Here is a 57,671-nt window from a genome sequence, read left to right on the forward strand (position 1 = left end):
ACTTCCTGTAGATCTCTTCTTTGCTCATCTCCACCATCTCTCCTGATTGCATGCCTGCAATGGTGATATCTTCCATGCGGTAACGGACAAGCCTCAACGTAGGAAAGCCAACGGCGGCAGTCATCCGTCGCACCTGCCTGTTTTTGCCTTCCTGCAGCACCATCCTGATCCATGGTGCGGGAATACTTTTACGGAAACGGATGGGCGGGTTCCGTGGCGGCAACAACGGTTCTTCCTCAAATATTTCTGCCCGGCACCGTTTGGTGCGGTACATCTTACCATCTACATTGATCTGCACCCCTGCCGCCAGCTGCTCCACCGCCTCCGCAGTTACGGCGCCATCCACCTGCACCCAGTACTCCCGTTCATGGGCATGCTGCGGCAATAGCAGTTGCTGGTTCAATGTCTTATCATTTGTAAGGATCAGCAGCCCTTCGCTGTCGTAATCCAGGCGCCCTACGGGATATACATCCGAAGGAACCTTAAAATAATCCGCCAGGCAGGCCTTGTTACCTTCCGGTGTAAACCGGGTTAACACTTCATATGGTTTATATATAATATAATAATAAAGAGACACGAATGCTTTTGCTTTGGTTAAGGAGCCGTAAATTAGTACTTTTGCAAATTGATTATGGCTACATCGTTCCACAATCCTTCATGTCATCATTGCAAGGATCGCTTCTCATCAATATTCTGCAAGGCGGAACAATGCAATCTCGATCAGATTGCAGAAGCCAAAGTATGCTCCGTATACAGGAAAGGACAGGTTATCTTCCATGAAGGAGCCTATCCCTTCGGTGTGTACTGCGTAAACGACGGTAAAATAAAGCTCTCGCACAGTGGTGATGACGGCCGGGAACAGATTATACGCCTGGTCAAAGACGGCGATATCATGGGCTACAAAGCCCTGCTGAGCAACGAAAGGTACACTGCTACCGCCACAGCCCTCGAAGATTCTTCTATCTGCTTTATACCTAAAGACCTGTTTCTCAATATTCTGCAGAAAGATGCATCCCTGTCATTTGAAATGATGCGCATCTTATCGAGCGAACTGCGCAAAGCCGAATTGAAAATAACCCACCTGGCACAAAAGCCGGTACGGGAACGCCTCGCAGAAACCCTGCTTTTTATCAAAGAAACTTACGGACTGGAAGCAGATGGCCACACCCTCAGCGTACGCCTCTCCCGTGAAGAAATTGCCAACCTCGTAGGCACAGCCACAGAATCCGCTATCAGGCTGCTTTCTGAATTCAAAAAAGATGGCATGATAGAACTGGAAGGCAAAAAGATCCGCCTGCTTGACCTGGCCGAGATTATCAGAACTGCAAACCTGCAGGAGTAGCCCCAATCCTGACAAATATCATATTCCCGCTTGACGCATATCATTGCGCCCTTCTGCCGCGACCGGTACTTTTGCAATAACACAACTATTGACTGATGGCCGTTTCTTCGCATGTTCAAACCAATACCACCTGCTATCACTGCGGGGAAAACTGTACTGACAACGATATCACCCTGCAGGATAAAGTATTCTGCTGTATGGGATGCAAAACGGTATACGAAATACTGAACCAATACGACCTTTGTGAATACTACCATCTTAACAGCAAACCTGGTATCAGTCAGCGGGTAGCCGTGCGAAGCGATAAGTTTGCTTTCCTCGATGACGAAAAAATAGCGCAACAACTCTATCTATTCAGGGATGATACCCACACGCATGTTTCCTTTTACATCCCGCAAATCCATTGCAGTTCCTGTTTATGGCTGCTGGAAAACCTGCACCGGCTGGAGAAAGAGGTACAGCGGGTCACCGTTAATTTTAGTAAGAAAGAGGTATTGATCATCTACTCACATACCGGCACCTCTTTAAGAAGGGTGGCAGAAATATTAACCGCTATCGGGTATGAACCGTACATCAGCCTGCAGGATCTGCAACGCAAAAAACCGGCGGTTAACCGGCAGCTGGTATACCAGCTGGGCGTGGTGGGTTTTTGCTTCGGCAATATCATGTTGCTGAGTTTTCCCGATTATTTTGCCAGCGCCGGTGGTCTTGATGAAATATTTAACCGCCTGTTCCGGTATATGAACCTGGTGCTGGCATTGCCGGTATTGCTTTATAGCGCACAGGCATTTTATAAACCGGCCCGGAACGGGTTAAAGCATGGATTCCTCAATATAGACGTGCCTATTGTGCTCGCCATCTTCGTTACTTTTATACGCAGCTTTGTGGAAGTAATTAACGGTCAGCCGGGGTATTTTGATTCCATGACAGGCATCGTATTTTTTATGCTGATAGGAAGAATATTACAGGATAAAACTTACCAGGGGCTTTCGTTTGACCGGGATTATACTGCCTATTTTCCTATAGCCGTAAGCGTTATAAGGGAAGATAAAGAAATTCCTACCACGCTTCCTGAGCTGAAAACCGGCGATACCATCCGTATTCACAACAATGAACTGGTACCGGCAGATGGCATTATTGTAAGAGGGAAAGCCCTGATAGATTACAGCTTTGTAACCGGAGAATCGGTGCCGGTCAGCAAATCGATCGGGGAAATTATTTATGCCGGCGGCAGACAGCTTAATGGTAACCTCGAAATACTTACCATTAAAGAGGTAGCGCAGAGTTACCTGACCAGCTTATGGAACCGTGATGAACTGAAAAATAAAGCGGAAAAACAAGTGTCTTTTGTTCACCTGCTCAGCCGCTATTTTACGTGGGCGGTGTTGTTGATTGCAGCTGCTACTGCCGCTTACTGGTGGGTGAATGAACCTGCGCGTGTATGGCCTGCTGTTACCGCCATCCTGATCATTGCCTGCCCCTGTGCCCTGCTGCTGGCATCTTCATTTACCAACGGACATATTTTAAGAATCCTCAGCCGGCACCGGTTTTACCTGCGTAATGCACAAGCCATTGAAAACATGGCCAACGCCACACATATTGTATTCGACAAAACCGGCACACTCACCGGCAAAACAGGCAGCTCCGTTATCTACTACGGCAATGCGCTTACACCTATACAGGAAGTGATGATAGCTACCCTTGCAGCGCAGTCCACCCATCCTTTAAGCCGGGCCATTGTTCAGTATTGCGGGGATCCCGCATCGCGGCATATCCACGACTTCCAGCACTTTACAGGCAAAGGTGTATGCGGATGGGTAGATGGATTTTTTATCCGGCTGGGCAATGCAGGCTTCACGGGCGCACACCACAAAAGTGAGCAGGAAGGAAGCGTGGTGTACGTATCTATCAACGAAAAACTGTACGGATTATTTACTATCCGCAGCAGCTACCGGAACGGTTTACGGCAACTGATGCAGCAGCTGCAAACTTCTTACCCATTATCTGTACTATCAGGAGATAATAATCATACGCTCCCGCAATTAGGTCGGTTGATGGGCAACGATGCCACCCTTCTTTTTGAGCAACAACCGGCAGATAAACTCGCTTACATTATCTCCCTCCAAAAAAAAGGAAAAAAGGTAATGATGATTGGTGATGGATTAAATGATGCCGGTGCGCTGAAACAAAGTGATATTGGTATTTCATTAACAGAAGACAGCAACAACTTTACGCCTGCCAGCGATGGTATACTGCATGCGGATCAACTGCCTTTGCTGTTTTCTTTCATCCGCTTATGCAAAGCCAACAAGCGTATTATCCTCTTTAGTTTTGTATTGTCGCTCCTCTATAACATCACCGGTTTATACTTTGCGGTGCAGGGAATTTTATCGCCGCTGGTAGCCGCTGTCCTGATGCCAGCCAGCTCTATCAGCATTATCCTGATCACTTTCGGTTGCAGCGAATGGCAGGGCAAAAAGCTTTACAGCAATGCACTACAGCAAATGAATGATAAAAGTCATATTCCTGATTGAGTAAAGTCATAGTAGTAAAGGTGCACTACTGTTACCTTTGCTATCACATGAAACATACACAATAAATCTAAGCCCAACCTCAGATAAGCCCGGATGAAATGGGCGTGTAAACAGCCGCTGAAAAGGCTGTTTACACGCAACGGGTGAGGCATGCCGGAAAAGAAGTATGGTATTACATCACAATACACCATCCATGAAAGGAATGAACGTAATGCAGATAGCGGGAAATGAAAAAGTGAAGAGTTGTGCTATCCTGAAAACAAAACGCTTTGATGCCACCCTGCTCATTATGCAGCAGGGGCACCAGATTCCGCCGCATACATCGCCGGCCCATGCCATGATCCTTATACTGGAAGGGAGGATCGCATTTATGCTCAACGAAGAAATAACCATCCTGGAATCCGGCGATGTTTTTTCCTTTGGCGCCAACGAAATACATGCCCTGCAGGCGTTGGAAACAGCCAGGTTTATTCTCATTAAATAAATAGCCATGAGCGTTATCATCATTTTACTCGGTGCTAGTTTACTGGTAGCCATAGGGTTCCTGGCAGCATTTATCTGGTCAGTAAAAAACGGGCAGTTTGAAGATGATTTTTCACCGGCGCACCGCATCCTCTTCGAGGACAAGCCAGATAACGTTAACGAATAAACGCATTTATCAACACCTTTAAATACCACTATGTCACTCGAAAAATTTTATTACGACAACCGCACGGTGAAATGGTTTGCCTACGCTTGTATGTTCTGGGGGCTGATAGGCATGCTGGCCGGTTTATGGGCAGCGCTGGAGCTGGCGATCCCCGGCCTTAACATGGGATTTGCCCCCATTACTTTTGGCAGGTTAAGACCCGTACATACCAATGCCGTCATCTTTGCATTTGTGGGCAATGGTATTTTCATGGGAGTATATTATTCCCTGCAACGGCTTTGTAAAGCCCGCATGTTCAGTGATCTGCTGAGTAAAATACATTTCTGGGGCTGGCAGGCCATCATCGCCGGCGGCGCCCTCACCCTGTTCCTGGGCTACACTACCGGCAAAGAATATGCAGAGCTGGAATGGCCCTTTGATATTGCCATCACCCTTATCTGGGTAGTGTTTGGCGCCAACATGCTGGGTACTATCCTGCGCAGGCGCGAATCACATTTATACGTAGCTATCTGGTTCTATATCGGCACCTGGGTAGCTATTGCCATGCTACATATTATTAACTCTTTCGAATTCCCTTTATCCCTGTTCAAGAGTTACAGCTGGTATGCGGGTGTACAGGATGCGCTGGTACAGTGGTGGTACGGACATAATGCGGTGGCGTTTTTTCTCACCACGCCTTACCTGGGGCTGATGTACTATTTTGTACCTAAGGCCGCCAACAGGCCGGTGTACTCGTATCGCTGGTCCATCATCCACTTCTGGTCGCTGATATTTATTTATATCTGGGCCGGCCCGCATCACCTGCTGTACACCGCTTTGCCCGAATGGGCCCAATCGTTGGGAACGGCTTTCAGCATTATGCTGATCGCTCCATCCTGGGGTGGTATGCTCAACGGCCTGCTGACCCTGCGCGGCGCCTGGGACCGGGTGAGGGAGGATGCTATCCTTAAATTTTTTGTGGTAGCGCTTACCTGTTACGGTATGGCCACTTTTGAAGGACCGATGCTGTCACTGAAAAATGTGAATGCCATCAGTCATTACACCGACTGGACCATTGCACACGTTCACGTTGGCGCATTGGGCTGGAATGGGTTCCTCACATTTGGTATCCTTTACTGGATGATCCCGCGCATTTTTGGTACGCAGCTTTTCTCCCGCAAATTGGCCAATACGCATTTCTGGATCGGTACACTGGGCATTATCTTTTATGTAATCCCGCTTTACTGGGCGGCATTTACACAGAGTATGATGTGGAAACAGTTTACCGAAGAAGGACAACTGAAGTACCAGTTCATGGAAACAGTTACCACCATTGTTCCGATGTATGCGCTGCGTGCGGTAGGTGGCATGTTGTATATCAGCGGCCTGATACTGATGATTGTAAACCTTACCAGAACAATCCGCAAAGGTGCATTTATTGCCAACGAAGCAGCGGAAGCACCTGCATTACCCAAAGAGATTGTTACACATGGTAAAGCGCACTGGCACAACTGGATAGAACGCCGCCCTATACAACTGGTGGTATTCAGTTTGGTAGTGGTAGCCGTTGGCGGCCTGCTGGAAATGATGCCCACCTTCCTGATCCGCAGCAATATTCCTACTATCAGCAGCGTAAAACCATATACGCCGCTGGAATTACACGGTCGCGATATTTACCTGAGAGAAGGTTGCTACAACTGCCACTCACAGATGATCCGTCCATTCCGGGATGAAGTGGCCCGCTATGGCGAATACTCCAAAGCCGGCGAATTTATATACGACCATCCTTTCCAATGGGGTTCCAAACGTACGGGTCCCGATCTGGCGCGTATTGGCGGCAAGTATCCGGACTCCTGGCACTTTAATCACATGCTCGATCCTACATCCATGTCGCCGGGTTCTATTATGCCTGCTTATCCCTGGCTCTTTGAAGAAAGAGTGGATAAAAGTAAAACGCCGGCCATGATTAACGTGATGCGGAAACTGGGGGTACCTTATGCAGCCGGCTACGAGCAACAGGCTATTGCCGACCTGGAGAAACAGGCACAGGGCATTGCCGCATCCCTGCAAAAGGATAAGCTGCCCATTAAAGCAGATCGTGAAATTATTGCATTAATAGCCTACCTGCAAAGGATGGGGAAAGATATTAAGTCGGCCCCAAAACCTGCACCGGTAGCCAATAACACTGAATTCTAAACCGCAACGTCATGAAGTTCATTAATTACCTGGGATCTATAGCCGGTATCAGTATTTACCCGATGGCATCGCTGCTGTTGTTTACCACTTTTTTTGTGGCGGCCTCGCTATGGGCTTTTAAAGCCGATAAGAAAATGGTGGATCATATCAGCCGTATTCCTTTAGATAATGACGACACAAATGCCCAATAAAAGAAAAACAATGAATAAACAGTTTATACAGCTACTCACCGGCGGTTTATTATGCAGTATCCCTGCCTTTGCAGATGGCGGAGCGGGGACCCCTTCAGAATTATCTGACCCGGTAGCCCTGGTATTACTGGTGGTAGCAGGAGGACTATTACTGGCTATCGGCATCCTGGCCAATGCGGTGCTGGGCGCTATGGATATTTTCAGGGAAAAGATGAAGAAAGATGCCGGTAAAGCTTTAATAACTGGTGGTGTTGTTATGCTGTCACTCCTGAGCAGCAACGCTTTTGCACAAACGGCCACTACTGCTGCCAGTCCTTATTTTACGAGGCTGTCGCAAACTTCTTTCTACCTGCTGATATCAGTTATTATACTGGAACTGGCGGTGATCATCAGTCTTTTATTCCTGTTGCGCTACCTGGTGGGTATCAAAAGAAAACGTACACCCGCGAAAGCAGTGGCGCCTGGTAAACCCCGGGTATCATGGCTGGAAAAAATCAATAAAACACGGACCGTGGATGCGGTGGCAGAAGCAGAGGAAGACATGGGCCATGATTTTGATGGCATCCATGAACTCAATAACCCTACACCTCCCTGGTGGAAATGGGGATTTGTATTCACCGTTTGCTTTGGCATCGTATACTTCTGGCGTACAGAAGTTACTCACTCGGCGCCCAGCCAGCTGGAAGAGCTGGCGGCAGAAGAAGAAAAAGCGGCTGTTGCCAAACAGGAATACCTGAAAAAAGCCGCCAATAACATCGATGAAAACAATGTAGTCATGCTCACCGATCCGGCTGATATCGCTGCCGGGCAAAAGATGTTCGTTTCCAACTGCGCGCCTTGTCATGGCCCGCAGGGACAGGGTGTAGTAGGGCCCAATCTCACCGACGACTACTGGCTGCATGGCGGCAAACTCAATGACGTGTTTAAAACAATAAAATACGGCGTGGCCGATAAAGGAATGAAATCCTGGCAGGAAGATTTTTCGCCCAAACAACTGGCGCAGGTAGCCTGCTATATCAAAACGTTACGCGGCACTAATCCGCCGAATGCCAAAGAACCACAGGGACAGAAAGAATAAAGCAGCAGTTATGGCTAACAGCACCTTCAGAGATACAATAGCTACCGTTGACGGGCAAGGCAAACGCAACTGGATATACGCAAAGCAGCCGAAAGGCCGCTGGTATAATATCCGCAGTTGGGTGAGTCTCCTGTATTTTAGTGTTTTCTTCAGCCTGCCGTTTATTTCCATAAATGGCCGGCCTTTATTTATGCTGAATGTGGTGGAGGGAAAGTTTATCCTTTGGGGCGCCATCTTCTGGCCGCAGGACTTCTTCATTTTCGGGCTGGCTATGCTGGCATTCATTCTTTTTATTGTAGTGTTTACGATGGCCTTTGGAAGGCTCTTCTGCGGGTGGATGTGCCCACAAACCATTTTTATGGAGCTGTTATTCCGCCGCCTGGAATACTGGATAGAGGGAGATGCCGCTGCGCAAAAAATGCTGCAGCAGTCGCCATGGAATACCAATAAAATCATGCGGAAAACAGGGAAGCACATTGCCTTCTATGCCCTGTCATTTCTCATTGCCAATATATTCCTCTCCTATGTCATCGGGGCTAAAGCGCTGGGTAAGATCATCACCGAGCCGTTATCTGCACACACCGGCGGCTTTATCGCCATCATCATGTTCTCAGGCGTGTTCTATGGCGTATTTGCCTTTATGAGGGAGCAGATCTGCACGATTGTATGTCCGTATGGCCGTTTGCAGGGGGTATTGCTGGACAGGAACTCCATTTTGGTGGCGTACGATTACGAAAGGGGAGAGCCCCGTGGAAAGTTCCGTAAAGACGATTCCAGGGCACACGGCGATTGCATCGACTGTATGCAGTGCGTGAAGGTTTGCCCTACGGGAATAGATATACGGAACGGCACCCAGCTGGAGTGTGTGAACTGCACCGCCTGTATTGATGCATGCGATTTCATGATGGAACAAACCGGCCGGCCGAAAGGACTGATCCGGTATGCTTCCGAAAACGGCATCGCCAGCAAACAAAAGCTGCGGTTTACGCCGCGGCTCAAAGTATACTCCGGGGTATTGGTGGTATTGCTCACTGCCATCAGCTTTATGCTGGGCAGCCGGAAACCGGTGAGCGGCACTATTATGCGCACAGCAGGTATGTTGTACCAGGAAAGAGGCGCTGATAGCTTGTCGAACCTGTACCGTATTAAACTCCTCAATAAAACCGGCCGGGATATTCCGCTCGGGTTGAAACTGGAAAACGAAAACGGAGTGGTGTCCATGATAGGCAATGCCGTGATTCATATAAAGGCCGAAGGGCAGGGGGAGGGTACTTTCTTTATTGTATTGCCCAAAGCTTCCGTGCATCAGCGTAAGTCAACTTTATACATCGGGCTGTATGAACACAACAAAAGGATTACCCGTTTACGCACCACGTTTTTAGGACCGGTACAATAATAAGACAGCTCATTCACATCTTAAAAAATTATTACCATGAACTGGGGACATAAGATCATTATAGTGTTTGTAGTATTTGCCGCCGGCATTCTGACGCTTGTTACCAAAAGCATGCGTACCAGGATTGATATGGTAACGCCTGATTACTACAGCGAAGAATTGAAATACCAGCAGGTAATTGATGGAAAAGAAAATGCCGCAAGGTTATCTGCTCCTGTTACTATATCCCAGGAAGACGCAGGTGTAATGATTTCTCTTCCATCTGAGCTGCGGAACAAAGCGCTCAACGGTAAAGTAACCTTTTACCGGCCTTCTGATTCCGGCAAGGATGTATTGATGCCGCTTCAACCGGATCAATCGGGACGGCAGTTAGTGAGCCGGCAATTATTCATCAGGGGGCCCTATAAAGTGAAGATAGCATGGACGATGAACGACCAGCCATACTACCAGGAACAACTGGTAAATATTAATTGAAATAACGGAGCAGGATAGTTATTTAAAAAATTACAAAAGATATACGCATTATGATCGCTTCATTTATACTTGGTTTTGTGGGCAGCTTTCACTGCATAGGTATGTGTGGTCCTATTGCATTAACGCTGCCGGTACAACATCTTAACGGTATCCGCAAATTAGGGGGCATACTGTTATACAACGCGGGCCGCATCAGTGCTTATGCCATCCTCGGATTGCTTTTTGGATGGCTGGGCAAACAGTTATACCTGGGTGGATTACAGCAATGGTTGTCGATCATCACCGGCAGCTTATTGCTTGTGCTGGTAATATTGAAATACGCCGGCATAAGATTAACAAAAGGCAGGCATCTCCCGGATATTTTCACTTCAAAAATAAAATTCCGGCTGGGCAGCCTGTTAAGGCAACAACGCTTCCATACTTTATATGCCATTGGCTTTCTGAACGGACTCCTTCCATGCGGACTCGTGTACCTCGGTATTGCCGGCGCCGTTGCCTCCGGTGATGTGCTGAAAGGGATGTTGTTCATGGCTGCCTTTGGTGCAGGTACTTTACCTGCAATGGTGGGTATTACCTGGTTCAGTCACCTGGTCAATATGAAGGTGCGCAACCGGATGCGCAGTTTGATACCGGTGGTGATCAGCATCATGGGCGTGTTGCTGATCCTCCGGGGACTAAACCTGGGCATTCCTTACATCAGCCCGGTGCTGACGCCCAATAGTGAACATGTAGTTGAAAATTGTTGTCATAAACCATTACATCATGAGCCTCATCAGTAAATATAACGTAGCCGCACCGCGGTACACCAGTTACCCTACTGTTCCCTATTGGGAAGAGCAAACTTTTCATCCGGAGAAGTGGAAAACGCTGTTGAAAAAATCATTCCTCGAATCGAACGGTAAAGATGGGATCAGCTTATACATTCACCTGCCTTTCTGTGAGAGTATGTGTACGTATTGCGGTTGTAATAAACACATCACCGTTAACCACGGGGTAGAGGGGCCTTATATTGAAACCCTGCTGAAAGAGTGGCAGCTGTATGTGGATACTTTCGGCGGGCGTCCGCGCATCCGGGAAATACATCTTGGCGGAGGCACACCTACCTTTTTCAGTGCAGCGCATCTGGCGATGTTGCTGAATGGCATTTACCGCACTGCGGAGCTATTGCCTGACGCCAGTTTAAGCTTCGAAGGTCATCCGGGCAATACCACACCGGAGCATCTCCAGTCGTTGTATACCCTCGGCTTCCGCAGGATCAGTTTAGGCATACAGGACTTTGATATGCGGGTACAGGAAATCATTAACCGTTTGCAACCTTTTGGAATGGTGGCATCCGTAGTAGAGAACGCCAGGAAGATTGGATTTACCTCCATCAACTTCGACCTGATCTATGGTTTACCGTTGCAAACGCTTACAAGCATGCAGCATACGATTGATAAGGTTGTCCGGTTACGCCCCGACAGGATCTCTTTTTACAGTTATGCACATGTGCCCTGGATAAAGGGAACCGGTCAGCGTCGTTATACAGAAGCGGATCTGCCAAAAGATGAAGAGAAGCGGCAGTTGTATGAACTGGGTAAGTTACTGTTCGACAGCAATGGTTATACGGAGATTGGTATGGATCATTTCGCGCTGCCGGAAGAGGCATTGCACAAAGCTTTCCTGCAAGGGCGGCTGCACCGGAACTTCATGGGTTATACTGATTCTCCCACATCGTTGCTGGTTGGTTTGGGAGCTTCTTCCATTGGCGACAGCTGGTATGCATATGCACAAAATGAGAAGAAGGTGGATGCTTATCAGGACCTGGTGAACAAAGGGGAGTTTCCGGTTGTACGCGGTCATATCCTGAACGAAGAAGACGGGTTGCTGCGAAAGCATATTCATGAGCTGATGTGTCGATTTGAAACTACCTGGAACAAGGCAGACACGCAGTGTGATGCGATCATTGATGGCCTGCAGCGATTGCAGGAGATGGAGCGCGACGGGCTGGTGCAGGTACTGCCTCAGAAGGTGGTGGTAACGCCTGAGGGGAGGCCTTTTATCCGCAACATTTGTATGGCTTTTGATGCCCGGTTGTGGCGACAAGTACCACATTCACAATTGTTTAGCCACGCCATATAATTTGTCTTTCCCGCTGATTACGCTGATTATACTGATTACTTTGATTTTACTCTTTTGGATTTTATAAAGGATTGAAAAGATTTAGAGAGATATAAGCGAATATCCTCGCTGATATCTCCCCGAATCTTTTATAAATCCAAAAAGTAAAATCAAAGTAATCAGTATAATCAGCGTAATCAGCGGGAAAGACAAAATCCGCGTTTTTTTTTCGCTTTTGGACCGGAAAAACCCAAAATTTGAAAAAACGGGGTTGTCGGCCGGGTTATCCATTTACCGGGAAAAGGGGATGAGAAAGAAGAAGATGTAGTGATGAATTTTAGTGCGATAAAAATGTGATCTGCTGTAACGCTTTATTCATGCGGGTTTCAGAGGCAATAAAAAAAGTCTGACCGTTGGAACAATCAGACTTTCTTGTTATGTGAATGGGTTAGTAAGTACAGGGAAACAAAATTCCCTACACAATATTAAAAAGAATTTCATCACAAAAGAAAAAATTTACAAAAAATTTTATTCACACTACGAAAATAATTGTGGATAACAGCAGATCGAAACTTTCCGATCATCGTTATCATGCCTTCATATTTTGATGGTTGCAATTGCCGATTTACTACCTTTGTTGCTCTTAAACATTATTCAATAATTCAGAGTATATGAAGTTCGAAGCACCTGTTGCAGTAACGGAAATAGCAGCATATATAGGCGCAGAGCTGGTTGGCAACAGCCACCTGATGGCCACTGGCATCAATGAAATACATAAGGTTACACCGGGAGATATTTCCTTTGTTGACTTTGAGAAATACTATAACGCCAGTCTGCAGTCGGCAGCAACCATCATTATCATAAACAAAAAGGTAGATTGTCCGGAAGGCAAGGCGATTTTGGTACTGGACGACCCATTCAGTGCGTATGTAAAACTGGTTAAAAGATTCAGGCCTTTTGAGGCGGCAACCAAAGCCATCAGCGACAGCGCCGTGATAGGAGAAGGCACTGTTATCCAACCCAACGTATTCATTGGCAATCATGTGCGCATTGGCCGCAACTGTCTCATTCATCCCAACGTAACGATTTATGACTACTGTGAGATCGGTGACAACGTAATTATTCATGCAGGAACGGTACTCGGGGCAGATGCTTTTTACTTTAAGAAAAGGGCGGAGCGTGAAGTGATCTATGATAAGCTGGAAAGTTGCGGAAGAGTGATCATTGAAAGCGATGTGGAACTTGGCGCCGGCTGTACCATCGACAAAGGCGTAAGCGGCGATACCATCATTGGCCGTGGCACCAAACTGGATAACATGATCCATGTAGGTCACGGTACCGTTATCGGCAGAAATTGCCTCATTGCTGCGCAGGTAGGCATTGCCGGTAAAGCTAAAATTGAAGACAATGTGATCCTGTGGGGACAGGTAGGCGTGAATAAAGATCTTACCATCGGGAAAGGCGCTGTTATTCTCGCACAAAGCGGGGTGCCGGCTTCCGTGGAAGGAGGTAAAACATATTTTGGTTCCCCGGTAGAAGATGCCAGGGTAAAAAAGAAAGAACTTGCCTGGATCAAACGCATCCCCGAGATGTGGGAGAAACTCAAAGAAACCAGGTAATCATCAACGCCGGGAAACAATATCACCTGTTCCCGGCGTTTCAGCATATTCAAAACCACCCGCTTCATGAAGTATTTGTTTGCCGCCTTACTCCCCCTGCTACTTTGGAGTTGCAGCACCACCAAACCCACTGCCGTTAAATCATCCCTATACACCAGCGACCAGGAATGGGCGGTAAAGGTGAAAGACGGCTGGCTTAGCGCTAAAACCATTTCTTTTGGCCTTTATTCCACTACTTCCCGTAAAAACGGCGTAGCGGAAGCCACCTTCGTTAAAGACCCTAAAAACGCCTTTAATTTTTATCTGAACGGCAATGAGGAACACCTGTTGATACAAACCATGAACACTACAGCCATTGTGTTCTCCAACCGCGACTTGCCGGCTTATTTAAGTAGTTTGCCGGGAGCTACGGACCTTCGCTACACATTGATCAACGGCACCAGGAATGAGCCGTTAAAACGCTGGGAAATGATCGTTAAAAGCCCTCATTACCTGGAGCTGAATGAAAACAAACCGGCAGGCGTGTTACGGTCTACGGATACAGATATACGCATTACCGCCCATAACCGTTTTGGTAAGGTAAATTCCTACGAAAGTGTGTGCTACGAGTTTCAATACCGCGGGCAACCCATCGCAGCAGTAATACCAGGCGAAAAACCCCGGGTGTGGATGAGCAGGGACGCGCCTCCCGAACTCTCCAAAACACTGGCGGCGGCTATCGCTGCATTCCTTTTTTGAGTGGCGCGCGCGTATGTTGTCTTTCCCGCTGATTACACTGATTTTACTGATTTAGAGATTTGATCATGTTGGATTTAAAATGATTTGGGGAGATAAAAGCGGATATATTCGCTTTTATCTCCCCAAATCATTTTAAAATCCTTTATAAAATCCCAAAAGTATAATCAGGCAAATCAGTATAATCAGCGTAATCAGCGGGAAAGACAACATACGCGCGGGAAAGACAACATACGCGTTAATCCCGCGAAAAACCAGCTCCGCGCTCCCGGAGGTAGGCGGCGGAAATATGCTGGATTGTTTCTTCCAGTGGCCGGAAACGGAATCCCGGTAAGGCATTTAAGATCTTGTTGTTTTCGTAGTATACTTTGAGCTGGGCAGTACGGGCCGTCTCTTTAGTGATAAGCGGGTGTTTGCCCGTAAGCATTCCCTTCACCTTTTCGAGTCGCCACACTGCTTCGGCCATCCAGGGCTTGGCCGCAATATGCGGCGGCTTTTTACCGAGCGCCTGCGCCATATGGGTGAATAACTGCAGATAACTCCAGTTGTCTGCCGACAGGATAAACCGCTCTTCGTTGATGTCGCTGTCCATTAACTGGATCATGGCAATTACCACATCCTCCACATCAACAAATCCATTTACGCCCTGTGTGTAATAGGGAAATTCTTTCCAGGCATTTTTGATCAGGGTGCCGGAACCCTCCTCCCAGAAGCCTGCACCCAGGATAATGGAAGGGTTTACAATTACCGCATCCAATCCTTCTGCAATACCTCTCCATACTTCCATTTCTCCCTGGAACTTACTGATGCTGTAACGGGAATTATTCTTACTGTCTTCCCATTCACATTCCTCGTTTACGGCCGCACCTGGCTTTGCTCTTCCGATAGCGGCTACAGAGCTTACATACAGGAGCTTTTTAACACCTGCATCCAATGCCATATTCACTATGTTGGCAGTGCCTTCGGCGTTAATTTTCAGCAAGCGGTCTTTATCCGCTGCCTGAAAAGAAACAACTGCAGCACAGTGATATACCTGTGTTACATCCGTCATGGCATCTTCCAGCGAGCACACGTCCAGGATGTCGCCTGGTACCCATTCTATTTTATCTGAAATATCCTGCAACCGGGGTGAAGGTTGTTTACGGTACAATGCTCTCACAGGTTTCCCTGCGGCAACCAATGCCCGGATTAAATGACTACCCAAAAAACCTGTACCGCCGGTGACTAAAATCATGAAGACTAAAATTCTTTTTTCCAAAAAGAGGTTCAAAAATAACTAAAACCTGTTATTGTTCGTACCTGTAAAAACCCAATCCTGTTTTACGTCCCCAGCTTACCATCCTTCACTCTTTGTTCCTGCAGCGCATTAGGTTTAAAGCGGGGCGCCTGCTCAAAAGCATCATACAGGGATTGCGTTACCGCCAGGTTGATATCGTTACCTATCAGGTCCATTAATGCAAAAGGACCCATTTTAAACCCGGCTGCTTCCAGCAGCTGGTCAATGGTGCTGAAATCTGCCTGACCCTGTTCCGCAATATGCATGGCTTCCAGGTAATAATGCCTGGCCACCCTGTTCACAATAAAACCGGGAGCATCTTTTACCCTTACCGGCACTTTACCCATCTTTTCCGCCAGTTCATAAATAGTGTCTGCTACTGCTGGTGCTGTTTCCTTTCCGCTTACCACTTCCACCAGTTTCATCAGGTGGGCGGGGTTAAAAAAGTGCATACCCACCACTCTTGATGGATGAACGCTTACAGCCGAGGCTATTTCAGAAACAGACAGGGAAGAGGTATTGGAAGCAAAAATGGTTTCTGCAGTATTGATGGCGGCCAGCTGGTTGAAGAGTGCTGTTTTGGCGGTGATTCTTTCTACAATAGCCTCTATGATCACATCGGCTACACAGTCTTCGATAGCTGCGGTGAAACGGATCCGTTGCAGGATGCTTTCTTTATCTGCAGGAGCCAGCTTTCCTTTTTCCACGGCTACCGTCAGGCTTTTCTCAATCTGTGCTTTTGCCCTGTCCAGGCCGTCCTGCCGGATATCAAACAACAAAGTAGTAAATCCGCTGTAGGCTGCTATCTGTGCTATTCCGGCGCCCATAGTACCTGCGCCGCATACGGCAATAGTTTGAATCACTTTTTTGAGGTTTTTCATCCGGCTATTACATAAATGCAGCGGGAAGTTCCGCTGCATTTATGTAATAGCCAAATAGCCTGGTAATAATATTTATACTGCTCCTTCAAATTGTTCCAGGAAACGGGTATCGTTTTCAGAGAACAGGCGCAGATCTTTAATCTGGTATTTCAGCATGGTAATACGTTCTATTCCCATACCGAAGGCAAAGCCGGAATATTTTTCCGGGTCGATGCCGCAGTTGGCCAGTACTTTCGGATGTACCATTCCGCAACCGAGTATTTCTACCCAGCCGGTTTGTTTACATACATTACAACCGGTGCCTCCACAAATGAAGCATACAATGTCCATTTCCGCGCTGGGTTCTGTGAACGGGAAATAGGAGGGACGGAAACGGATGCCCGTATTCTCGCCAAACATTTCCTGAACAAAGTGATACAGCGTTTGTTTGAGGTCTGCGAAAGAAACGTTTTCGTCTATGTACAATCCTTCTACCTGGTGGAAGAAGCAGTGTGCACGGGCGGAAATGGTTTCATTACGGTATACTCTTCCCGGGCTGATGATACGGATAGGCAGCTTGCCTTCTTCCATTACCCTTACCTGGGCGGAGGAAGTTTGGGTGCGCAGCAGCCAGTCGGGATTTTTGCTGATAAAGAAAGTATCCTGCATGTCGCGGGCCGGATGATTTTCCGGGAGGTTCAATGCCGTGAAGTTGTGCCAGTCGTCTTCAATTTCTGGTCCTTCGGCAATGGTAAAGCCCAGCCGCTCAAAAATGCGGATGATCTTATTCCTTACTAGGCTGATAGGGTGCCTGGTGCCCAGCCGGTGAGGCGCGGCCGGTAAAGTATAATCTATATCGCCGGTATCGGCGCCACCAGCATCTTTCAGATCGCTGAACTGCTCGTAGCGGGATTCCGCGAGTTGTTTAAATTCGTTTAAAATCTGCCCGAATTCTTTCTTACGGTCATTCGGTACCTGTTTCATCTCCCCGAAAAGAGCTTTCACGATACCTTTTGTACCCAGGAATTTTATGCGGTACTGTTCCAGATCCGCTGCGCCGGCAGGCGTAAAAGCCGCTATTTCTTCTTTGTAGGCTGCTATTTGCTGTACTAACTGTTCCATAAACAACAAAGATAAGCGTTTAGGTGTAAACTGAAGAGGTTTAGCCATTGCTCCTTTTTTCACGGAAATGACGTATATTTTCATGAGCAAATCGAGGTGGTTATGCCTGTCACCACACACACTGTTATGCTGATACTGGCTGCAGCCGGCATTGTCATTTTTTTTCTCCTTTGTCTGCATTACCGTTCCCGTTACCTTCTTCTCAAAGGCAATAGCGAAGCTTTGATCCAAAACAGCCACCAGCAGGATGCCGCAATGCTCCTTCTCCGCACACAAATTACAGAACTAAAACTGGTGAACCTGAAATCACAGGTGAACCCGCATTTCCAGTTTAATTGCCTAAACGGCATATACACCGCCCTCATGACCGGCGAAACGGCGCTGGCACAGGAATATATTTCCCGTTTTGCCGGCCTGCTCCGGAAAGTGTTAATGCTGGCTGATAAAGATTTTATTCCCCTGCAGGAAGAAGCTGATCTGCTGGAGCAGTACCTCAAACTGGAACAATTGCGCACCAATAACGGGTTTGAGTATACGCTCTATACCGATCCGCAGATCTCTGCGGCGGCCCTGTATGTACCCTGTATGCTGGTACAACCTTTTGTGGAAAACGCGATCTGGCATGGCCTGATGCACAAGCGTACAAACAGGCAGCTACACGTTCAGTGGATGCAGCTGGGTCCGGACCTGTATGCGTGCGAGGTAACAGACAACGGTATCGGAAGGGTACAGGCACTGCAATATCATCACGACGGGCTAAAAAGTAACAACCACCATTCCAGGGGCATGGAAATATGTATGGAAAGGGCCACCCTTTACCGCGCCATGTACCATAAACAATTTAACATTGAAATCTCCGATCTGCCGGGAGCGGAGAACACCGTAGAAGGCACCCGTGTGTACATTACTTTTGAATCCGATCCGGCCATGAACCACTAAAAAATCAATTTGTAACCCACTCCCCGGATATTAACGATCTGTACACGGGAATCATCTTTCAAATACCGGCGGAGCTTCGTGATAAATACGTCCATACTGCGGGCGTTGAAAAAATTATCATCTCCCCAAAGATCGAGCAATACAGCTTTCCGCTCCATTACCTCATTTTTGTTATCGTATAACCGCCGTAAAATAGCCGCCTCGCGGTGCGACAGGAACTCGATGGAATTATTGCGGGCAAGGGTTTGCTTGGTGTAGTTGAAAACATATTGCCCGATGGTTACAGCGCCTTCTTCCATTTCCCTGGTGCCGGGGTTATCGCCAAAACGTTTCAGCAGCGCCGTAATACGAACAATCAGCTCGTCCATGCTGAAAGGCTTTTTCAGGTAGTCGTTTCCCCCCAGTTCAAAACCTTTCACCACATCAGCAGTCTGCGATTTGGCGGTCAGGAAAATGATAGGCGTGAATTTATCCTGCTTACGGATTTCTGCCGTAACCGTAAATCCATCCATGTTAGGCATCATGATGTCCAGCACCACCACATCGGGGTGTTCCTGCTGGTATATACGCAGTCCTTCTTTGCCGTCGGCTGCGTACAGCATTTCAAACCCCCGCATCTCAAGGCTGTCTTTCACAATTTGTCCAAGCTGCACTTCATCTTCTATCAATAATACTTTGGGCATAAATCTCTTTTATATGGTTAAGCAGAAGGGATGATAATGGTAAATTCGCTGCCTTTGTCCGGTTCACTTTGCACATGTATGGACCCACCATGCATTTCCACTATTTTCCGCACATAACTTAATCCCAGGCCAAACCCTTTTACGTTGTGCAGGTTGCCGGTAGGCACCCTGAAAAACTTATCAAAGATACTGCCCTGGTATACCTTCGGGATACCAATGCCGCTATCTTTTACCCTGATCTTTAAGATACCGTTTTCCATGCTGGTTTGCAGGTATAATTGTACGTGTTCGCCGGAATATTTAATCGCGTTATCCACGAGATTATTAATCGCGCTGGCCAGGTGTGTTTTATCAACAAATACGGCTTTGCCGGCCAGGTTATTATCATAGCGTAACTGTAGCTGCTTTCCTGCTTTAAGCTGGTGGTTGGAAAGGATGTTGTCAATTACTTCATTCAGGTCTGTTTCCTCCCGGAACAATTCAATATCTTCTTTTTCTTCGGCAGCAATATGCAGTACTTTTTCCACGAGATCTGATAAGCGCTGCAATTCATTTTTTGATATATCCAGGTACGTTTGTGTTTTACGCTGGTCGTTCAGTGCATTGAAGTTCTGTAACGCCTCTACTGCCGCAGATACGGTGGCAATAGGCGTTTTCAGCTCATGCGTCATGTTGTTGATAAAATCGTTTTTTACTTCCGACAGCTTTTTCTGCTTGAGAATTGTTCTGAGCATATAAATAAAACTGAGGGTGGTAAGCACCAGTAATACCAGTGAGCTGAGCAGGGTCCAGATCATCTTCTGTAAAATAAACTGCAGGGGGGAATCGAAGCTGGCCTGTACGAATAAGTTGCTGGCGGGGTTAAAAGGAATTTTCGCCGTTTGCCTGGGCTCCCTCCGGCGGATGCTGTCTCTAAACGTTTCCCTTTCAAAACCGCTGTAGTTCAGATGAAAAGTATCCAGTTCATAGGGCGTGGCTATCTGGCGGTTGGCCAGCTCCACTTTGAAAACAGAGTCCAGTTTTTTAAGATTGGTACTATCGTCGTGTAAGTTGCTGGTAATGAGGAACTCGGAGATCTGCCGGGCCAGTGTATCCACATATATCCTGCTGGAAGAATCGGCCTTAAAAGCAGCTGCCGGAGGTCGCTCGGGGTAGCGGTCGAAATGCTGCCCCTTGAAACGCCTGCCTTTAGGCATGCCTATTTCTTCCAGCTGATCTGCCAGTCCGCGCATAGGCGACTTCAACGAATCTTTATCTTTACCGTAGTAACGGATATAGCGGCGCACATCCGAAAACTGCTTATTAAACACAGCCATCCGCAGCGATTCATTGATCTCTTTATTGAACTGTTCCTCTCTTAATTTGTATGAATTGTATAGCCAGTACCCCTGGAACAGAAATATTCCGAGGATACAAACAGACATGAGGATGAGAATATTTCTGATTCTTTGTCGCATGAAAGATTTTAAGATCCTTACAAAACTATCCATTCCACGGGGAAAAGAAGGCAATCCCTTAACAGTAATTAACAGTAAATAAGGAAGATTAACGCTTACAGACAGCCCTTAACAGTAAATAACAGTAAATAAAGCTTTTTAACCCAAAAAATGAAGACGAAGATTCACATTTGTACTAAAATCAATCAGGTATGAACCGAACTATCCGTTTATTCATCGCAGCAGCCACACTGCTATCTGCCACCAGCCAGGTATATGCTCAGCAATCAGGAGTGATAGAATATGAAGTAACCGCCAAAACAGATCCCGAACGCATGCGCGGATTCCAGCGCGGTGGCGACGACGCACCCGAAATTCCGGATGTCATCACCTTCAAACAGGTATTTACTTTCAGCAACAACCTCGGTAAGCTCACCACCGAGCGGCCTGAAGGCGGCGGCTTCGGCGGCAGAAGACAGCGCCCCGACGGAGATACCAGCACCCGGCGCAGACAAGGCCCCGGCGGTATGGGCATGGGCATGGGACGGGGTGGCAACGCACAGTATGTAGACCTTGCCAATAAGAAGTATGAACAGGTGTTCAGCACCTTTGGCGACGATAAAAAAACTTACTACACAGAAGAAGATTTCATCTTTACCGCTAATAACAAGTCGTCCGACAAAACAAAAAAAATTGCAGGATATACCTGTAAAAAGGCCACCATACAGCTAAAAGATGATACGTACACCGTTTGGTACACCACCGAATTGCCCTTTACTTTCTCCCCGGTGAACGGATTATTACCCGACAGCAATGCCGTTGTGCTTTCTGCAGAAGGCGGCAAACGCGCCTTCATCGCAAAAAACGTTAGCCTGAAAGCTATAACAGATACGGATCTCAGCATCCCTGCCGGTGCAGAAAAAGTGAGCCCCGAACAAATGAGAGAAATCAGGAGACAGGAAATGGAGAAATTACGTAAGCGGCAACAACAATAAATAAATTTCATCCTAACTTCCCCCTTTCCTGTTAAATTCATATATGAAGAAACTTATACAACTCTTGCTGGTACTGGGTTTGGGCATTATACATGTCCAGGCCCAGGCTCAACAAGGAAAGATTAAAGGCCAACTGACTGACTCTACCTCCAGGGATGCCATGCCCGCTGCCACGGTAGTGTTACTGAATGCAAAAGACTCCAGCGTTGCTACCACCACTATGACAGACAACAAAGGCAACTTTGAACTGACCAATGTCGCCGATGGCGCATACCGGCTGTACGTAAGCTTCCTGGGCTATAAACCTATCAATAAATCATTGCAGATTAACCAGGACCATAAGGAAATATCCCTCGGCAACATCCCTATGATATTAAAAGGAGTAAACCTGAATGCAGTAGAAATACTGGACGAAAAACCACCCATTGTAGTTAAGAAAGATACCCTTGAATTTAATGCCGATGCATTTAAAACCCGCGAAAATGCAGTGGTAGAAGACCTTTTAAAGAAACTTCCGGGCGTTACAGTAGATAAAGACGGCGCGATCACCGCTCAGGGAGAAACCGTTACCAGGGTACTGGTAGATGGTAAACCGTTTTTTGGCAACGACCCCAAACTGGCCACCAAAAACCTGCCAGCCAATATTATCGACAAAGTACAGCTGATAGACCGCAAATCAGACCAGGCTCAATTCACACAAATCGACGACGGGCAAACAGAAAAAACGATCAACATCACCATTAAAAAAGATAAAAAGAAAGGACTGTTTGGCCGCGCCACTGCCGGCTATGGTACCGACGACCGCTATGGCGTATCCCTCAGCTTAAACCGCTTCAGGGAAAACCAGCAGATGTCGCTGCTCGGTGGCGGTAACAACGTAAACAATATGGGCTATACCCAACAGGATGCCATGAGCTTCAGTTCTGCCGGTGGCGGAAGAGGAGGTGGTGGCCGCGGCGGCGGAAGAGGTATGCAACAGCTCATGGGTGGCGGCAACAACAGCGGTATCACCCGCAACTGGAACACCGGCCTGAATTTCAACCAGGACTTCAGCAAAAACCTGATCGTGAACGGCAGCTACTTTTTTAATGATACCAAGAATAATACAGAACAAAAAACAGCAAAACAAACATTCAGTACCGATAAACAAGGCAACGCCACCACCAACTACGACAATACCAATTCCACCTCTCAAACAGATAACAGTAACAACCGCTTTTCTGCCAGGGTGGAATATACGATCGACTCCTTTCATTCACTGATCTTTTCACCAACCTATTCCCTTACAAACGGCAACAACTACAGCGTTACAGAAAACCTGTCGCTGAACACCAATAAGGATACATTGAACAGGGGACTCACTTACAATGATGGCCAGGGCAACAATGAAAATTATGGCGGCTCACTGCTGTTCCGCAAACGGTTTAGAAAAGCAGGCCGTACACTGAGCCTTAATTTTAATTACAACAACAGCGATAATGACCAGGAGAACTATGTAAAATCAAGTATCAATTATGTTTCTGCCGACAGCATCGTTAACTTCAACCAGCGCAATCAAATAAATACCAATAGCCGCAACGAAGGCGTAAATGTTACCTACACAGAACCGTTGGGAAGGGATCGCTTCCTCGAAGCAAATTATGGTATCACAAAATACAATAGCACCAGCACAAAATATACTTACGACTATGATGATGCGAAAGGACAGTACAACATCATGAACGACTCACTGAGCAATTCTTTTACCAACAGTACCCTGAACCAGCAGACCGGCTTTGCCATACGCACCAACAAACTGAAATATGATTATTCCATAGGACTGAATGTGCTGTTTAACAGCCTTGATAATAACACGTATTCATTCCTGAAGGGGAAAGACAGCCTGATCACACAAAACACGGTTAACTTCTCTCCGCAGGCATCTTTTAACTACACATTTTCCAAGAACAAACGGTTACGCATAAACTACAACGGTAATACACAGCAACCGTCTGTACAACAGCTGGCGCCCGTTCCGGACAACAGTAACCCGTTGTATATACAGCTGGGTAACCCGGACCTGAAACCATCTTTTACCAATAACCTCAGCGTTAACTACAACTCGTTTAACAACATCACCTTCCGGGGCATGTTTGCCCGGTTGAACGGCGGTTATACGGTAAATAAAATTATCAACTCCACTACACTGGATCCTGAAACCGGCAGGCAAACCGTGAGACCGGTAAACGTAAATGGTAATTACAATATTTCGGGTATGGTACACAACTCCATTCCCTTATCAAAAACGCCAGGGCAAAACCTGAACACAGGAACTTCCGTGAGTTATAATAAAGATGTAATTGTGAGCAATGGCATTAACAGCAACACCAATTCGTTGCAGTTATCACAGTCGGCCAACGTAAGCTATATGTACAAGGAATTGTTTGATATTTCACTGGGCGGCAGCATTAATTTCAATGCCACCAACTACTCCCAGGCCAGCGCCGGAGCAAGTGATACCCGCTACCTGGATTACAATATCAACACGGATTTCAATATCAATCTCCCGCTCGGTTTCCTGATAGGCAGCGATATCACCTGTACAATGAACCGTGGCCGGCAGCCGGGTTATAACCTCACCTCCACCATGTGGAACGCCAACGTATCAAAGTATGTATTTCCAAAGAAACAGGGGATGATCAAGATCCAGGGGTTTGACCTGTTGAGACAATATATCAGTGTATCCCGCACCGTGGCAGACAACTACATCCAGGACGTACAGAGCAATGTATTACAGCAATACTTCATGGTGAGCTTCACCTATTTCCTGAATAAGTTTGGCGGTAATAGCGGCAAAGGCGAAAGAGGCAACCGTATGATGGGCTTTCCTCCGGGAGGTGGCCGCGGCGGCATGAGACCAAGAGGCTTCTAAGTTGACCATCTATATAAACAAGGGCATTATTAATCATACGGATTAATAATGCCCTTGTTATTTAGAGACTAATTTAAATAGACATCGTTCTTCTTGGAGCCGTTACCCGCTTCAGTATCCAGGAAAGGGTAAACGTGGGGATAAAATCTGTACCTGGAAATAATTCCTCCATGAAGTTAAAAACACTACCGAAAGTACCAATCGTGCCACCAAACATACGGTAGAAAATGATGGCAGAAATCGGGGCCCAGATAAAGTCACTGACGTCTCCTAATACCGGAACTGCGTAACTGGCGCATCCTAACACGTCCATCAGGATGCAGATCCATAAACTGGGAGTATATTTTTTTTCCATATCAACCTCCGCTTTTCAATACATAAACAAATTACTTACCAAATTCCAAACTAACTGTAAGTTACTATATAAACGCAGGATGAGCGCGGTTGGTTCTACGGAAAAAATAAAATCCGTATTTCCACGCCCTTTTGCCTTAAAAAGGCGGCAGGAGCTTGTAAGTAAACATAATTTCGCCTACATTGATGGCAGTTTAAAGCAAACCTTTTTTATGCATCAGGAAAACTCACGCCGCGATATGATTAAGAAAGTAGCCACAATGGCATTCGCATCCACCGCGCTATCATCCCTCTCCAGCAGGGTATCTGCACACGATCTGGCAGTAGATGAAAAACTAAAAGGCAAAATCAACCACTCGGTATGTGCCTGGTGTTATAACATTCCACTGGATGAACTGTGTAAAGCTGCTAAACAAATCGGCATTCATTCCATCGACCTCGTTGATCCGAAAGACTTCGACATCCTGAAGAAAAATGACATGATCACCGCTATGGTGGCCAGTAATGGCCCGGATTGGAATATCGGCAAAGGATTTAACACCGTAGCCCACCACGATAAACTGGAAGAATATTTTAAACATTATATAGATGAAACCGCAAAAGCCGGTTTTACCAACCTGATCTGCTTTTCCGGCAACCGTAACGGCATGAGCGATCAGCAGGGCATTGAAAACTGCACCAAAGGCCTGCAACGCATTACCGGCTATGCAGAAAAGAAAAAGGTAACGCTGGTAATGGAACTGCTGAACAGCAAAGTGGATCACCACGACTACCAGTGCGATCATACCGCCTGGGGCGTAGAGCTATGTAAATCAGTGGGTTCTCCCAATTTTAAGCTGCTATACGACATTTACCATATGCAGATCATGGAAGGGGATGTAATCCGTAATATCCGCGACCACCACGATTATATTGCGCATTACCACACCGGCGGGGTACCGGGCCGTCATGAAATTGATGAAACCCAGGAGCTGTACTATCCGGCCATCATGAAAGCGATCTACGAAACCGGCTTTAAAGGCCACGTGGCCCAGGAGTTTATTCCTGCCCATAAAGACCAGATCGCATCGCTCCGCCAGGCAGTAGGAATCTGCGATCTGGCTTAAATTCATAAATATATCCTACTTTCGCGGACCAGTCTACTAAACCAGTAGGGTATATAACATGAACCAAAATTACAAAAAGCCTTTATCATGGCTGCTCAATGAGTCGGCCAGTGAAAGCAAAGATACCCTCAAACGCACGCTGAATGGCTTTCAGCTGCTGATGCTGGGCCTGGGCGTTATTATCGGTGCGGGATTATTTTCCCTTACGGGACCCGCAGCCGGCAATAACGCCGGGCCGGCAGTAACACTCTCCTTTATAGTGGCTGGTGTTGGCTGCGCCTTTGCCGGTCTTTGCTATGCCGAATTTGCCTCCATGATCCCGGTGGCAGGCAGCGCATACACCTACGCCTACACGACAATGGGAGAGCGGCTTGCCTGGATCATAGGCTGGGACCTGGTCCTCGAATTTTCCGTGGGAGCCGCCACCGTGGCTATCAGCTGGTCTAATTACCTGGTAGCATTCCTTGCAGGATATAAAATTTACATTCCCGCACAGTTTTCACACTCCCCGTTTGAAACCATCACGCTGGCAAACGGCATAACCACCCACGGCTATTTCAATCTCCCTGCAGCATTGGTCATTATCCTCATGTCGGCGATCCTCATGCGTGGCACCAAAGGCTCGGCCATATGGAACGCGATAGTGGTGTCGCTCAAAGTGGGCGTAGTGCTTGTTTTTATCGCCCTCGGCTGGAAGTATATACAGCCGGCTAATCTCACCCCATATATTCCCAAAAACACAGGCACCTTTGGAGAATACGGCGTGTCCGGTATTTTGCGGGGAGCAGGTGTCATCTTCTTTGTATATCTCGGTTTTGATATTGTGAGCACAGCCGCCCAGGAAACCAAAAATCCACGGCGTAATATGCCCATAGGCATTCTCGGATCACTGGCGGTATGTACGGTCCTGTTCATTCTTTTTTCCCATGTACTCACCGGACTGGCGCCCTATAAAGAGTTTAAAAACAGTGCGGCGCCGGTAGCCATTGCCATTGCGCACACGCCCTACAAATGGCTTGGGCAAATGATTATCCTCGCCATCATAGTCGGTTATACCTCCGTAATCCTGGTGGATCTCTGGGGGCAATCGAGAGTATTTTACAGTATGGCTAAAGATGGCCTGCTGCCAAAAATATTTTCGGATGTCCATCCCCGTTACCGTACTCCCTGGAAATCGAATATCCTTTTCTGTGTGTTTGTAAGTTTGTTTGCCGCACTGGTACCGGTAAGGGTAGTAGGGGAGATGACCAGCATTGGTACCCTGCTGGCATTTGTGATCGTATGTGCAGGGGTTTGGATAATGCGGTACTCCATGCCGGATGCACCGCGCGCATTTAAAACACCGTGGGTTCCCTTTGTGCCATTAATGGGCATTATCACCTGTGCCGTTATGATGGCCTTTCTGCCCTGGGATACCTGGTTACGTCTCATCGTATGGATGGCAATAGGCATGGTGATCTATGAATTTTATGGTAAGAAGCACAGTAAAGTGCGTAAGCAGCTGAAAAGCTAATATTTCCAGTCCTGCCGCAGTACACCCATTACCACCATATCCACATACTGCCCGTGCAGTTTGGCGCTGTGGCGCAATATTCCTTCTTTGGCAAATCCCAGTCTGATCGGGATTTGCCCGCTACGTTCGTTCTGCAATACAAAGCGGATCTCTATCTTATTCAGGTGGAGTTTTCTGAAGGCAAAGGAAATAAGTCCTTTGCACGCGGCGGTAGCAATGCCTTTCCGCTGGAACTCTTCTCCTATCCAATAACCTATTTCTGCTTTCTGCAACTGGTGGTCCCATCCGTGGAGATCAATGACCCCGCAAAATTGCTCCTTGTACCATACCCCCAGGGCAATGGCTTCCTGTTCTTCAGCTTTGCGTAACATCAACTGTATAAAGCGGAGGGAATGTTCTTCGTTGGTATTATAATCTACCCAGGGTAAAAATCTGCGCAGGCTTTTACGGGATGCATCCAGTTGTTTATATACCAAGGGAGCATCCTGCACCTGGAGCTGCCGGAGGTATATGTTTTCATTAACGGTTATTTCGAACATAACTGGATTTAAAAGGGCGTTAAACTTACACCGATTTCCCGTAAAATCCAACCTGCGGGCAGTAAAATAGCCGCTGACCTTTAGCTTTATTGTATAAAAACTAAGAGCCAGCGGCTGTTTATTCTCTATTTATTACCGTTACTGTTTTGCTAACAACTGTTGTTTAGCCATATCTTTTACTACCTGTTGTGCATATAATACGGCCATTCTTTCCGTTGTTGGCGGATCGAAAGACTGTGATTGTACAGAGTACAACATTTGTCCGCTCTTCATATCATACAGGTTGGCTTCCCATTGATACTTGGTATTGTAAGTATAATATCCGGGAGCATACATCCTGGATGACCACATAGAGTAATAGGGCCAGAAGCCATAATAACCGTAAGGTGAGTAACTGGGAACAAAGTTTCTTTCCCTGCCTTTATCCAGCATTACAATGGTCATGATCTGGTTTACATCACTTCCCTGTAATTGCTTCAACACCTGCTTTTCCGTCATTTTAGCCATGTCGTTGGGGCCATAGGTCTGCAGTGCAGACATGGCATTATATCCCTTTCTTCTCAGTTCCGATACGGTGTAATTTTCCATCTGGCTGCGCAGGGTACGATCTCTCTGAGGTACCAGCGCCATTACCATTATTTTATTATCCTTTTGCAGTTGCTGTGCATCATTGGAACGCCAGGAAGACGTTACTTTGGTGCTTGAACAGGCTGCCATGGCGATGATTGCAAATCCTGCCATGATAAGACCCAGCTTTTTCATATTCCCTCCTTTAGTTTGATTAGTTAGTTTGTATCTGTTAGACGTGGAACAGAGCGATTTGTAACATCACCCCGGCAGTTTTAACAAATCTTTGAGACTTGTTAATAATTTGCTAATGAATAGTTTATGCACAGCGGAGGTTGTCTTACTCAGGATTACGCTGATTAGCTTTTGGAGATTTGGGGGAGAATTTAGCGTAGGTTGTCTTGGACACTGATTACGCTGATTTTGCTGATTACTATTTTGATTTTTAGAAGGATTTTGGAAGATGAATGTACTGGCCGGATTTTAATTTAATATCCGGCAGTTTCTATGGAATATTGGTATGTTTTTAGCTTTTTATAGGATTTTCGGAAAATTCAGTGAATTTAAACGGCTTTCCCAGTTGCTATTTCTTAAATAATTTAAGAAGATGAGCGGCATTTAACAGCAAAGATTTACTGAATGCCGTTCAATCACTTTCACCGGTATATTGGCGTACCGTTTCTCTGATGGGGTAGTATTGCGTATAACGCCCGAAAAAATTTCGCCCGTAAAGCCCTGTGGTAAGCGATCCTGGCATCAAGTCCACGTCACCTCCACATCACCTCCGTGTTAACTGCATGTATTAAGCATGTACTAAGCATATAATAAGTATAAACGACGCATTTCACCGTCTATCTTTAAGCAATCTTTATTCACCCCCTTGTTATCCTCCACCAATCTCCTCAAATCACAAAAATCTAATCAGTAAAATCAGCATAATCAGTGTCCAAGACAACCTCCGCTAAATTCTCCCCGAATCTCCAAAAGCTAATCAGCAAAATCAGCGTAATCAGTGTCCAAGACAACCTCCGCTGCATTAGTAGTTGATCACCTGCTCTTCGATAGCAGCAGGCAGCTCTCTGAATTTGTACAGTTGCGTACGTAACTGCGGTTCAAAACCAGCTTCGCGGATCGCCTCCTGCATAGACAGGTAGGTAAAGCGATGCGGGGCGCCGGCAGCGCTTACCACGTTTTCCTCGATCATGATAGAGCCAAAATCGTTGGCGCCGGCGTGCAGGCAAAGTTGCGCCACCTGTTTACCTACGGTTAACCAGGATGCCTGGATATTTTTAATATTCGGCAGCATGATGCGGCTCATGGCAATCATGCGGATATATTCTTCCGAGGTAGTCATGTTGTGTACGCCACGGATCCTTGCCAGCAGGGTATCCACATCCTGGAAAGTCCAGGGAATAAACGCGGTAAAGCCATAGTGTCCTTCCGGCTTTTCGCTTTGTACCTGCCGGATATCCACCAGGTGCTCAAAACGTTCCAGCACGGTTTCCACGTGACCAAACATCATGGTTGCCGAAGAGGCAATGTTCAGCTTGTGTGCCGCACGCATTACATCCAACCACTCCTGTGCACCGCACTTTCCTTTGGAGATAAGGCGGCGTACGCGGTCGTTCAGTATTTCAGCACCGGCGCCGGGAAGACTGTCCATACCCGCTTCCTGCAAGGCACGGAGCACTTCTATATGGGTGCTTTTTTCCAGTTTGGTGATATGTGCAACTTCGGGGGGCCCGAGGGTATGTAATTTTAATGCAGGATATAATTGTTTTAGTTCCCTGAAGAGATTTACGTAGAAGCTGAGACCCAGTTCCGGGTGGTGCCCGCCTTGTAACAGCAGCTGATCGCCGCCATACTTAAGGGTTTCCTCGATCTTCTTTTTGTACTCTTCAATTGGCGTAATATAGGCCTCTTTATGGCCGGGAATGCGGTAAAAGTTACAAAACTTGCAGTTGGCCGTGCATACATTGGTGGTATTTACGTTCCTGTCGATCTGCCAGGTTACCTTTCCATGCGGAACCTGTTGCTTGCGTAACTCGTTGGCTATTTCCATCAATTCTGCCAGCGGGGCATTTTCAAACAGGTAAACGCCCTCTGCTGCTGTCAGAAACTCAAAGTTCTGCGCCTTTTTGTATAAATCCTGAAGTTCCATGTGCTATATTTCTAACCCTGAATAACTTTGACAAAGGTAGTATTTAGGCAATTAACCGCCTGTAATAAAAATATTTTATACGAACACTATTTAATGTTAAATTTATAGGTATACACATCCCCTGCATCAACCAAGTATGCTTAGACCAATTCTGTTACACGTTATGCTGCTTCTGGCAGCCGCCGGTATATCGATGAGCACCCAAGCCGGAAATGCCACGCCTGAAAACGATAGTACTCGCGAAGCCATGCTGCTCACGCGCTTCCACTTCAAACAATATTACGGGGGAGTAGTAGTCATCCAGGCACTGGTCAGCAATTATCCGGACACGCTTCAGTTCATTCTCGACACCGGCAGCGCAGGCATTTCACTTGATACCACCACCTGCCTCAGGCTGGGAATAAGCATGGAACCTTCCGACCGGATCATAAAAGGGCTGGGCAGTTCCAAACCGGTATCCTTTGCACGGCGTCACTCACTGAAACTCCCGGGATTAAAGGTAGACAGCCTTGATTTCCACATTAACGATTATGAACTGATCAGCCAGGTGTACGGTATACAGGTAGATGGCATCATCGGGTATAGCTTACTGAGCCGGTATATTGTTACAATAGATTACGATACAGAAGAAATTATTATTTATTCCAAAGGAAAATATACTTATCCCCGGGGAGGTCAACTGCTACGTCCTTCTCTCACGCAGATCCCGTTGATATCTGCTCCGCTGAAGAACGCTGTGCGCACCATCACCAACCGCTATTATTTCGATACCGGCGCCGGTATGTGCCTGTTGCTGTCATCCCAGTTTGTAAACGACAGCAGCGTATTACAAGGCAAAAAACGCCGCACCAAAAAGATCATACAAACAGAAGCACAGGGCCTGGGAGGGAAGATGACCATGTCGCTCACTACGGTAAATGAATTCCGCATCGGCAACTATAGTTTCCGGAATGTGCCCACTTATGTGTTTGACGATAAAAGCAACGTTACCGCTTATCCTTTTCTTGGCGGAATGATAGGGAACGATTTGCTTCGCCGTTTCAATATCACCCTCAACTACAGCAAAAAGGAAATATACATGCTGCCTAACACGCATTTCCGTGATATGTTCGACTATTCTTACACCGGTTTGATCATCTACCTGATCGACGGAAAGGTAGAAGTAACTGATATTATCAAGGGATCACCTGCGGAAAAAGCCGGCTTCCGGACAGGCGATATTATCATGGGCATCAATAATAACCTGGGCCCAAATCTTCAGCTGTTCCGCGAATTACTGAAAAACATCGGCACACGCGCTACCTGCCTGGTGAGCCGGGATAAAGAACTCCTCATTAAAAAATTGCCAATAAAAAGTATTCTTTGACGTTATTTGTGTCATGTGGCGCTTTTTATTGACAGTAACCATCATATTCAGCTATGCCCTAATGCCTGCCCATGCCCAGCGCAGAGGCTCGTCAGCAGCAGCAACAGATAACAGCAAACCGGTAGCCGTCATTCCTTTTGAACTGGTAAACCGCCAGTTGATCATTCCCGTTACCGTTTCCGGTAGTACGGATACCCTGCATTTTATTTTCGACAGCGGAGCAGAAGTAACGGTAATGAATCTCGCTACTGCCGCTAAACTACAGCTGAGAAATGCCGGCAATGCCTTTTTAACCGGCACCAACAATGCGATGGCCAAAACAGAACTGGCTACACTAAATGCCCTTTATCTCAAAGAACTCCGGTTACCCTATGTGAAAGTATACCTGGAAAACCTCAGTACCCTGGGGCCGGTGGACGGCATCATAGGAATCGCTTTGCTAAAGCTATACATCGTTAAAATAGACTACCGGGCCAAACAACTCGTACTGTACAAGGCGGGCAAAACCCCCACCGGCAATACCGGCAGGCTGCTGCATTTTCAGCTTAATTTCAGCACCCCGGTTATTGACGCCTCCATCCAGCTGCCCGATGGTCGCCGGTTACCCGGCCACTATCACATCACCACCGGCGGCGACTACGGCATCCTTTTTAACTGGCCCTATGTAGATAAATACAAACTCAATACCCTGCTCCCCACCATCAATACAGACCGCGTACAGGATATGCTGAAGGTATTGTACTACATCAATAGTTCGGTGCCCTCACTGGAAATGGGCGGCCGCAGTATCCCCAATGTGCCGGTGAGCTACAGCAAGGATATAGACGACCTCGGCGTATTTACAGAAGTAGCCGGCTCTATTGGTTATGATATCTGGAAGGACTACACGCTTACCATTAATTACGACAAGAAGGAACTGTACCTGGAGTAGCTTTTTGCCGCTTTGAGCTGAAAGCTTACCGTAATTCCCTATTTTTACCGTATTGACCAATAAAAAGATATGATCCATTATAATAAGTTTACGCTGGCAAACGGACTGAGGGTAATTGTTCACGAAGACCATACGACGCCGATGGCGGTAATAAATGTGCTGTATGATGTGGGAGCGAGAGATGAAAATCCGGCACAAACGGGCTTCGCCCACCTGTTTGAACACCTGATGTTTGGTGGGTCCATCAATATTCCCTCATACGATGAGCCGTTACAAATGGCCGGTGGCGAAAATAATGCATACACCACCAGCGATCTGACCAACTACTACATTCAGCTTCCGGCAGAAAATATTGAAACCGGTTTCTGGCTGGAAAGTGACCGCATGCTCTCCCTGGCCTTTGATGAAAAAAGCCTGGATGTGCAACGCAAAGTTGTATCGGAAGAGTTTAAAGAACATTATATCAATAAACCTTATGGAGATGTATGGCATAAAATGCGCGAGCTGTCGTACACTACCCATCCCTATCGCTGGATGACCATCGGTAAAGAATTATCACATATTGAGAATGCTAAACTGGAAGATGTAAAAGCATTTTTCTTTAAGTACTACCGCCCGGTAAACGCGATCCTCTCTGTAGGCGGCAACGTTACCGTGGAGCAGGTGAAAGCGCTCGCAGAAAAATGGTTCGGCGATATCCCTTCCGGCGAAAAGTATTATCGCAACCTGCCGGTTGAACCCGCCCAAACAGCAGCACATAAACTGGAAGTAAAAGCCAATGTACCTCTGGATGCACTGTATAAATGCTACCACATGTACGCCCGCACCGACAAACGTTACTATGCAGCGGATCTCATCTCCGACATCCTTGGTGGTGGCAGCTCCTCCCGCCTGAACCAGGTACTGGTAAAAGAAAAAAAGCTATTCAGCAATATTGAATGCTATCATTTTGGCAGCCTCGATGCCGGCTTACTAACCATAGAAGGTAAACTGGTAAAAGGAGTAAAAATGAAAGATGCAGAAAAAGCTATTCAGCAGGAATTGGAAAAACTGCAACAGGAAGTCATCTCAGAAAGAGAACTGCAAAAAGTAAAAAACCGCGTGGAAAGCTTGCTGGCCTTTGAAGACATGAGCTTACTCAACCGTGCCAATAACCTGGCATTTTACGAACTGCTGGGCGATGCCGCACTGATGAACCACGAATTTGAAAATTATGAAGTGGTAACCGCAGCAGAAATACATGAGGAAGCGAAACTGCTTTTTGATGAGAAGAATTCAAATACCATTTACTATTACGCTGCAAATTAGTGCAGTGGCTTGTTTTCGGCCCTCACCCTTTAAATAAGACACGATGAACAGAACGATTGCCCCTCCCATTAAAGATGCGGTGGATTTCGATATAAAACTGAAGCCATATGAACAGTTCACCCTGGACAATGGCATCCCGGTATACGTTATGAAATCTGACGAACAGGAAACATTACAGCTGGAGCTGGTATTTCCTGCAGGCAGCTGGTATGAAAGCGAAAGCCTGGAAGCTACAGCTACCAACTTTCTCATGAAAAACGGTACCAGCAAACATACGTCGCAACAAATCAATGAAAACATCGACTATCACGGCGCTTACCTGAACCGTAATGCATACCATGAAAATGCAACCTATACGCTTCACTGCCTCACCAAGCACACGGAAGTACTGCTGCCCATGCTGCAGGAAGTGATCCTGGACCCAATATTCCCGGAAGAAGAACTGAACCTGTATAAGCAGAACCAGAAACAAAAGCTGGCAGTAAACCTGCTTAAATGCGATTTTGTAGGCAACCGTTTCATTGATAAATACCTGTTCGGGGAGTTCCATCCGTATGGCCGCGTAAGCTCCATGATGGCATATGATGCATTGCAATCTGAAGGACTGCAGGCGTTCTATAAAAAGCATTATACTTACAACAACTGTAAGATCTTTGTGGCTGGTAACCTGCCCGCCAACATGATCCCGTTGCTGAACCAATATTTTGGCACCACCCAATGGAACGGGGATACTCACCTGGTTAAACTCGATCTGCCAATACAGCCGGCAGAAGAGAAAAAATTCAGGATCTTTAATGACGAAAATGGGGTACAGGGCGCCGTGCGTGTGGCCCGTCATTTCCCGAACCGTTACCATCCCGATTTCCCGAAGATGCTGGTGTTAAACACCATCTTTGGCGGTTACTTTGGTTCCCGCCTGATGAGTAACATCCGGGAAGAAAAAGGGTATACCTACGGCATTTATTCACAGCTGTATAACTTCCGTCAAACCAGTGCCCTGAATATTCAAACAGAGGCCGGCCGCGATGTTTGCGAAGCTACCATCGATGAAATTTACAAGGAACTGCTCCGCCTGCAGAACGAACCGGTGCCCAAAGAGGAATTGGACCTCGTTCGCAACTATATGATCGGTTCCATCCTCGGCGACCTGGATGGCGCTTTCCAGCTGATCCAACGCTGGAAAAACCTCATCCTGAACGACCTGGACGAGAATTACTTCTATAATAACATCAAAACTATTAAAACCATTACCGCGGAAGAATTGCAGCAGCTGGCAAAACAATATTTCACGCCAGGCGATTTTTATGAGCTGGTAGTGATTTAAAAAGAAATATCCCGCTAAAAAATAAAAGGTTTCCATTAACGGAAACCTTTTATTTTTGGATAACCTGTATTATCCCTTCCACCAGGAATCAAAGAACTTTTAAGGTACCCTTTAAATACTATGGTCATGGACCCATTGCCTGATTATCTTTCAACAAACAAAGAGCTCTGGAATAAACGTACAGGCGTTCACGTTAAGTCTGATTTTTATGACCTGCCCGGCTTCCTCGGTGGAAAAAATTCACTGAAAGAGATAGAATTGCGGTTACTTGAAACGGTACAGGAAAAGGAGATCCTTCATCTGCAATGCCACTTCGGACAAGATACCTTATCTCTTGCCAGGATGGGCGCCACGGTAACAGGAGTGGACCTTTCCGATGCAGCCATTACTTTGGCAAACGAACTCGCTATTAAATCCGGATTGGAGAAAAAAGCCCGCTTCATTTGCTGCGACCTTTATAGCACGCCCCATCACCTGGAAGGCGCTTTCGACATCGTATTCACCTCTTACGGTACTATTGGCTGGCTGCCAGACCTCGACAAATGGGCCGCTGTAGTAAATCATTTTCTGAAGCCCGGCGGATCATTCGTGATGGCGGATTTTCATCCTGTTATATGGATGTTTGACGACAACATTAAAGAGATCATCTACAGCTATTTTAACACCCAAACCATTGTGGAAGAAACAACCGGAACTTATACCGATGGCGGCAGCGGCATCCGGCATACTTCCTATTCCTGGAACCATCCGCTGAGTGAAATAGTTACGGCATTAACCGCGCAGGGATTGCAGTTGCAGGTATTCCAGGAATTTGATTATTCTCCCTATAACTGTTTCAGTAACACAATTGAAAAAGATGGCCGTTTCTATATCCGGGGAATGGAAGAAAAACTGCCAATGGTATATGCTTTTAAATTCTTCAAACCTTTATAACATGAAATCTCTTATTCTTTTTCTTTTATTGATTACAGGCAGCATGGCCGCCTTTTCACAGTCACAGTCAGAAATGAATAAACAAGCCGGCCAGGAATATAAGGAGGCCGACAAGAAGCTGAATGATATTTACCAGCTGATCCTGAAAGACTATGCCGCCAACAAAGCATTCATTAAAAACCTGAAAGACGCGCAGCGGCTCTGGATACAATTCCGCGATGCGCAGGTACAGGCAATGTACCCCGCTGCAGCCAAAAGCTATGGCAGCGCATTTCCCATGTGCCGCGCCGGTTACCTCACCGAACTGACGAATCAGCGTACCGAATCCCTGAGAGTTTGGCTGAACGGGCTGCCACAGGGAGATATCTGTACCGGCTCTATCGGTGATAAACTGGGCAATTAATAAGCTCTCTGGTTGAGAAGGATTACTGATACTAGTATATTATTAAATATAATTTGTATATTTGATGATCACACAGTCCCTATGCGAAACCTGATCATCCTTCTCGCGGTATTCCTGTGCACGAAAGCGTATTCCCAATCACAACAAACAGCGCTGGACACACTTGAAAACCGCTACCAGCAATGCCTTGGCAACAGCCACAACATGTACAACTGTGCTGTTACCTACTATAAACAACTGGATAGTTTACTGAATACCACCCTCCGGCATCTCTATTCCAGCCTGAATACCGGGCGGCAGCAAAAGCTCCAGGTAGAACAGCTGGCGTGGGAAACAAAGAAAGAAGAATATTTTAGGAAGATAGATGAGCGGGTAGAAAAGATGCATAAACGCACGATGGAAGGATTGGATGATGAAATGATTTCTACCGATCATAAAGCAGCTTTCATCAAAGAGAGATTAACTACCCTTCTCAATATTTAGTGTTTTCTCCGTACAGGGAACATTCCTGTACGGAGAAAACAACGGTCAGAGTCTTTCCTGGTGACGCAACCAGCGTTCCGGCATTTCATTGTTGCTGGCCATCAGGTAGTCGTTATACGCACACGGCACAAATTCCCGGTCGGGGAGCTGCATCCACCAGCGGCCTGTTTTCTTGCTCTTCAGAAAAACTGTTTCTATATCGGAGAAGGCTATATGAAATTCCCAGAAAGCATCGCGGTCGTCCAGCAGGGCTTCTTTATTTTTCACGGCGCGTCCGTCCATAAAGTACCACATCATCTGGGAAATTTGCCGGGCGGTGAGGTGTTCTTTATCTTTTTCGGGGCGGTAGCCGTAAATACCAAAAGAGGAGAGGCGGCTGCTCATGCCGGCGTACCTGGCCAGGGAACAGGCTTCTTCACCGCTGAATCCATTTGGTGAAAGCTGGTTAGCCGGTGCATCGGTGTGCCGGATGATATTGATATCAAGACTGAACAGGTCTGAATGGCGCAGTACCGGTTCCGCTTCTTCCATGTTTTCACGGATGCGGCCAAGACGGTAGCAGTCGAAGCGAAGTTTATCCAGTGTTTCTAACATCCGCGGATGTACAAAATAACTCTGGAAACCGATATGATTGTAGTGACGCAGGTAGTTGGGTTGCTCCGTGAGTATGTCCATTAAAAAGCGTTCGCTGCGGATACTGGAGTCTTCTTTCAGGTCTATCAGCGCATCAGCAACAGTGGCTTCAATAATTAATTGCTGCGCCGCATAGGCCTTATATTGCGGGTAGGTAAGATCGTGTGAACCGCCCAGGATGATCACGGTTTTATTGGCGGCTAGTAATTCAGCAACAACAGTTTTCATGGCTGCATATGCGTCGGCAAGAAATGCACCTGGCAACAAATTGCCAACATCTGCGAGTTTAATATCGCGGTGCCAGTTGTACAAGCGGAAAAATTCGCGGCGGATGGCATCAGGACCGTGTGTATCCGTTTTGCCGGATGCACTGCCTCTTTCTTCTCCTACACCCAGCAGGATAATATCTGCTGCGTCTATATCCGGATGATGGTTATCTTCGTATGCGTCAATTACACCGCCCACCTGGAATGGATCGTATTCCTGGTCATCGTTTAAAAATGCCTTTGAAACAGGATGTAGGAAATCCTGCAGATGCGAAAAATCTGCCATCAGTAAATTGCGTTTATTTGATGGCAAACGTACAACAAGAATTTAAAAAAAAGCAAAACCAGGCAGATAAGGGCAGCGGGTCAAAGCTACTATAACGGGAATTTGTAGAGGTAAGGCTACTAGTTCTTGTGAATAATAAATTCGAAAGGCTTATGCGACTTACGTGAAATTGCTTTTTCCAGCACGGTTCGTTTGCTGGTAATCCGGCTTTTGTTACAATCCATAACTTCCATAACTGCACAGAGATAATCCATCGTCTCAATCAACGAAAGCATTTCGCTGATTTGTCTCACCGCAGATTGAATCTGCTGTTCCGTGTACCTATCTTCATGTAGCAGGATTAATAAATCTCTATCTACAGGTTTCATGAATAAAAAATTTGACTGTTCCCCGAAATATTGTTTGGCCAGGTATCAAAGGATAGTTCAAAAAGATAAGGCAAAAATTGTTTAGTTGTCAGTCGTTGTCAAAGTCGTCGTTGCTATCAAACAGATCGTCGTATTAGTGCATTCTTTTTTTATTCATGGTAGGACAACCGCAATCGTTTTTCTTAAAAACTTTACACCCTTCCATCACCAGGCATCCGCAAAGAAAAAAGACTACGATCCATTTTATACTTTTCATACTGCTAATTATATACTGGCTATTTTTGAATACCTTCCTGAAGTGTTTACCTTTTCTTAACAATGCCCTTTTGTAATTTAAGCTAAATTCGTAAAAAATTTTAAAATATTTGTCCACAATTATTTCGTCCCGAAAAATTTTAATCGTTCCCCTGGATTGGGGCCTTGGACACGCCACCCGGGATATTCCGCTCATCCGTGAAATGCTAAACGCAGGTTGTCAGGTTTTTATTGCGGCTGAAGGCAAACACGCGGCCCTGTTACAGCAGGAATTCCCGCAACTGACCATACTTCCGCTCCCCGGCTACCGTATCCAATATGCACAAAAAGGACAGTTTTTTGGACTGAAAATCATTCAGCAAATACCTAAAATTTTCCGTGCGGTAAACTATGAACAACGATGGCTGAAGAAGATAGTCGCTGAGTATCAAATCAATGCAGTTATTTCAGACAACCGTTTCGGTTTATATCATAAAAATATCCCCACTGTTTTCATTACCCACCAACTGCTGATTAAAACACCTTTTGGCGGTTGGATAGAGCGGACCCTGCAAAAAATAAATTATCGTTTCATTAACAAATACAGCGCCTGCTGGATTCCCGATTATCCCGGCAGTAACAATCTCTCCGGCGAACTGGCGCATCCCGGCCAATTACCTGCGCATACCACTTATATCGGTTGTCTTAGCCGGTTTGAGCAAAAACCGGGCGTGGAAAAAAAGTACGATCTGCTGGTGCTGATTTCCGGGCCGGAGCCACAACGCACCAACCTGGAAAAACTGATCCTGGACCAGATCAAATCCTTGTCCATCACCGCACTGATCGTAAGCGGAAAACCCGGCATCCCGCAACATGAACAGGTGGCCCCCGGTGTTACACAAATTAATCACCTCAACGCCAGCGAATTAAACGATGCCATGCTGGCATCAGATATGGTATTAAGCCGCTCCGGGTATACCACCCTCATGGATCTGGCCAAATTGAATAAAAAAGCAATTCTTATCCCTACACCCGGACAATCAGAGCAGGTATACCTGGGTGAATACCTGATGGAGAAAGGGTACTTCTATTCGCTTCCGCAGGAACGTTTTCACCTGAAAACGGCACTGGACGAAGCAGCCCGCTTCCCCTTCCGGTCTTTTCACCATGAACAGGATATGAACCAGTACAAACAGGTCGTACAACAGTTCGTACAATCCCTCTGAGATTATTAAAAAAGGGATGGCTGAATTCAGCCGTCCCTTTTTTCTTCAGTATCCATAAAATGTTCTCCTGCTAAATATTTTTCACCTCCGCACCGGTATAGATCTTTCCGCCGGTAATAGCCACCGGGCGTTTCAGAAAAGAATACTCCTGTAATATCAGGCTGCGGTAATCATCTTCCGTTAAATTCTTTTCATGCAGTCCCATCGGCCTGTACTGCTGCGATCTGCGGCTGAATAAAGATTCATAATTGCCGGAAAGCGCCTTCATTTCATCCAGCTGCGCCGGCGTGATCTTATCTTTCTTGATGTCCTGCAAAATAAATCCGCGCTCCTTTGCCTTCGTTTCTTCCAGGATTTTCTTACAGGTTCCGCAGGTCGACAAATGATAAATTTTATTCATTCTTTTTTGATTTTTTTTAGTTGTAAAGTTACATCCTCACCGTATATGGTAGTACTATCTTAATTTTGCAGATTCAAATTAAATCTTGTAGGTTTAGCAATGGAAAAGAAATTATTTTTACTGGACGCCATGGCACTGATTTACAGGGCTTATTACGCCCTGATCAGGAATCCCCGCATCACCAGTGCGGGTCGAAATACCAATGCGCAGTTTGGTTTTACCACTACTTTACTGGACCTCATTAATAAAGAAAAGCCTACTCACATAGCCGTTGCGTTTGACACGCACGCGCCTACAGAGCGTCATACCACTTATACTGACTATAAAGCCAACCGGGAAGATGCCCCGGAAGACCTGCTGGATGCATTACCGGATATCAAGCGGATCATTGAAGGCTTCAATATTCCCGTAGTAGAGCTGGATGGCTATGAAGCGGACGACGTAATAGGTACACTCGCATGGCAGGCCGCAGATGCAGGCTACACCGTTTATATGGTAACCCCGGATAAAGATTACGGGCAACTGGTCCGTGATAATATCTTTATCTACAAGCCCCCCTACATGGGCAACAAGGAAGAAATCATGGGGCCCAAGGAAGTGTGTGAAAAATGGCAGATCAAAGATGTACACCAGGTGATTGATATCCTCGGCCTTATGGGTGATGCAGTGGACAATATCCCCGGTATTGCAGGCATCGGTGAAAAAACAGCGATGAAATTACTGGCACAATATCACACCCTTGAAAATGTGCTGGATAACGCCGATACCATTGGCGGTAAAATGGGAGAGAAAATCAAAGCCGGTCGTGAAAATGCCCTGCTGTCCAAAGAACTGGCGACTATCATCACAAATGTTCCGGTTACCTTCCATGAAGAAGATTTCTGTATCAAAGATTGCGATAAAGGAAAGCTCACCGACATTTTCATGGAGCTGGAATTTAAAACACTTGGTAAAAGAATACTGGGAGATGGTTTTGCCGGCAGCGCCAGTGTGGAAGCTAAAGCGCGGGTGGTACAAACAGATCTCTTCGGCACTGTTGTTACAGAAGAAGTAACCGTCACCACAGAAACAGTGGAAACCGGCAACATCCTGCTGGCAGATAAAAATATTCACAACACCCCGCATGAATACGAGGTAATTGATACCCTGGAAAAAAGAACGGCCCTGCTGCAGCAATTACTGCAACAGTCAGAAGTGTCTTTTGATACCGAAACAACCGGCACCGACGCCAATGATGCGGAAATTGTAGGTATGAGCTTTTCCTTTAAAAAAGGTTCGGCGTATTACATTCCCATGCCGGCAGACAACACTGCTGCCCGTGCCATCATTCATGAATTTACACCGCTGTTCCAGCACCCCTCCATTGTACTCATCGGGCAGAATATCAAGTATGATATGCTGATCCTGAAATGGTACGGCATGGAAATTACCACCACCCTGTTTGACACCATGCTGGCCCACTACCTGATTGAGCCGGAAGGCCGCAGGAGCATGGATGTGCTGAGCGCGCAATACCTTCAGTATGAGCCGGTTTCCATAGAATCCCTGATTGGCAAAAAAGGAAAAGGACAGGGCAGCATGCGGGATGTGGAAATAGAAAAGATCAAAGAATATGCTGCGGAAGATGCCGACATAACATTGCAGCTGAAAGAAAGATTTGCGCCGCTGTTGCCCGAAAAGGCTGTGGACAAAGTATTCTACGATATTGAAAACCCACTCGTGAAAGTTCTTGCCGACATGGAGTACGAAGGCATTGCCCTCGATACTACAGCGCTGGCAGACTATTCAAAGGAGCTGGAAAAAGAAATCAAACGGGCAGAAGAAAGTGTGTACGAACAGGCAGGCGTTCGTTTCAAACTGGCGTCGCCCAAGCAATTGGGAGAAGTGTTGTTTGAAAAATTACAACTGGACCCGAAAGCAAAGAAAACACGTACCGGCCAGTATGCTACCGGTGAAGATGTCCTTCAAAAGCTTTCCAGCAAACATAAAATAGTAGAGGATATCCTTATTTTCAGAGAGCTTAGTAAACTGAAATCCACTTACGTAGATTCGTTGCCGTTATTGCTGAATAGACGTACCAACCGGATACACACCTCCTATAACCAGGCAGTGGCAGTAACCGGCCGTTTAAGCTCCAATAACCCCAACCTTCAGAACATCCCAATTCGTACAGACAGGGGTCGCGAAATAAGGAAAGCCTTCATTCCGCGCAACGAGGAATTTGTGTTGCTGTCTGCCGATTATTCGCAGATTGAGCTGCGCATTATTGCCGCCATCAGCGAAGACAAAGAAATGATGGCCGCGTTTCAGCAGGGAATAGACATCCACGCGGCTACGGCAGCAAAAGTGTATAACGTTCCCCTGGAAGAAGTTACGTCCGATATGCGCCGCAATTCTAAAAGCGTAAACTTCGGCATCATCTATGGCGTAAGCGCCTTTGGTTTGTCGGAAAACCTGGGCATTCCGCGCAGTGAGGCCAAAATGCTGATTGATAACTATTTTGCACAGTATCCATCTATCAAAAAATATATGGATGACCAGATAAAATTTGCGTCAGAAAATGGTTATGTTCAAACCCTGCTGGGACGCAAACGCTGGTTAAAGGACATCAACTCCTCTAACGCGGTGGTACGTGGCTTTGCCGAAAGGAACGCCATTAACATGCCTATCCAGGGGACTGCTGCAGATATGATTAAACTGGCGATGATTGCTATACATAAAGCATTCAAAGAACGAAACCTCAAGTCCCGCATGCTGTTGCAGGTACATGATGAATTGGTTTTTGATGCGCACCGTTCTGAACTGGAGATTATTAAACCCCTTATATTAGATCTTATGCGTAACGCCTTACCGCTGTCGGTTCCGGTTGAAGCGGAAATGGGCACCGGTAATAACTGGCTGGAGGCGCACTAAATTCGGCTGTGGCAATTAGCTTTTAGCAGGTAACATCTGATTCGCGGGAATATTTCCCCGGCGGGATTGTTAAATGCTAAAAGCTAATGAATTAAATGCTAAAAGCCACTATTGTATTTCCCAAAACAGTTTACTAGTTTTCAAACATGATCCAAACACCTCGACTACAATTGTTGCCGTGCTCACTGGAGCATTTCGAATTGCTATTACAGGGCAACGATCACCTGGCCGACCTGCTTGGCATTTCTGTTCCGGAAGGTTGGACGGAGTATCCCGAAATGGTTCTGGTGGCGTATGATAAATTACGCAACGACCCCGCCATGCTTGGCTGGTTCTTTTACCTGGTGATTCACCGCGCCGATAAACGGCTGATTGGCGCCGGCGGCTTCAAAGGCAAGCCCAATGAAGATGGGCTTGTGGAAATGGGGTATGAAATAACAGCCGCCTACCGGGAAAAAGGATTGGGCACTGAAATGGCTGAAGGCCTTATCCGCTTTGCCTTCGGACATTCTTATGTGCACCGGGTCATTGCCCACACCGAAGAAGAATATAACGCCTCCGTTAAAATATTACAAAAAGCGGGGATGCGATTTGTAGGTACATTTAAAAATAAAGAAGGAGAAGACCTCTGGGAATGGGAAATCACCCGCAATCATTACCAGGAGAAATAACTGTAATTCACGTGAACAATCTTTAAAAGTAGCTGTAGTAAGCCCCGTTCATCCATCTTTTCGTCTGTCAAATACCCGCTTTCCCTTATTTTTGGTCCTTTGTTTTAAACCAATCATTGATATACTCATGAAGAAATGGATAATGTGTGCAGCCATGCTTTGCAGCGTAGGCGCATATGCACAAAGCAGTACCAACACAGAGGGAAGCCACTATCAGTTTACCGTTTTAAAGAACCTGGACGCAGGTGATGTGCAAAACCAGGGCCGTACCGGCACCTGCTGGTCTTTTTCCGGCCTGTCTTTCTTTGAATCAGAAATACTTCGCACCGGTAAAAATAAAGGACTGAACCTCAGTGAAATGTACGTGGTACGCAAAATGTATCCGCTGAAAGCCGCTAACTATGTACGCATGCATGGAAAAGCCAACTTCGGTGAAGGCGGCGGTTTCCCGGATGACCTGCTCTGCCTCCGTGAATATGGACTGGTACCACAAACAGCCTACGATGGCAATAAAGGTAAAATGTACAACCACGCTGAAATGGAAAGCCTCCTGGAAGGTATGGTGAATAAAATAGGCAATGCACAAGGCACTATCAACCCCGACTGGTCAAAAGCTTTCGACGGCGTGTTGAATGCCTATATGGGCGACGCTCCGGAAAAATTCCAGTATAACGGTAAAACCTATACGCCGCAGACCTTCGCAAAAGAACTGGGCCTGAACGCCGATGATTACGTACTGATTTCTTCCTTCACACACCACCCGTACAATTCACAGTTTGTACTGGAAGTACCGGATAACTGGAACTGGGAAAAAGTATATAACGTAAACCTGAATGACTTTACCGCCATCGCTGAAAATGCTATCATGAACGGCTATTCCATTGCATGGGCTGCTGATGTAAGCGAAAAAGGATTCAATTTTAAAGACGGACTGGCTATCGTTCCTGAAAAAGACTGGACGGATATGACCGCCGAAGAAAGAAAAAATGCTTTCCTGGAACCAGGCAAAGAAAAAACAATCACCCCTGAAGTACGCCAACAGGCTTTCGATAACTTCGAAACACAGGATGATCACGGTATGCATATTGTAGGCCTGGTAAAAGATCAGAACGGAAACAAATACTTCCGCGTGAAAAACTCCTGGGGTACCGATAATCCGGGTCAGGGATATTTCTACGCTTCTGAGCCTTACTTTGCCTATAAAACCACCTGTTACATGGTAAACAAAAAAGCCTTACCGGCAGATGTTGCAAAGAAACTGGGGATTAAATAATTAGGGATCGCCTCCGGCGATTTTAAATTGTCTTGGAGCACTGATTACGCTGATTATACTGATTTGCTTGATTTGATCATTATTGATTTTAAAAGATTTGGGGAGATATAAGCGGATATATTCGCTTTTATCTCCCCAAAATATTTATCAGAATATCCGTTCAGTAGGCTTTTTCACCCTGGTTAATCATATTTCTCTTTTTAAAATATATTTGCCCTGGTCAACTAATAATTATTGACTTCGTCAATTATTATCTTCCAAAACAAATACAGTAAAAGAAATTAACGTTTTCCTTCCTGTTGCTGGGCGTAAGAATAGCTTCCTAAACGGAACTTGAGCGGCACGCCTGTTTGTTTTTGCCAAACCCATTCTTTCTTACAAAAAAAACCAAAGTGCTGCTGGTAATATGCATCGGCTGCAAGACAGTAAACCGGGGCAGCTACAGGAACCGGAGTCGGGAATTTCCGGGTGGAAGCGGAAAGCAGTGTTGCCGGTTTTAACAGGAATCCGGTAGTATCACACAACGTAAACGACAGTGGCTTCACTGCCACCGACAACACCGGGGCTGCCGGTTTCAATGTAAGCGTTTGCGCCCCGGCTATCATGCCGGGGAATAAACAAACCACACTTATCCACCATCGCTGCATATATCAGGATATTTCTTCAAAACTGCCAATGCCTTCACGGACCAACACCGGTTCTGCACCGGTACAATCCACAACGGTAGAAAAACCCATACCGCCGGGTCCTCCGTCTATTACAATATCTACCTGGTTGCCGAATTTCTCATAAATGATCTCCGGGTCCGTATATTCTTCCACGTAATCTTCTATCGGCAACGTAGTACTCATAATGGGATTGCCAAGTTCTTTTACAATAGTGCGGCAAATATTATTATCCGGTACCCTGATACCCACGGTGTCTTTCTTCGTTTTTAATAATTTGGGCACCATGCGGCTGGCAGGCAAAATAAAGGTGTACGGACCAGGCAATGCCTTTTTCAGCATACGGAAAATGGGCGTATCCACACTTTTCGCGTAGTCCGACAAATGACTCAGGTCGTAACAGATAAAGGAAAAGTTTGCTTTTTTCGGATCTATCTGTTTAATCCTCGCAATACGTTCTATGGCCTTGTGTTGGGTAATATCACAGCCTAAACCATAAACCGTATCAGTTGGATAAATAATAATTCCCCCGTCTTTTAAACATTCAATAATCGTTTTTAAATGACGGGGATTCGGGTTATCCGGGTGTACGTTTAATAGCATATATAAAGTTAACGATTGTGTTTCACTTTCAGGTTTTTAGCCTACCTTTCGTCCCGATTTTTCTAAACCTACGCAATGAATTTAAAAGGCATTGTTCCCAGAACGTGGAGGAGACTGAAGAGAGTAGTACTGGTTTTAATTGTTGCACAATTTTTATACATCCTCTTGCTGAAATGGGTGAACCCGCCTATTACCATTACAGAAATCTCCAGCTGGTTCAGCCTTTGGGGAACAGATAAAAAACTTCAGAAATCCTGGGTGAATTACGATGAAATATCCCAACACGCCAAACTGGCCGTGATAGCCAGCGAGGACCAGCTTTTTACAGATCATAATGGTTTCGACTTCAAATCCATCGAAAAGGCGATGAAGCACAACCAGCAAAGCAAAAAAATCAAAGGCGCCAGCACGATCAGTCAGCAGGTAGCAAAAAATGTTTTCCTCTGGCAGGGACGCAGCTGGTTCCGCAAAGGGCTGGAAGTATACTTCACTTTCATGATTGAAAAAATTTGGGGTAAGCAGCGTATCCTTGAAGTGTACCTGAATGTGGCAGAAATGGGAGAGGGCGTGTTTGGGGTGGAAGCGGCCGCCCAGGCCAACTATCAAAAAAGCGCCGCCAGCCTTAACAGGGAAGAAGCCGCTATGATTGCCGCCTGTTTACCTAACCCGCTTAAATATACCATTAATCCGCCTGCGCGGATCACGGCTTACCGGCAGCGTAAGATACTGGTGCAAATGCGTAACCTCTCGCCGGACCCTGATATTATGGAGTTGGTTACCGGCAGAAAATAATCAGGGCCGGTTAAGCAACTGCTGCACGGCAGCTATTGCCAGGGCTTCCCGCTCTTCATAAGTACCCCTGATATCTTCCCATTCAACACCGGAATTGCTGACGATTTCCCGGTAAATGTCATAAAAATAATGGCGCATTTCCGGGTCGGGATATTCCCGCTGCGGATCTTCTTCCCACGGCAAATCAACATAGGTGAGCAGGTACAAATCGCACTGCTGGCGGGCAATTTGCTGTAAAATCCGCGGATCACAGCGGCCGTATTTATGTTCGCTCCATACCTTAATTACATACAGGTCGGTGTCACAGATCAACACCCCATTGGCCTGCCGGGCCATATGCTGCTCCAGCGCTATCTGGCCGGCGGCAATTTCCAGCAGATCGGATTCTTCGTACGGCCGTTGGAGTTGATCAAGATACTCACGCGCATATTCCGGCGTCCATACGGTATTAAAATGTGCCGCCAGCTTTTCGCTGAGGGTGCTCTTCCCGGTAGATTCAGGTCCTATAACAACTACTTTCTTCATTTATGAGACATTTCTCTTTGCAACACTTCTTTTCTCCAGCTAAGATACCCGAATATGGCAATGGTAAATAAAAAGACGGTTAACCCGGCAGTAAGATACAAATGCTTATATATTAACAGCGGGATGGCTACCAGGTTGGAAATATTGAGGAATATCCAGTTTTCCAGTTTCCGCCTGGCCAGCAACCACATACCCGCGCAGGCAGTAGCGGATACAAAGGCATCCATCACCGGCACATTGGAATCGGAAAAACGGCTTAGCAGGAAATAAAAAATCCCCCAGCCGGCCAGTGCAATGAAAACCGCGGTGGTCAATTCTTTACTGGTACTGCGCATTACTGGCGTTGCCGGCTCCTCCGGGCCTTTTTTTGCCCAATAGATCCAGCCGTATACGCTCATCACCAGGTAATACGCGTTCAGCGCGGCATCGGCATATAGCTTGAAATGCTCTCTCGACAGGAGATAGGTATAAATACCCGTGCTCACGATGCCGGTAGGGTATACCAGTATGTTATTATTTTTTTGAAAGATGACCGACAAGACAGCAAAAAAAACAGCTACTGCTTCCAGCCAGGTCATCTGGTGAAGACCTTCTAATATGCCCTGGTATAAATCGTTCATAGTGCGAAAGTGGATAAATAATTCCGGATTATGACATCCGGGATACAGCAGATACAGCATCCCGGAAAAATTATTTTTTATCTCCGATCAGTGTACCTGATACGTTCCAGAAGCTCTGGCTGGTCCCTTCCGGCTTTCCCTGCGGAATAGCCACCTGTATGGTATGCTGTCCGGGAGTGATATCTGGCAGCGAGATGAACACCGGTGAAGTAAGCGTGCCCGGGCACCAGTTGGAACGGCTTAGATCAGAGGAGGAAAGCCCGTTGCCAAAGTTGCCGGATGCCGGGTTAGATAAACGATAGGTCGCACAATCTGTGCGCCACGGAATAAAATGATACACCCGTTTCCCATCTACAAAAATTTCATTCTGTTTAGGATTAAACTCATCGCCTCCGCCCCAGCCACCATGGCCGGTAGTCAGGAACCTTAACTGAATATTTTTAACCCCTTCCGGAATGGTGACGGTTACTTTCAGGGAGTCTTTATCAAACAGGGTAGCATACTCCTGCCCGGCCATTTCCATCAGGTTGGTGGTATTGAAAACCGGGTATATCCAGTTGGCTGACGGCCGGTTTTCATCTTCCGGATCGCCGGGGTAATATTTAAGACTAAGACTTACTTTATGCCCGCCTTTATCGTAATTGCCAATATATACGCCCAGCCACACATCGCCCTGAAGGCGGCTGTGCAGCTCAGTGATGTCTTGTTTGTAAATCACAGAGTCCGCCCAGTTGTAACCGGCAATCTTTACCTGATTGTTAAACTGCCGTACGCCGAATGGCGTAAAAAAGCGCAATACTTCCAGTGCCGGCAAATAATTATCAGTGGCCACCATGCCCTGGTATTGCTTGCCGTTTTTAGCCGTAAATAACGGTAACGTCCCAACGCCCTTTTGCAAACCATCCAGGAAAGAGATGGCTTTATCTGCGGGGATCATAAATACGGAACCGGTTCTGTCGTACGCATCCCCGTTGGAGTATTGCCTGAGTTCCGCAAATAATGTCTGGCCCTTCTTCACTGCCGGCAGGCTTACTTTTTTAAGGATCACGGTGCCACCCGCGAAATGATAGGTTTGGTTCAGTTGCTCACCGGGAGGGTTAGGCGTATTATTGCCCCAGCTGATCTGTTCCTGGTTAAACACGGGGAGGGTGGTATAGCGGCTGTCTATTACCTGCCGTGTATACGCGGCATCGTTTACCAGGGTACCGGTATTGGATGGCCAGGCCAGTTCTTCAGCCGTTATTTTACGCCAGGTAATTTTCTTTGCAACCGTTTCGCTGTTGCCGTTACGTACCGTTTTAAGCACCAGGCCAAGGCCGGGCGCAATAGTAAGATTGGGAGTGCCTTTCAGCGGGAGATCATTGGTATACCATACTTCTATGGTATTGGAACGGATAAGCAGCTTTGCCTTTTTACATACATATCCGAGGATGGTAGCGGTATCCGGCAGTAACTCCGGGGTGGTATATCCAGAAAAGGCTTTTTTTAACGTATATACTTCCCCGTTGGGAAGACTTAACACCTGCAGGGTAGCCTGCTCCTGCAATTCCAGGAACTGCTCTTCTTTTTGTTTCCTGCCACCGCTAACAATGTGTGCACGGTGATGATCAATCATCAATTGCAGTTCGTTGCCGGGGATGGCTTTCCCATTGCTGCTGAAACCATAGGTAATAACAGCCGATGCGCTGTCCACGTTCTTCTTTTTTTGCGCCTGTACCGGTTGCAGGGCGAGGGCGATGCCGGTAACGATCAGTAGTAATTTTCTCATTGTAGCTGTTTGCTTGTGTTGTATAGGAGTAGCTGGCATTTATTTCCCGGTTAAACGCCAAAAAAAAGCACAGCCATAAAGACTGTGCTTTCGTTTAACACTATCATTCACTCAACTATGGCTTATTCTGCTTCTGCCACAACTTCCTTCACTTCAGGGATCATACGCTTCATCATGCCTTCAATGCCGGCTTTCAGCGTAATCATGGAGGAGGGGCAGCCTGAGCAGGAACCTTGCAACATCAGTGTAACCGTACCATTTTCATAGTCCTTGAACTGAATGGCGCCGCCATCCATTTCAACCGCAGGTTTCACATAGTTTTCAAGTAATTCCTTAATCCGTTTTACCACATCTGTATCGTCTGCACTCACTTCATTGCTCGCGGTAGATTTGGTAATAATCACCTCATCTTCGTTGATAACAGGACGGGAGTCTTCCAGGTATTCTTTCAGGAAGGCCTTAACAGTAGGAATTATATCGTTCCAGTCAGTTTCGCTGGTTTTTGTAAGCGTAATAAAGTTAGCCATAATAAATACGCCTCTGATGAAAGGGAAGCTAAACAGCTCTATGGCTAAAGGAGACGGTTTGGCACTGGCTTCATCCGGGAAATCAATGCTTTTGCCAGGGTACAGAAGCTTGTTTGCCACAAACTTCATGGTTTCCGGGTTTGGCGTCATCTCCGTATATATGCTGATGATTGGATTTCCTGTTTTAATCATTTTATCCTAATTTACTTATGCAAAGGTAGCATTTTTCAGGCAGATTTCCGGGATGCATCTAAATGTAGTCTATCGAAATTTACAATCCCGGTATAGTTCCCGGTGATATCCCCGTCACACCTCGATCTTCTTCATATTATACAAATTTTTCATTATGTTATTGAAAGAACTCTCTCCAAAAATTTATGACGCACTGAACCAGCAGGTGGAAATGGAAGCAGCCTCCTCCCAATATTACCTGGCAATGGCCTCCTGGTCAGAGGTGCAGGGGTACAATGGCGTGGCCCAGTTCCTGTACCGCCATTCCGATGAAGAAAGGGCCCACATGCTGAAGCTCCTGAAATTTATTAACGAAAGAGGTGGTCATGGCCTGGTTCCTGCATTAAAGCAGCCTACCGTGAAATTCAAAAGCATACATGCCATTTTTGAACAAGTGTTTAGTCATGAGTTGCTGGTTTCCAAAGAGATTAACAACCTCGTGGATTTGTGCCTCAGCGAAAAGGACTATGCCACTCACAATTTCCTGCAATGGTATGTGACCGAACAAATTGAAGAAGAACGCCTGGCCCGGCATATTCTTGATAAATTAAAACTGATCGGGGAAGACAAGGGCGGTCTTTACATTTTTGACCGCGACCTGGCTGTTCTGGACGGCAACGATAAACACTAACATTAGATTTAATTATTGCGCGTCACTTATTACTTTTGTGGTCACATATGCAAACATCAAAAGTTTTAAAAGCCCGCAAAAGAATTGCCCTCATCGCTCACGACCACAAAAAGGCGGAGTTAATTGAATGGGCCACCTATAATAAAACGGTACTGAGCCGCCATGAACTGTATGCAACCGGCACTACCGGTCTGCTGATAGAACAGGCGCTGGATGTATCTGTAAGAAAACTCCTGAGTGGCCCGCTGGGCGGCGATCAGCAAATTGGCGCCCTCGTGGCCACCGGGGAACTCGATGTAATCATTTTCTTCTGGGACCCAATGGAAGCCCTGCCTCATGACCCGGATATCAAAGCCCTGCTGCGCTTAGGTGTGGTGTGGAATATCCCGATGGCGAGCAACCGCGCATCTGCCGACTTCCTCCTCACATCCCCGCTCATGCACCAGGAATACGAAGCAAGTTTGCCGGACTACAGCCAGTATACAAAAAGGAAGATATAGGCGTTTTACTACCCGGATTTTCCGTACATTAAAGAAAAGCTCCGGGAATGAAAACTGCTTTTACCCTCTACTTTATTACCATTCTGACTGGTTTGGCTTTGCTGTGCAACGCACAAAATGATAGCAGCAAAGCCACCCGCGACTCCCTCACAAACTCACAACTGATCCTTACCACCCGCCTGCTCCGGGAAAACGATTCTCTCCAGAAAGCGGATGACGAACAGAAAAAACAGCTGCAGCAACAACTGCTGCTGATCAGTAACGACAACGACAACCGCAAAAAAGAACTGCAACAGAAACTCTCCGCTTTTGAACAGGCCGATTCCCTGAAAAAAGTAGCTGCCCGCCAGCGGATTATCCAGCTGAAAGCTACCAGCAAAGGCATTCCCGTAGTACCCTTCCGCCGTGATACCCTCTTCTATATTTATAACAAACTGGGACCACTGAACCCAAGCGACCGTGCAGTAAACATTGAACATAAACTGTCGCAGCTGGCCGACGATCCCTTTTTTATACCTGATTCAATTAAAGTTATACCCAACGAAAACAATATAGACGTTACCTATAATGAACTGGTGCTGCTAAGCGTAACAAATGACGACGCTCTTTGGCTGGACCAGGAAAAAGAGCCCGTTGCGCAAAAGTATGCCGCCGCTGTACGCAACGCGATATTACAGGAAAAGAAAGACAGCAGCCTGCAGAATGTCCTTGTCAGGATCGCCTGGCTATTACTGATCATCGTTATATTTTCCGCTATCGTATACGGCATCAACCGCTTGTTCAAACGGCTGCGAAAAAGGATCGTCCGTGAAAAAGACCGCTATTTCAAAGGCGTAAAAGTAAAAGATTACGCTTTGCTGAACCAGCAAAAGCAGATCGGTATTGTTTTTAACGCGTTGCGTATAGTAAGGATCGTGGCTATTCTTTTTGTCTTTTATATTACGCTGCCCTTTGTATTCAGCATCTTTCCATGGACAAAAGGCATCGCCGATAAACTGATCAACTGGACATTATCGCCCATCAAATCCATCCTGGTGGGCTTCCTGCATTATCTTCCCAAATTACTCACCATCATCGTATTTACCTTATCACGCGGTACCTGGTAAAACTGGTGAACTATCTCTCGGAAGAAGTGGCCACCGGCAACCTCTCGCTCAAGGGTTTTTATGCCGATTGGGCAAGACCCACCGGAAGCGGGATCAAGTTCCTGCTGTACGCCTTTATGTTCGTTGTCATATTTCCTTATTTGCCCGGATCAGATTCAAAAATATTCCAGGGCGTTTCTGTTTTCCTCGGCATCTTGTTTTCATTGGGTTCTTCTTCCGCCATTTCCAATGTGATAGCGGGTTTTGTAATTACGTACATGCGCCCTTTTAAGATCGGAGACCGGGTAAAAATCGGGGAAATTACGGGAGATGTAATTGAAAAGAACCTACTGGTAACCAGGCTGCGCACGATTAAGAACGAAGAAATTACGGTGCCTAACGCCAGCATATTAAGTGGCCATACCATTAACTTCACCACATCCAGCAAAGACCTTGGCCTCATCTTACATACTACCGTTACTATCGGCTATGAAGTGCCCTGGAAAAAAGTACATGAAATGCTGATCAAGGCTGCTATAGAAACAGACGGCGTTATGAAAGACAAACCGCCCTTTGTTTTACAAACCAGCCTGGATGATTTTGCTATCGCTTACGAAATCAATGTATATACCGATCATTCCCATAAAATGGCAGTCATCTATTCTGATCTGCACCGGCATATCATAGATGAGTTTAATGCTGCGGGTATTGAAATTATGTCGCCGCATTTCATTGCACACCGCGATGGAAATATGACCACGGTCCCAACAGAATATTTGCCGGAAGATTACCAGGCGCCTGCTACGAAGCTGAAGATGGAGAAAGATTAGTTCCCTATCTTCATAAGAATCACATATTTGTATCGGATCAGCCCTGCTTTTTGCTATTTTCGCATCTTACGGTTAAAAAGTCAGGCTGATGTTGAAGCAATTTATAGCAGGCGCAATACTATTGATTATCGGAATGCAGCAGGCATGGGCGCAATTGCCCCCCAAACGCGAGCTAAGAGCGGTGTGGATTGCCACTGTGGAAAATATTGACTGGCCATCGCGGCGGGGCCTGAGTACAGAGCAGCAAAAGCAGGAATTCATTGCCATACTCGACCAGCAACAGCGAAATGGTATGAATGCGGTAGTGGTGCAGGTGCGCCCGGCTACCGACGCCTTTTATCCATCTCCATATGAGCCCTGGTCTGAATACCTCACGGGCGTGCAGGGGCAGGCGCCAAACCCGTACTATGATCCGTTACAGTTCATGGTGGAAGAAACGCATAAACGCGGCATGGAATTTCATGCCTGGTTTAACCCATACAGGGCTGTATTTAATACAAGCCGCAGCAGCGTGGCAGCCAATCATATTACCCGCCTGAAACCACAATGGTTCGTTGTTTACGACAATAAAAAATATTTTGATCCGGGCATTCCGGAAGTGCGCGAATATGTAACGATGGTTATCCGCGACGTGGTAAAACGCTACGATATCGACGCCGTACATTTCGATGATTATTTTTATCCTTACCGGGTTCCGGGAAAAGAATTCCCGGATAACAGCTCCTACCGCCTGTATGGCAACAATATGATGAAAGATGACTGGCGCCGCGCCAATACAGATGCCATCATAAAAATGCTGAGCGTAGCCATCAAAGCAGAAAAACCCTGGGTAAAGTTTGGTGTCAGTCCCTTTGGCGTTTGGCGTAACAAAGACAAAGACCAGGAAGGATCCTATACCAAAGGCGGTCAAACCAACTACGACGATCTGTTTGCCGATATCCTGAAATGGCTGAAAAACGGCTGGATCGATTATGTGGCACCGCAGATCTATTGGGAGCGCGGACACCGGCTGGCCGACTACGAAATATTGCTGAACTGGTGGAGCCAACATGGCTATGGCCGCCACGTGTATATTGGCCACGGCGTGTACCGGATTGGCAGCAATGCGGCCTGGAAAAATCCAAATGAATTACCGGCACAAATAGAAGAAGCGAGAACACTGAACACTATCCAAGGCAGTATTTTTTACAGTGCGGCCTCTTTCCGCGGCAACCCGCTGGGCATTGAAGATGCGTTGCGTACCCGTCTTTATAAGTACCCTGCATTACGGCCTATTATGCCGTGGCTGCCAAAGGAAACACCCGAAGCGCCTTACTTTATTGATGCCTTTGAACGGCCGGGAGGACTGGAAATACACTGGGCAGATGATGATACCAGCGGCCACACCAAACAGTATGTCCTGTACCGGTTTGAGCAAAACGAAGCGATTAACGTCAGCGACCCTACGAAAATTATCAGTATCCTGTCGCAGTCGTCCGATCCTGAATTTAAGGACCTCACTTATGTGAAAGGGAAGCTGTATACCTACATCGTCACCGCGCTCGACAGATTACAGAATGAGAGTCATATCAGCGAGCCACTGCGTATGCGGCAGTTAAATGGAAAAGTACAATTCCTTTTCGAGCCATAGCAGCGGGAAACAGGCGCATTAAAAAATCAGTGCGCCTGTTTCCATATCTATCGCGGTGGCTTCTGCAGGAAGTTTTAATTCCGGGAAGGCATCTGTGTGCTGCAGTGCAACAGTAGACCCCAGCAACCCGCCGGCAACGCCGCCCATTAAGGCCCCGCCTATAATAGCGCTTTGCCTCCTTTCATAGGCCGACAAATAAGAAGTGATCACATAGCCATAACCGCTGCGGGAAAGCCCTACCAGTGATTTATCATCGTATTTAAACACTGCCCCGTTTTTTACCACACCCCATAAGGCAGGAACAATTGTTTTCTGGCCATCGCCGGGAATAGCATACACCTTTACTTTGCCCGCTTTCCCTTTTGTTTCATATTGCAGGATATCAGGCTTGTTCTCCAGGAAACTGGCGAATGACAGGTATATACCATCGTTCATAACAGGGTCCTTCAGCGCCGGCAGTTCCCGCTTTTTTGCATAAATTCCTGTGGTCGCGGCATAGGAGAGTCCCGGCCCGGCGTCCGCCAGCACTGAATCCAGGACCCCGGCGCCGGCCGCATAAAATTCCTTGAATGCATTTGAGATATTGTTCCGGTGCTGGTGGGTTACATCAAAGCCATTGTTCAAATGTGTTATATCCATGGCTTTCAGCAATTTGTAGGTGTCGTCGCCAGTTTGTACGTAGGCGGTTGCTTTTACACGGACATAGGCTTTTTCTCCCATCATCTGGGTACGTTCCCCAATGCGAAGATCTTCTACCACCCATATAAGCCGGGGCTTACCGGGGGTGAATATGCCTCCGAAGGTATTGTTTACGAACTCCTGCAGGTACCTGCCCATTTCCTTATCGGGGATGGCTTCTGCCTTATTGTTGAAAAGCCCGGTTTGTAAAAAGCCAATGCGGGCAGTATCCCATACCGCGCTGACAATGGCAATTCCGGATACTTTCGCCTGCAGGCTGTCGGCGGTAAAGGGGGAGGCCTTCGCCAGGCTTACTTTTTTTTGTGAGATGGCAGCCGGCGCTTCGGCGGCATCCTGTGCGCGGGCCGGCAGCAGAAATCCGGCAGACACTAAAAACGCACTCATGAATAGCTTTGGGAGCATAAAATTGGTATAGGCGTTTATGTTAGTAAAGGGTATCCTTCAAATATAATACAGGGCGGTTGAAAAAGCACCTCGCACAAAAGTGTTATAATCCGGGTCACTTTAAAGATGCCGGCCTGAGCCTTAAAATGGAACCAATTTGTCCTGAGGGAGCAGCCATTTTTTCAAATATTCTAACAATTACCGCCATCTTTTTATGTTTTTCTAAATTTTAACCGTCTAACAAAAGTTTATACAAAAAATACCGCGTTCCTTTAGTATCTTTAAACCGTTCCCGAATTATATCGTACACCATCACCCGCGGCGCAAGTCAGAAGGGAAGGGTGTGCCAAAGCAAAAAATCTAAACCAAATGGATGAAGTGAAGCAAACGCAAGGTTTATACCGTCCG

General features: G+C 46.6%; 56 protein-coding genes (2 of these 56 running past the window's edge). 36 read left to right on the plus strand and 20 right to left on the minus strand.

Annotated features, from left to right (window positions below):
- A protein-coding gene (locus QFZ48_RS10545; protein WP_429043287.1) for a pseudouridine synthase crosses the window boundary here: on the minus strand, window positions 1-577 show its 5' portion. It extends 20 nt beyond the left edge of the window; only the first 577 of its 597 coding nucleotides appear in the window; it begins with the start codon at window positions 575-577; its stop codon lies beyond the left edge, outside the window.
- A gap of 54 nt (window positions 578-631) precedes the next feature.
- On the opposite strand from QFZ48_RS10545, the gene QFZ48_RS10550 reads away from it, so the two are divergent.
- From QFZ48_RS10550 to QFZ48_RS10610, 13 genes are all read left to right on the plus strand, one after another.
- Window positions 632-1,342 carry a Crp/Fnr family transcriptional regulator gene (locus QFZ48_RS10550; RefSeq protein WP_429043284.1) on the plus strand — a complete coding sequence of 237 codons (711 nt, stop codon included), beginning with the start codon at window positions 632-634 and terminating at the stop codon, window positions 1,340-1,342.
- Window positions 1,343-1,437: 95 nt separating this feature from the next.
- Window positions 1,438-3,876 (plus strand): heavy metal translocating P-type ATPase, encoded by a 2,439-nt coding sequence (locus QFZ48_RS10555; RefSeq protein WP_429062213.1) that lies wholly within the window; start codon window positions 1,438-1,440, stop codon window positions 3,874-3,876.
- 193 nt (window positions 3,877-4,069) lie between these two features.
- Window positions 4,070-4,360: a cupin domain-containing protein gene (locus QFZ48_RS10560; protein ID WP_429062214.1), complete on the plus strand. Its 291-nt coding sequence runs from the start codon at window positions 4,070-4,072 to the stop codon at window positions 4,358-4,360.
- Window positions 4,361-4,366: 6 nt separating this feature from the next.
- A complete protein-coding gene (ccoS, locus tag QFZ48_RS10565) occupies window positions 4,367-4,525 on the plus strand; it encodes a cbb3-type cytochrome oxidase assembly protein CcoS (protein WP_429043275.1) in 159 nt (52 codons plus the stop codon).
- A gap of 30 nt (window positions 4,526-4,555) precedes the next feature.
- Complete coding sequence (gene ccoN, locus QFZ48_RS10570; RefSeq protein ID WP_429062216.1) at window positions 4,556-6,700, plus strand: cytochrome-c oxidase, cbb3-type subunit I; 2,145 nt, start codon at window positions 4,556-4,558, stop codon at window positions 6,698-6,700.
- 11 nt (window positions 6,701-6,711) lie between these two features.
- Window positions 6,712-6,891, plus strand: a complete 180-nt coding sequence (locus QFZ48_RS10575; protein ID WP_370908929.1) for a CcoQ/FixQ family Cbb3-type cytochrome c oxidase assembly chaperone — start codon at window positions 6,712-6,714, stop codon at window positions 6,889-6,891.
- Between the two features lie 10 nt (window positions 6,892-6,901).
- A complete protein-coding gene (locus QFZ48_RS10580; RefSeq protein WP_429043269.1) occupies window positions 6,902-7,969 on the plus strand; it encodes a cbb3-type cytochrome c oxidase N-terminal domain-containing protein in 1,068 nt (355 codons plus the stop codon).
- Window positions 7,938-9,365: a cytochrome c oxidase accessory protein CcoG gene (gene ccoG, locus QFZ48_RS10585; protein ID WP_429062218.1), complete on the plus strand. Its 1,428-nt coding sequence runs from the start codon at window positions 7,938-7,940 to the stop codon at window positions 9,363-9,365. The genes QFZ48_RS10580 and ccoG overlap by 32 nt, the downstream gene beginning before the upstream one ends.
- A gap of 36 nt (window positions 9,366-9,401) precedes the next feature.
- A complete protein-coding gene (locus QFZ48_RS10590) occupies window positions 9,402-9,839 on the plus strand; it encodes a FixH family protein (protein WP_429043263.1) in 438 nt (145 codons plus the stop codon).
- Window positions 9,840-9,889: 50 nt separating this feature from the next.
- Window positions 9,890-10,618: a sulfite exporter TauE/SafE family protein gene (locus QFZ48_RS10595; RefSeq protein WP_429062220.1), complete on the plus strand. Its 729-nt coding sequence runs from the start codon at window positions 9,890-9,892 to the stop codon at window positions 10,616-10,618.
- A complete protein-coding gene (gene hemN, locus QFZ48_RS10600; protein ID WP_429062222.1) occupies window positions 10,602-11,960 on the plus strand; it encodes an oxygen-independent coproporphyrinogen III oxidase in 1,359 nt (452 codons plus the stop codon). Before QFZ48_RS10595 ends, hemN begins: the two co-directional genes overlap by 17 nt.
- Window positions 11,961-12,610: 650 nt before the next feature.
- On the plus strand, window positions 12,611-13,558 hold the full coding sequence (locus tag QFZ48_RS10605; protein ID WP_429043254.1) for a UDP-3-O-(3-hydroxymyristoyl)glucosamine N-acyltransferase: 948 nt from the start codon (window positions 12,611-12,613) through the stop codon (window positions 13,556-13,558).
- Window positions 13,559-13,624: 66 nt separating this feature from the next.
- Entirely contained in the window at window positions 13,625-14,296 is a 672-nt protein-coding gene (locus tag QFZ48_RS10610; RefSeq protein WP_429062224.1) for a hypothetical protein, read from the plus strand.
- A 235-nt stretch (window positions 14,297-14,531) separates the two neighbouring features.
- Here the strand turns inward: QFZ48_RS10610 and QFZ48_RS10615 are convergent, their stop codons facing one another.
- The 3 genes from QFZ48_RS10615 to pheS form a co-directional block, all read right to left on the minus strand.
- Window positions 14,532-15,527: an NAD-dependent epimerase/dehydratase family protein gene (locus QFZ48_RS10615; protein WP_429062225.1), complete on the minus strand. Its 996-nt coding sequence runs from the start codon at window positions 15,525-15,527 to the stop codon at window positions 14,532-14,534.
- Between the two features lie 86 nt (window positions 15,528-15,613).
- Window positions 15,614-16,450, minus strand: coding sequence for a 3-hydroxyacyl-CoA dehydrogenase NAD-binding domain-containing protein (locus tag QFZ48_RS10620; protein ID WP_429062227.1), 837 nt, complete (start codon window positions 16,448-16,450; stop codon window positions 15,614-15,616).
- 72 nt (window positions 16,451-16,522) lie between these two features.
- Window positions 16,523-17,551 carry a phenylalanine--tRNA ligase subunit alpha gene (gene pheS, locus QFZ48_RS10625; RefSeq protein ID WP_429043243.1) on the minus strand — a complete coding sequence of 343 codons (1,029 nt, stop codon included), beginning with the start codon at window positions 17,549-17,551 and terminating at the stop codon, window positions 16,523-16,525.
- A gap of 102 nt (window positions 17,552-17,653) precedes the next feature.
- On the opposite strand from pheS, the gene QFZ48_RS10630 reads away from it, so the two are divergent.
- On the plus strand, window positions 17,654-18,490 hold the full coding sequence (locus QFZ48_RS10630) for a sensor histidine kinase (RefSeq protein WP_429062229.1): 837 nt from the start codon (window positions 17,654-17,656) through the stop codon (window positions 18,488-18,490).
- Here QFZ48_RS10630 and QFZ48_RS10635 read toward each other — a convergent pair.
- On the minus strand, window positions 18,487-19,173 hold the full coding sequence (locus QFZ48_RS10635) for a response regulator transcription factor (protein ID WP_370908918.1): 687 nt from the start codon (window positions 19,171-19,173) through the stop codon (window positions 18,487-18,489). The genes QFZ48_RS10630 and QFZ48_RS10635 overlap by 4 nt on opposite strands.
- A gap of 17 nt (window positions 19,174-19,190) precedes the next feature.
- On the minus strand, window positions 19,191-20,630 hold the full coding sequence (locus QFZ48_RS10640) for a sensor histidine kinase (protein WP_429043237.1): 1,440 nt from the start codon (window positions 20,628-20,630) through the stop codon (window positions 19,191-19,193).
- Window positions 20,631-20,821: 191 nt separating this feature from the next.
- Between QFZ48_RS10640 and QFZ48_RS10645 the strand changes: the two genes are divergently transcribed.
- Window positions 20,822-21,604, plus strand: coding sequence for a hypothetical protein (locus tag QFZ48_RS10645; protein WP_429062230.1), 783 nt, complete (start codon window positions 20,822-20,824; stop codon window positions 21,602-21,604).
- 43 nt (window positions 21,605-21,647) lie between these two features.
- Window positions 21,648-24,515 (plus strand): outer membrane beta-barrel protein, encoded by a 2,868-nt coding sequence (locus QFZ48_RS10650; protein ID WP_429043232.1) that lies wholly within the window; start codon window positions 21,648-21,650, stop codon window positions 24,513-24,515.
- A gap of 73 nt (window positions 24,516-24,588) precedes the next feature.
- Here the strand turns inward: QFZ48_RS10650 and QFZ48_RS10655 are convergent, their stop codons facing one another.
- Window positions 24,589-24,870: a hypothetical protein gene (locus QFZ48_RS10655; protein WP_429043229.1), complete on the minus strand. Its 282-nt coding sequence runs from the start codon at window positions 24,868-24,870 to the stop codon at window positions 24,589-24,591.
- Between the two features lie 211 nt (window positions 24,871-25,081).
- On the opposite strand from QFZ48_RS10655, the gene QFZ48_RS10660 reads away from it, so the two are divergent.
- Window positions 25,082-25,975, plus strand: coding sequence for a hydroxypyruvate isomerase family protein (locus QFZ48_RS10660; RefSeq protein WP_429062232.1), 894 nt, complete (start codon window positions 25,082-25,084; stop codon window positions 25,973-25,975).
- Window positions 25,976-26,033: 58 nt separating this feature from the next.
- Window positions 26,034-27,488 carry an amino acid permease gene (locus QFZ48_RS10665; RefSeq protein WP_429062233.1) on the plus strand — a complete coding sequence of 485 codons (1,455 nt, stop codon included), beginning with the start codon at window positions 26,034-26,036 and terminating at the stop codon, window positions 27,486-27,488.
- Here the strand turns inward: QFZ48_RS10665 and QFZ48_RS10670 are convergent.
- From QFZ48_RS10670 to mqnC, 3 genes are all read right to left on the minus strand, one after another.
- Window positions 27,485-28,027 carry a GNAT family N-acetyltransferase gene (locus tag QFZ48_RS10670; protein WP_429062235.1) on the minus strand — a complete coding sequence of 181 codons (543 nt, stop codon included), beginning with the start codon at window positions 28,025-28,027 and terminating at the stop codon, window positions 27,485-27,487. The two genes, QFZ48_RS10665 and QFZ48_RS10670, sit on opposite strands and share 4 nt — an antisense overlap.
- A gap of 138 nt (window positions 28,028-28,165) precedes the next feature.
- Window positions 28,166-28,789, minus strand: coding sequence for a hypothetical protein (locus QFZ48_RS10675; RefSeq protein WP_429062237.1), 624 nt, complete (start codon window positions 28,787-28,789; stop codon window positions 28,166-28,168).
- A gap of 841 nt (window positions 28,790-29,630) precedes the next feature.
- Entirely contained in the window at window positions 29,631-30,755 is a 1,125-nt protein-coding gene (gene mqnC / locus QFZ48_RS10680) for a cyclic dehypoxanthinyl futalosine synthase (protein WP_370908909.1), read from the minus strand.
- Window positions 30,756-30,918: 163 nt separating this feature from the next.
- On the opposite strand from mqnC, the gene QFZ48_RS10685 reads away from it, so the two are divergent.
- The 7 genes from QFZ48_RS10685 to QFZ48_RS10715 all read left to right on the plus strand — a co-directional run bounded on the left by QFZ48_RS10685 (window position 30,919) and on the right by QFZ48_RS10715 (window position 37,503).
- Window positions 30,919-32,121 (plus strand): aspartyl protease family protein, encoded by a 1,203-nt coding sequence (locus QFZ48_RS10685; RefSeq protein WP_429043215.1) that lies wholly within the window; start codon window positions 30,919-30,921, stop codon window positions 32,119-32,121.
- Window positions 32,122-32,134: 13 nt separating this feature from the next.
- Window positions 32,135-33,052, plus strand: coding sequence for an aspartyl protease family protein (locus tag QFZ48_RS10690; protein WP_429043213.1), 918 nt, complete (start codon window positions 32,135-32,137; stop codon window positions 33,050-33,052).
- A gap of 69 nt (window positions 33,053-33,121) precedes the next feature.
- Window positions 33,122-34,360: a M16 family metallopeptidase gene (locus QFZ48_RS10695; protein ID WP_429043211.1), complete on the plus strand. Its 1,239-nt coding sequence runs from the start codon at window positions 33,122-33,124 to the stop codon at window positions 34,358-34,360.
- Window positions 34,361-34,403: 43 nt separating this feature from the next.
- Window positions 34,404-35,684 carry a M16 family metallopeptidase gene (locus QFZ48_RS10700; RefSeq protein WP_370908905.1) on the plus strand — a complete coding sequence of 427 codons (1,281 nt, stop codon included), beginning with the start codon at window positions 34,404-34,406 and terminating at the stop codon, window positions 35,682-35,684.
- Window positions 35,685-35,810: 126 nt separating this feature from the next.
- Window positions 35,811-36,617: a class I SAM-dependent methyltransferase gene (locus QFZ48_RS10705; protein ID WP_429043207.1), complete on the plus strand. Its 807-nt coding sequence runs from the start codon at window positions 35,811-35,813 to the stop codon at window positions 36,615-36,617.
- A 1-nt stretch (window position 36,618) separates the two neighbouring features.
- Window positions 36,619-37,020 carry a lysozyme inhibitor LprI family protein gene (locus QFZ48_RS10710; RefSeq protein WP_429043205.1) on the plus strand — a complete coding sequence of 134 codons (402 nt, stop codon included), beginning with the start codon at window positions 36,619-36,621 and terminating at the stop codon, window positions 37,018-37,020.
- Between the two features lie 81 nt (window positions 37,021-37,101).
- Window positions 37,102-37,503 carry a lysozyme inhibitor LprI family protein gene (locus QFZ48_RS10715; protein WP_429043203.1) on the plus strand — a complete coding sequence of 134 codons (402 nt, stop codon included), beginning with the start codon at window positions 37,102-37,104 and terminating at the stop codon, window positions 37,501-37,503.
- 45 nt (window positions 37,504-37,548) lie between these two features.
- Here the strand turns inward: QFZ48_RS10715 and QFZ48_RS10720 are convergent, their stop codons facing one another.
- Together QFZ48_RS10720 and QFZ48_RS10725 are read right to left on the minus strand one after the other, a co-directional pair.
- The gene (locus QFZ48_RS10720; protein WP_429062238.1) at window positions 37,549-38,688 is read right to left on the minus strand and encodes a formimidoylglutamase; all 1,140 of its coding nucleotides are present in this window, start codon (window positions 38,686-38,688) and stop codon (window positions 37,549-37,551) included.
- A gap of 119 nt (window positions 38,689-38,807) precedes the next feature.
- Window positions 38,808-39,056: a hypothetical protein gene (locus QFZ48_RS10725; RefSeq protein WP_079471515.1), complete on the minus strand. Its 249-nt coding sequence runs from the start codon at window positions 39,054-39,056 to the stop codon at window positions 38,808-38,810.
- A gap of 365 nt (window positions 39,057-39,421) precedes the next feature.
- On the opposite strand from QFZ48_RS10725, the gene QFZ48_RS10730 reads away from it, so the two are divergent.
- Window positions 39,422-40,516 carry a glycosyltransferase gene (locus QFZ48_RS10730; protein WP_429043196.1) on the plus strand — a complete coding sequence of 365 codons (1,095 nt, stop codon included), beginning with the start codon at window positions 39,422-39,424 and terminating at the stop codon, window positions 40,514-40,516.
- 70 nt (window positions 40,517-40,586) lie between these two features.
- Here the strand turns inward: QFZ48_RS10730 and QFZ48_RS10735 are convergent, their stop codons facing one another.
- Complete coding sequence (locus QFZ48_RS10735; protein WP_429043194.1) at window positions 40,587-40,916, minus strand: arsenate reductase family protein; 330 nt, start codon at window positions 40,914-40,916, stop codon at window positions 40,587-40,589.
- Between the two features lie 99 nt (window positions 40,917-41,015).
- Between QFZ48_RS10735 and polA the strand changes: the two genes are divergently transcribed.
- The 3 genes from polA (at window position 41,016) to QFZ48_RS10750 (ending at window position 45,773) form a co-directional block, all read left to right on the plus strand.
- On the plus strand, window positions 41,016-43,829 hold the full coding sequence (polA, locus tag QFZ48_RS10740) for a DNA polymerase I (protein WP_429062240.1): 2,814 nt from the start codon (window positions 41,016-41,018) through the stop codon (window positions 43,827-43,829).
- Between the two features lie 146 nt (window positions 43,830-43,975).
- Complete coding sequence (locus QFZ48_RS10745) at window positions 43,976-44,500, plus strand: GNAT family N-acetyltransferase (RefSeq protein ID WP_370908897.1); 525 nt, start codon at window positions 43,976-43,978, stop codon at window positions 44,498-44,500.
- A gap of 127 nt (window positions 44,501-44,627) precedes the next feature.
- Window positions 44,628-45,773 (plus strand): aminopeptidase C, encoded by a 1,146-nt coding sequence (locus QFZ48_RS10750; protein ID WP_429043189.1) that lies wholly within the window; start codon window positions 44,628-44,630, stop codon window positions 45,771-45,773.
- Window positions 45,774-46,054: 281 nt separating this feature from the next.
- On the opposite strand, the gene QFZ48_RS10755 is transcribed toward QFZ48_RS10750, so the two are convergent.
- Both QFZ48_RS10755 and QFZ48_RS10760 read right to left on the minus strand, forming a co-directional pair.
- On the minus strand, window positions 46,055-46,420 hold the full coding sequence (locus QFZ48_RS10755) for a hypothetical protein (protein WP_429062242.1): 366 nt from the start codon (window positions 46,418-46,420) through the stop codon (window positions 46,055-46,057).
- A 3-nt stretch (window positions 46,421-46,423) separates the two neighbouring features.
- Window positions 46,424-47,041, minus strand: a complete 618-nt coding sequence (locus tag QFZ48_RS10760; RefSeq protein ID WP_370908894.1) for an L-threonylcarbamoyladenylate synthase — start codon at window positions 47,039-47,041, stop codon at window positions 46,424-46,426.
- A 75-nt stretch (window positions 47,042-47,116) separates the two neighbouring features.
- On the opposite strand from QFZ48_RS10760, the gene mtgA reads away from it, so the two are divergent.
- Window positions 47,117-47,833 (plus strand): monofunctional biosynthetic peptidoglycan transglycosylase, encoded by a 717-nt coding sequence (gene mtgA / locus QFZ48_RS10765; RefSeq protein WP_429043183.1) that lies wholly within the window; start codon window positions 47,117-47,119, stop codon window positions 47,831-47,833.
- On the opposite strand, the gene QFZ48_RS10770 is transcribed toward mtgA, so the two are convergent.
- From QFZ48_RS10770 to QFZ48_RS10785, 4 genes are all read right to left on the minus strand, one after another.
- Window positions 47,834-48,358: an AAA family ATPase gene (locus tag QFZ48_RS10770; protein ID WP_429043180.1), complete on the minus strand. Its 525-nt coding sequence runs from the start codon at window positions 48,356-48,358 to the stop codon at window positions 47,834-47,836. It abuts the gene before it with no gap.
- Window positions 48,355-48,978, minus strand: a complete 624-nt coding sequence (gene pnuC, locus QFZ48_RS10775) for a nicotinamide riboside transporter PnuC (RefSeq protein ID WP_429043177.1) — start codon at window positions 48,976-48,978, stop codon at window positions 48,355-48,357. The genes QFZ48_RS10770 and pnuC overlap by 4 nt, the downstream gene beginning before the upstream one ends.
- 70 nt (window positions 48,979-49,048) lie before the next feature.
- Window positions 49,049-50,746, minus strand: coding sequence for a PNGase F N-terminal domain-containing protein (locus QFZ48_RS10780; RefSeq protein WP_429043175.1), 1,698 nt, complete (start codon window positions 50,744-50,746; stop codon window positions 49,049-49,051).
- Window positions 50,747-50,868: 122 nt separating this feature from the next.
- Complete coding sequence (locus QFZ48_RS10785; protein ID WP_370908889.1) at window positions 50,869-51,465, minus strand: NifU family protein; 597 nt, start codon at window positions 51,463-51,465, stop codon at window positions 50,869-50,871.
- 154 nt (window positions 51,466-51,619) lie between these two features.
- On the opposite strand from QFZ48_RS10785, the gene QFZ48_RS10790 reads away from it, so the two are divergent.
- The 5 genes from QFZ48_RS10790 to QFZ48_RS10810 all read left to right on the plus strand — a co-directional run bounded on the left by QFZ48_RS10790 (window position 51,620) and on the right by QFZ48_RS10810 (window position 56,180).
- Complete coding sequence (locus QFZ48_RS10790; RefSeq protein WP_429043172.1) at window positions 51,620-52,135, plus strand: ferritin; 516 nt, start codon at window positions 51,620-51,622, stop codon at window positions 52,133-52,135.
- A gap of 47 nt (window positions 52,136-52,182) precedes the next feature.
- Window positions 52,183-52,635, plus strand: a complete 453-nt coding sequence (locus QFZ48_RS10795; protein ID WP_332004585.1) for a methylglyoxal synthase — start codon at window positions 52,183-52,185, stop codon at window positions 52,633-52,635.
- A 47-nt stretch (window positions 52,636-52,682) separates the two neighbouring features.
- Complete coding sequence (locus QFZ48_RS10800) at window positions 52,683-53,741, plus strand: hypothetical protein (RefSeq protein ID WP_429062244.1); 1,059 nt, start codon at window positions 52,683-52,685, stop codon at window positions 53,739-53,741.
- 5 nt (window positions 53,742-53,746) lie between these two features.
- A complete protein-coding gene (locus tag QFZ48_RS10805) occupies window positions 53,747-54,550 on the plus strand; it encodes a mechanosensitive ion channel family protein (RefSeq protein ID WP_429062246.1) in 804 nt (267 codons plus the stop codon).
- An 88-nt stretch (window positions 54,551-54,638) separates the two neighbouring features.
- Window positions 54,639-56,180, plus strand: a complete 1,542-nt coding sequence (locus QFZ48_RS10810; protein ID WP_429062248.1) for a family 10 glycosylhydrolase — start codon at window positions 54,639-54,641, stop codon at window positions 56,178-56,180.
- An 18-nt stretch (window positions 56,181-56,198) separates the two neighbouring features.
- Here QFZ48_RS10810 and QFZ48_RS10815 read toward each other — a convergent pair whose 3' ends face one another.
- Window positions 56,199-57,263, minus strand: a complete 1,065-nt coding sequence (locus tag QFZ48_RS10815) for a hypothetical protein (RefSeq protein ID WP_429062249.1) — start codon at window positions 57,261-57,263, stop codon at window positions 56,199-56,201.
- 369 nt (window positions 57,264-57,632) lie between these two features.
- On the opposite strand from QFZ48_RS10815, the gene gltB reads away from it, so the two are divergent.
- On the plus strand, window positions 57,633-57,671 hold the beginning of the coding sequence (gltB, locus tag QFZ48_RS10820) for a glutamate synthase large subunit (RefSeq protein WP_370908884.1). The gene runs 4,491 nt beyond the window's last position; only the first 39 of its 4,530 coding nucleotides appear in the window; the start codon lies at window positions 57,633-57,635; its stop codon lies off the right edge, out of view.

It is taken from the genome of Chitinophaga sp. W2I13 (assembly GCF_050434005.1).
GTDB lineage: Bacteria > Bacteroidota > Bacteroidia > Chitinophagales > Chitinophagaceae > Chitinophaga.

What these genes read in the sequence shown, in the direction of transcription:
- QFZ48_RS10800 (WP_429062244.1), top strand. Translation starts at nt 52,683, where the DNA reads ATGAAAACTGCTTTTACCCTCTACTTTATTACCATTCTGACTGGTTTG.
- QFZ48_RS10725 (WP_079471515.1), bottom strand. Translation starts at nt 39,056, where the DNA reads ATGAAACCTGTAGATAGAGATTTATTAATCCTGCTACATGAAGATAGG.
- QFZ48_RS10580 (WP_429043269.1), top strand. Translation starts at nt 6,902, where the DNA reads ATGAATAAACAGTTTATACAGCTACTCACCGGCGGTTTATTATGCAGT.
- QFZ48_RS10795 (WP_332004585.1), top strand. Translation starts at nt 52,183, where the DNA reads ATGCAAACATCAAAAGTTTTAAAAGCCCGCAAAAGAATTGCCCTCATC.
- pnuC (WP_429043177.1), bottom strand. Translation starts at nt 48,978, where the DNA reads ATGAACGATTTATACCAGGGCATATTAGAAGGTCTTCACCAGATGACC.
- QFZ48_RS10615 (WP_429062225.1), bottom strand. Translation starts at nt 15,527, where the DNA reads ATGATTTTAGTCACCGGCGGTACAGGTTTTTTGGGTAGTCATTTAATC.
- QFZ48_RS10815 (WP_429062249.1), bottom strand. Translation starts at nt 57,263, where the DNA reads ATGAGTGCGTTTTTAGTGTCTGCCGGATTTCTGCTGCCGGCCCGCGCA.
- QFZ48_RS10760 (WP_370908894.1), bottom strand. Translation starts at nt 47,041, where the DNA reads ATGCTATTAAACGTACACCCGGATAACCCGAATCCCCGTCATTTAAAA.
- QFZ48_RS10560 (WP_429062214.1), top strand. Translation starts at nt 4,070, where the DNA reads ATGAAAGGAATGAACGTAATGCAGATAGCGGGAAATGAAAAAGTGAAG.
- ccoG (WP_429062218.1), top strand. Translation starts at nt 7,938, where the DNA reads ATGCCAAAGAACCACAGGGACAGAAAGAATAAAGCAGCAGTTATGGCT.
- QFZ48_RS10635 (WP_370908918.1), bottom strand. Translation starts at nt 19,173, where the DNA reads ATGCCCAAAGTATTATTGATAGAAGATGAAGTGCAGCTTGGACAAATT.
- QFZ48_RS10675 (WP_429062237.1), bottom strand. Translation starts at nt 28,789, where the DNA reads ATGAAAAAGCTGGGTCTTATCATGGCAGGATTTGCAATCATCGCCATG.
- QFZ48_RS10650 (WP_429043232.1), top strand. Translation starts at nt 21,648, where the DNA reads ATGAAGAAACTTATACAACTCTTGCTGGTACTGGGTTTGGGCATTATA.
- QFZ48_RS10720 (WP_429062238.1), bottom strand. Translation starts at nt 38,688, where the DNA reads ATGGCAGATTTTTCGCATCTGCAGGATTTCCTACATCCTGTTTCAAAG.
- QFZ48_RS10630 (WP_429062229.1), top strand. Translation starts at nt 17,654, where the DNA reads ATGCCTGTCACCACACACACTGTTATGCTGATACTGGCTGCAGCCGGC.
- QFZ48_RS10735 (WP_429043194.1), bottom strand. Translation starts at nt 40,916, where the DNA reads ATGAATAAAATTTATCATTTGTCGACCTGCGGAACCTGTAAGAAAATC.
- QFZ48_RS10780 (WP_429043175.1), bottom strand. Translation starts at nt 50,746, where the DNA reads ATGAGAAAATTACTACTGATCGTTACCGGCATCGCCCTCGCCCTGCAA.
- QFZ48_RS10790 (WP_429043172.1), top strand. Translation starts at nt 51,620, where the DNA reads ATGTTATTGAAAGAACTCTCTCCAAAAATTTATGACGCACTGAACCAG.
- pheS (WP_429043243.1), bottom strand. Translation starts at nt 17,551, where the DNA reads ATGGAACAGTTAGTACAGCAAATAGCAGCCTACAAAGAAGAAATAGCG.
- hemN (WP_429062222.1), top strand. Translation starts at nt 10,602, where the DNA reads ATGAGCCTCATCAGTAAATATAACGTAGCCGCACCGCGGTACACCAGT.
- QFZ48_RS10695 (WP_429043211.1), top strand. Translation starts at nt 33,122, where the DNA reads ATGATCCATTATAATAAGTTTACGCTGGCAAACGGACTGAGGGTAATT.
- QFZ48_RS10785 (WP_370908889.1), bottom strand. Translation starts at nt 51,465, where the DNA reads ATGATTAAAACAGGAAATCCAATCATCAGCATATATACGGAGATGACG.
- QFZ48_RS10810 (WP_429062248.1), top strand. Translation starts at nt 54,639, where the DNA reads ATGTTGAAGCAATTTATAGCAGGCGCAATACTATTGATTATCGGAATG.
- mtgA (WP_429043183.1), top strand. Translation starts at nt 47,117, where the DNA reads ATGAATTTAAAAGGCATTGTTCCCAGAACGTGGAGGAGACTGAAGAGA.
- QFZ48_RS10755 (WP_429062242.1), bottom strand. Translation starts at nt 46,420, where the DNA reads ATGCAGCGATGGTGGATAAGTGTGGTTTGTTTATTCCCCGGCATGATA.
- QFZ48_RS10555 (WP_429062213.1), top strand. Translation starts at nt 1,438, where the DNA reads ATGGCCGTTTCTTCGCATGTTCAAACCAATACCACCTGCTATCACTGC.
- QFZ48_RS10665 (WP_429062233.1), top strand. Translation starts at nt 26,034, where the DNA reads ATGAACCAAAATTACAAAAAGCCTTTATCATGGCTGCTCAATGAGTCG.
- QFZ48_RS10750 (WP_429043189.1), top strand. Translation starts at nt 44,628, where the DNA reads ATGAAGAAATGGATAATGTGTGCAGCCATGCTTTGCAGCGTAGGCGCA.
- QFZ48_RS10685 (WP_429043215.1), top strand. Translation starts at nt 30,919, where the DNA reads ATGCTGCTTCTGGCAGCCGCCGGTATATCGATGAGCACCCAAGCCGGA.
- QFZ48_RS10620 (WP_429062227.1), bottom strand. Translation starts at nt 16,450, where the DNA reads ATGAAAAACCTCAAAAAAGTGATTCAAACTATTGCCGTATGCGGCGCA.
- QFZ48_RS10550 (WP_429043284.1), top strand. Translation starts at nt 632, where the DNA reads ATGGCTACATCGTTCCACAATCCTTCATGTCATCATTGCAAGGATCGC.
- QFZ48_RS10690 (WP_429043213.1), top strand. Translation starts at nt 32,135, where the DNA reads ATGTGGCGCTTTTTATTGACAGTAACCATCATATTCAGCTATGCCCTA.
- QFZ48_RS10605 (WP_429043254.1), top strand. Translation starts at nt 12,611, where the DNA reads ATGAAGTTCGAAGCACCTGTTGCAGTAACGGAAATAGCAGCATATATA.
- QFZ48_RS10640 (WP_429043237.1), bottom strand. Translation starts at nt 20,630, where the DNA reads ATGCGACAAAGAATCAGAAATATTCTCATCCTCATGTCTGTTTGTATC.
- QFZ48_RS10660 (WP_429062232.1), top strand. Translation starts at nt 25,082, where the DNA reads ATGCATCAGGAAAACTCACGCCGCGATATGATTAAGAAAGTAGCCACA.
- QFZ48_RS10645 (WP_429062230.1), top strand. Translation starts at nt 20,822, where the DNA reads ATGAACCGAACTATCCGTTTATTCATCGCAGCAGCCACACTGCTATCT.
- QFZ48_RS10595 (WP_429062220.1), top strand. Translation starts at nt 9,890, where the DNA reads ATGATCGCTTCATTTATACTTGGTTTTGTGGGCAGCTTTCACTGCATA.
- QFZ48_RS10575 (WP_370908929.1), top strand. Translation starts at nt 6,712, where the DNA reads ATGAAGTTCATTAATTACCTGGGATCTATAGCCGGTATCAGTATTTAC.
- QFZ48_RS10610 (WP_429062224.1), top strand. Translation starts at nt 13,625, where the DNA reads ATGAAGTATTTGTTTGCCGCCTTACTCCCCCTGCTACTTTGGAGTTGC.
- QFZ48_RS10770 (WP_429043180.1), bottom strand. Translation starts at nt 48,358, where the DNA reads ATGAAGAAAGTAGTTGTTATAGGACCTGAATCTACCGGGAAGAGCACC.
- QFZ48_RS10670 (WP_429062235.1), bottom strand. Translation starts at nt 28,027, where the DNA reads ATGTTCGAAATAACCGTTAATGAAAACATATACCTCCGGCAGCTCCAG.
- QFZ48_RS10710 (WP_429043205.1), top strand. Translation starts at nt 36,619, where the DNA reads ATGAAATCTCTTATTCTTTTTCTTTTATTGATTACAGGCAGCATGGCC.
- ccoN (WP_429062216.1), top strand. Translation starts at nt 4,556, where the DNA reads ATGTCACTCGAAAAATTTTATTACGACAACCGCACGGTGAAATGGTTT.
- QFZ48_RS10655 (WP_429043229.1), bottom strand. Translation starts at nt 24,870, where the DNA reads ATGGAAAAAAAATATACTCCCAGTTTATGGATCTGCATCCTGATGGAC.
- QFZ48_RS10705 (WP_429043207.1), top strand. Translation starts at nt 35,811, where the DNA reads ATGGACCCATTGCCTGATTATCTTTCAACAAACAAAGAGCTCTGGAAT.
- QFZ48_RS10700 (WP_370908905.1), top strand. Translation starts at nt 34,404, where the DNA reads ATGAACAGAACGATTGCCCCTCCCATTAAAGATGCGGTGGATTTCGAT.
- ccoS (WP_429043275.1), top strand. Translation starts at nt 4,367, where the DNA reads ATGAGCGTTATCATCATTTTACTCGGTGCTAGTTTACTGGTAGCCATA.
- polA (WP_429062240.1), top strand. Translation starts at nt 41,016, where the DNA reads ATGGAAAAGAAATTATTTTTACTGGACGCCATGGCACTGATTTACAGG.
- QFZ48_RS10715 (WP_429043203.1), top strand. Translation starts at nt 37,102, where the DNA reads ATGCGAAACCTGATCATCCTTCTCGCGGTATTCCTGTGCACGAAAGCG.
- QFZ48_RS10745 (WP_370908897.1), top strand. Translation starts at nt 43,976, where the DNA reads ATGATCCAAACACCTCGACTACAATTGTTGCCGTGCTCACTGGAGCAT.
- mqnC (WP_370908909.1), bottom strand. Translation starts at nt 30,755, where the DNA reads ATGGAACTTCAGGATTTATACAAAAAGGCGCAGAACTTTGAGTTTCTG.
- QFZ48_RS10590 (WP_429043263.1), top strand. Translation starts at nt 9,402, where the DNA reads ATGAACTGGGGACATAAGATCATTATAGTGTTTGTAGTATTTGCCGCC.